General features: G+C 76.0%; 49 protein-coding genes (2 of these 49 running past the window's edge). 13 read left to right on the top strand and 36 right to left on the bottom strand.

Annotated elements, in window-relative coordinates:
- A protein-coding gene (locus BM048_RS02055; protein ID WP_090030207.1) for an Lhr family ATP-dependent helicase crosses the window boundary here: on the top strand, positions 1–1,175 show its 3' portion. It extends 3,880 nt beyond the left edge of the window; only the last 1,175 of its 5,055 coding nucleotides appear in the window; its start codon lies beyond the left edge, outside the window; its stop codon occupies positions 1,173–1,175.
- 123 nt (positions 1,176–1,298) lie between these two features.
- Positions 1,299–2,222, top strand: coding sequence for a DNA-formamidopyrimidine glycosylase family protein (locus BM048_RS02050; RefSeq protein WP_090030517.1), 924 nt, complete (start codon positions 1,299–1,301; stop codon positions 2,220–2,222).
- Between the two features lie 122 nt (positions 2,223–2,344).
- Here the strand turns inward: BM048_RS02050 and BM048_RS02045 are convergent, their stop codons facing one another.
- The 8 genes from BM048_RS02045 to BM048_RS02005 all read right to left on the bottom strand — a co-directional run bounded on the left by BM048_RS02045 (position 2,345) and on the right by BM048_RS02005 (position 12,215).
- Entirely contained in the window at positions 2,345–2,686 is a 342-nt protein-coding gene (locus BM048_RS02045) for a helix-turn-helix domain-containing protein (RefSeq protein ID WP_090030205.1), read from the bottom strand.
- A 383-nt stretch (positions 2,687–3,069) separates the two neighbouring features.
- Positions 3,070–3,561, bottom strand: a complete 492-nt coding sequence (locus BM048_RS02040) for a CinA family protein (protein WP_090030515.1) — start codon at positions 3,559–3,561, stop codon at positions 3,070–3,072.
- A gap of 92 nt (positions 3,562–3,653) precedes the next feature.
- Positions 3,654–4,268 carry a CDP-diacylglycerol--glycerol-3-phosphate 3-phosphatidyltransferase gene (gene pgsA, locus BM048_RS02035; protein ID WP_373308391.1) on the bottom strand — a complete coding sequence of 205 codons (615 nt, stop codon included), beginning with the start codon at positions 4,266–4,268 and terminating at the stop codon, positions 3,654–3,656.
- A gap of 20 nt (positions 4,269–4,288) precedes the next feature.
- On the bottom strand, positions 4,289–7,213 hold the full coding sequence (locus BM048_RS02030; protein ID WP_239078642.1) for a DNA translocase FtsK: 2,925 nt from the start codon (positions 7,211–7,213) through the stop codon (positions 4,289–4,291).
- Positions 7,214–7,318: 105 nt separating this feature from the next.
- Positions 7,319–9,004 (bottom strand): ribonuclease J, encoded by a 1,686-nt coding sequence (locus BM048_RS02025; protein WP_090030203.1) that lies wholly within the window; start codon positions 9,002–9,004, stop codon positions 7,319–7,321.
- Positions 9,005–9,116: 112 nt separating this feature from the next.
- Positions 9,117–10,043 (bottom strand): 4-hydroxy-tetrahydrodipicolinate synthase, encoded by a 927-nt coding sequence (dapA, locus tag BM048_RS02020; protein WP_090030509.1) that lies wholly within the window; start codon positions 10,041–10,043, stop codon positions 9,117–9,119.
- Positions 10,044–10,126: 83 nt separating this feature from the next.
- Positions 10,127–11,389: a dihydrofolate reductase gene (locus BM048_RS19015; RefSeq protein ID WP_308439473.1), complete on the bottom strand. Its 1,263-nt coding sequence runs from the start codon at positions 11,387–11,389 to the stop codon at positions 10,127–10,129.
- Between the two features lie 19 nt (positions 11,390–11,408).
- A complete protein-coding gene (locus tag BM048_RS02005) occupies positions 11,409–12,215 on the bottom strand; it encodes a thymidylate synthase (protein WP_090030201.1) in 807 nt (268 codons plus the stop codon).
- 83 nt (positions 12,216–12,298) lie between these two features.
- On the opposite strand from BM048_RS02005, the gene BM048_RS02000 reads away from it, so the two are divergent.
- Together BM048_RS02000 and BM048_RS01995 are read left to right on the top strand one after the other, a co-directional pair.
- Positions 12,299–13,780, top strand: a complete 1,482-nt coding sequence (locus BM048_RS02000) for an NAD-dependent succinate-semialdehyde dehydrogenase (protein ID WP_090030199.1) — start codon at positions 12,299–12,301, stop codon at positions 13,778–13,780.
- Entirely contained in the window at positions 13,777–14,361 is a 585-nt protein-coding gene (locus BM048_RS01995) for a GNAT family N-acetyltransferase (RefSeq protein WP_239078643.1), read from the top strand. Before BM048_RS02000 ends, BM048_RS01995 begins: the two co-directional genes overlap by 4 nt.
- A 108-nt stretch (positions 14,362–14,469) precedes the next feature.
- Here BM048_RS01995 and BM048_RS01990 read toward each other — a convergent pair whose 3' ends face one another.
- The 8 genes from BM048_RS01990 to rpsO form a co-directional block, all read right to left on the bottom strand.
- Positions 14,470–14,724 carry an acyl carrier protein gene (locus tag BM048_RS01990; protein WP_090030196.1) on the bottom strand — a complete coding sequence of 85 codons (255 nt, stop codon included), beginning with the start codon at positions 14,722–14,724 and terminating at the stop codon, positions 14,470–14,472.
- 93 nt (positions 14,725–14,817) lie between these two features.
- On the bottom strand, positions 14,818–15,072 hold the full coding sequence (locus tag BM048_RS01985; protein WP_139224268.1) for a hypothetical protein: 255 nt from the start codon (positions 15,070–15,072) through the stop codon (positions 14,818–14,820).
- A 110-nt stretch (positions 15,073–15,182) separates the two neighbouring features.
- Complete coding sequence (locus BM048_RS01980) at positions 15,183–16,940, bottom strand: apiosidase-like domain-containing protein (protein WP_175499174.1); 1,758 nt, start codon at positions 16,938–16,940, stop codon at positions 15,183–15,185.
- Between the two features lie 298 nt (positions 16,941–17,238).
- Entirely contained in the window at positions 17,239–17,724 is a 486-nt protein-coding gene (locus BM048_RS01975) for a tetratricopeptide repeat protein (RefSeq protein WP_090030192.1), read from the bottom strand.
- Positions 17,721–18,575: a 4-hydroxy-tetrahydrodipicolinate reductase gene (gene dapB / locus BM048_RS01970; protein ID WP_090030190.1), complete on the bottom strand. Its 855-nt coding sequence runs from the start codon at positions 18,573–18,575 to the stop codon at positions 17,721–17,723. Before dapB ends, BM048_RS01975 begins: the two co-directional genes overlap by 4 nt.
- Positions 18,576–18,592: 17 nt before the next feature.
- The gene (locus BM048_RS01965) at positions 18,593–19,936 is read right to left on the bottom strand and encodes a M16 family metallopeptidase (RefSeq protein ID WP_090030187.1); all 1,344 of its coding nucleotides are present in this window, start codon (positions 19,934–19,936) and stop codon (positions 18,593–18,595) included.
- A gap of 2 nt (positions 19,937–19,938) precedes the next feature.
- Positions 19,939–22,167 (bottom strand): polyribonucleotide nucleotidyltransferase, encoded by a 2,229-nt coding sequence (locus BM048_RS01960; RefSeq protein ID WP_090030185.1) that lies wholly within the window; start codon positions 22,165–22,167, stop codon positions 19,939–19,941.
- A 286-nt stretch (positions 22,168–22,453) separates the two neighbouring features.
- Entirely contained in the window at positions 22,454–22,723 is a 270-nt protein-coding gene (gene rpsO / locus BM048_RS01955; RefSeq protein WP_090030183.1) for a 30S ribosomal protein S15, read from the bottom strand.
- Between the two features lie 162 nt (positions 22,724–22,885).
- Between rpsO and BM048_RS01950 the strand changes: the two genes are divergently transcribed.
- Positions 22,886–24,286: a cystathionine beta-synthase gene (locus BM048_RS01950; RefSeq protein ID WP_090030181.1), complete on the top strand. Its 1,401-nt coding sequence runs from the start codon at positions 22,886–22,888 to the stop codon at positions 24,284–24,286.
- Positions 24,287–24,494: 208 nt separating this feature from the next.
- Positions 24,495–25,733 (top strand): cystathionine gamma-synthase, encoded by a 1,239-nt coding sequence (locus BM048_RS01945; protein WP_090030503.1) that lies wholly within the window; start codon positions 24,495–24,497, stop codon positions 25,731–25,733.
- Here the strand turns inward: BM048_RS01945 and BM048_RS01940 are convergent.
- The 7 genes from BM048_RS01940 to BM048_RS01910 form a co-directional block, all read right to left on the bottom strand.
- The gene (locus BM048_RS01940) at positions 25,730–26,755 is read right to left on the bottom strand and encodes a bifunctional riboflavin kinase/FAD synthetase (protein WP_090030180.1); all 1,026 of its coding nucleotides are present in this window, start codon (positions 26,753–26,755) and stop codon (positions 25,730–25,732) included. The two genes, BM048_RS01945 and BM048_RS01940, sit on opposite strands and share 4 nt — an antisense overlap.
- A gap of 96 nt (positions 26,756–26,851) precedes the next feature.
- Positions 26,852–27,802: a tRNA pseudouridine(55) synthase TruB gene (gene truB, locus BM048_RS01935; RefSeq protein WP_373308388.1), complete on the bottom strand. Its 951-nt coding sequence runs from the start codon at positions 27,800–27,802 to the stop codon at positions 26,852–26,854.
- A gap of 23 nt (positions 27,803–27,825) precedes the next feature.
- Positions 27,826–28,317: a 30S ribosome-binding factor RbfA gene (rbfA, locus tag BM048_RS01930; RefSeq protein ID WP_090030178.1), complete on the bottom strand. Its 492-nt coding sequence runs from the start codon at positions 28,315–28,317 to the stop codon at positions 27,826–27,828.
- Positions 28,318–28,464: 147 nt separating this feature from the next.
- Complete coding sequence (gene infB / locus BM048_RS01925; protein ID WP_090030176.1) at positions 28,465–31,428, bottom strand: translation initiation factor IF-2; 2,964 nt, start codon at positions 31,426–31,428, stop codon at positions 28,465–28,467.
- Positions 31,429–31,509: 81 nt separating this feature from the next.
- Positions 31,510–31,842, bottom strand: coding sequence for a YlxR family protein (locus BM048_RS01920; protein WP_342351378.1), 333 nt, complete (start codon positions 31,840–31,842; stop codon positions 31,510–31,512).
- 155 nt (positions 31,843–31,997) lie between these two features.
- A complete protein-coding gene (nusA, locus tag BM048_RS01915; protein ID WP_090030173.1) occupies positions 31,998–33,113 on the bottom strand; it encodes a transcription termination factor NusA in 1,116 nt (371 codons plus the stop codon).
- Position 33,114: 1 nt separating this feature from the next.
- Positions 33,115–33,789, bottom strand: coding sequence for a ribosome maturation factor RimP (locus BM048_RS01910; RefSeq protein ID WP_090030172.1), 675 nt, complete (start codon positions 33,787–33,789; stop codon positions 33,115–33,117).
- Positions 33,790–34,057: 268 nt separating this feature from the next.
- Between BM048_RS01910 and BM048_RS01905 the strand changes: the two genes are divergently transcribed.
- Complete coding sequence (locus BM048_RS01905) at positions 34,058–35,143, top strand: DUF4439 domain-containing protein (protein WP_139224267.1); 1,086 nt, start codon at positions 34,058–34,060, stop codon at positions 35,141–35,143.
- A gap of 58 nt (positions 35,144–35,201) precedes the next feature.
- Here BM048_RS01905 and BM048_RS01900 read toward each other — a convergent pair whose 3' ends face one another.
- The gene (locus BM048_RS01900; protein WP_090030168.1) at positions 35,202–36,995 is read right to left on the bottom strand and encodes a proline--tRNA ligase; all 1,794 of its coding nucleotides are present in this window, start codon (positions 36,993–36,995) and stop codon (positions 35,202–35,204) included.
- A gap of 83 nt (positions 36,996–37,078) precedes the next feature.
- On the opposite strand from BM048_RS01900, the gene BM048_RS01895 reads away from it, so the two are divergent.
- Positions 37,079–37,969 carry a DNA-formamidopyrimidine glycosylase family protein gene (locus BM048_RS01895; protein WP_090030166.1) on the top strand — a complete coding sequence of 297 codons (891 nt, stop codon included), beginning with the start codon at positions 37,079–37,081 and terminating at the stop codon, positions 37,967–37,969.
- Between the two features lie 58 nt (positions 37,970–38,027).
- On the opposite strand, the gene BM048_RS01890 is transcribed toward BM048_RS01895, so the two are convergent.
- From BM048_RS01890 to BM048_RS01880, 3 genes are all read right to left on the bottom strand, one after another.
- Positions 38,028–38,912 (bottom strand): GNAT family N-acetyltransferase, encoded by an 885-nt coding sequence (locus tag BM048_RS01890; RefSeq protein WP_090030164.1) that lies wholly within the window; start codon positions 38,910–38,912, stop codon positions 38,028–38,030.
- Between the two features lie 62 nt (positions 38,913–38,974).
- Positions 38,975–40,135 (bottom strand): flavodoxin-dependent (E)-4-hydroxy-3-methylbut-2-enyl-diphosphate synthase, encoded by a 1,161-nt coding sequence (gene ispG / locus BM048_RS01885; protein ID WP_090030162.1) that lies wholly within the window; start codon positions 40,133–40,135, stop codon positions 38,975–38,977.
- Between the two features lie 143 nt (positions 40,136–40,278).
- Positions 40,279–41,577, bottom strand: a complete 1,299-nt coding sequence (locus BM048_RS01880; protein WP_090030160.1) for a M50 family metallopeptidase — start codon at positions 41,575–41,577, stop codon at positions 40,279–40,281.
- 180 nt (positions 41,578–41,757) lie between these two features.
- On the opposite strand from BM048_RS01880, the gene gabT reads away from it, so the two are divergent.
- Positions 41,758–43,218 (top strand): 4-aminobutyrate--2-oxoglutarate transaminase, encoded by a 1,461-nt coding sequence (gene gabT, locus BM048_RS01875; protein ID WP_090030158.1) that lies wholly within the window; start codon positions 41,758–41,760, stop codon positions 43,216–43,218.
- Positions 43,215–44,588 (top strand): transaminase, encoded by a 1,374-nt coding sequence (locus BM048_RS01870; protein WP_090030156.1) that lies wholly within the window; start codon positions 43,215–43,217, stop codon positions 44,586–44,588. The genes gabT and BM048_RS01870 overlap by 4 nt, the downstream gene beginning before the upstream one ends.
- 40 nt (positions 44,589–44,628) lie before the next feature.
- On the opposite strand, the gene BM048_RS01865 is transcribed toward BM048_RS01870, so the two are convergent.
- The 6 genes from BM048_RS01865 to BM048_RS01840 all read right to left on the bottom strand — a co-directional run bounded on the left by BM048_RS01865 (position 44,629) and on the right by BM048_RS01840 (position 51,796).
- Positions 44,629–45,954, bottom strand: coding sequence for a saccharopine dehydrogenase family protein (locus BM048_RS01865; protein WP_090030497.1), 1,326 nt, complete (start codon positions 45,952–45,954; stop codon positions 44,629–44,631).
- Positions 45,955–46,017: 63 nt separating this feature from the next.
- The gene (locus tag BM048_RS01860; RefSeq protein WP_090030495.1) at positions 46,018–46,809 is read right to left on the bottom strand and encodes an ABC transporter permease; all 792 of its coding nucleotides are present in this window, start codon (positions 46,807–46,809) and stop codon (positions 46,018–46,020) included.
- Positions 46,810–46,883: 74 nt separating this feature from the next.
- Complete coding sequence (locus BM048_RS01855) at positions 46,884–47,801, bottom strand: ABC transporter permease (protein WP_090030153.1); 918 nt, start codon at positions 47,799–47,801, stop codon at positions 46,884–46,886.
- Positions 47,798–48,940 carry an ABC transporter ATP-binding protein gene (locus BM048_RS01850; RefSeq protein WP_090030151.1) on the bottom strand — a complete coding sequence of 381 codons (1,143 nt, stop codon included), beginning with the start codon at positions 48,938–48,940 and terminating at the stop codon, positions 47,798–47,800. Before BM048_RS01850 ends, BM048_RS01855 begins: the two co-directional genes overlap by 4 nt.
- On the bottom strand, positions 48,937–50,187 hold the full coding sequence (locus BM048_RS01845; protein ID WP_090030149.1) for a polyamine ABC transporter substrate-binding protein: 1,251 nt from the start codon (positions 50,185–50,187) through the stop codon (positions 48,937–48,939). The genes BM048_RS01850 and BM048_RS01845 overlap by 4 nt, the downstream gene beginning before the upstream one ends.
- A 166-nt stretch (positions 50,188–50,353) precedes the next feature.
- Complete coding sequence (locus BM048_RS01840) at positions 50,354–51,796, bottom strand: aminobutyraldehyde dehydrogenase (RefSeq protein WP_090030492.1); 1,443 nt, start codon at positions 51,794–51,796, stop codon at positions 50,354–50,356.
- Between the two features lie 242 nt (positions 51,797–52,038).
- On the opposite strand from BM048_RS01840, the gene BM048_RS01835 reads away from it, so the two are divergent.
- Genes BM048_RS01835 through BM048_RS01825 form a run of 3 tightly spaced genes read left to right on the top strand, consistent with a single transcriptional unit; the run spans position 52,039 to position 55,417 of the window.
- Positions 52,039–52,527 carry an Lrp/AsnC family transcriptional regulator gene (locus BM048_RS01835; RefSeq protein ID WP_203708706.1) on the top strand — a complete coding sequence of 163 codons (489 nt, stop codon included), beginning with the start codon at positions 52,039–52,041 and terminating at the stop codon, positions 52,525–52,527.
- Entirely contained in the window at positions 52,524–53,957 is a 1,434-nt protein-coding gene (locus BM048_RS01830; protein WP_090030146.1) for an aspartate aminotransferase family protein, read from the top strand. The genes BM048_RS01835 and BM048_RS01830 overlap by 4 nt, the downstream gene beginning before the upstream one ends.
- Positions 53,954–55,417 carry an NAD(P)/FAD-dependent oxidoreductase gene (locus BM048_RS01825; RefSeq protein ID WP_239078644.1) on the top strand — a complete coding sequence of 488 codons (1,464 nt, stop codon included), beginning with the start codon at positions 53,954–53,956 and terminating at the stop codon, positions 55,415–55,417. The genes BM048_RS01830 and BM048_RS01825 overlap by 4 nt, the downstream gene beginning before the upstream one ends.
- Before the next feature lie 67 nt (positions 55,418–55,484).
- Here the strand turns inward: BM048_RS01825 and BM048_RS01820 are convergent, their stop codons facing one another.
- The 3 genes in view from BM048_RS01820 to BM048_RS01810 are tightly spaced (at most 50 nt apart) and all read right to left on the bottom strand, a layout consistent with a single transcriptional unit that may run on beyond the window.
- On the bottom strand, positions 55,485–55,961 hold the full coding sequence (locus BM048_RS01820) for an SRPBCC family protein (RefSeq protein WP_090030144.1): 477 nt from the start codon (positions 55,959–55,961) through the stop codon (positions 55,485–55,487).
- A complete protein-coding gene (gene dxr / locus BM048_RS01815; protein WP_090030485.1) occupies positions 55,958–57,166 on the bottom strand; it encodes a 1-deoxy-D-xylulose-5-phosphate reductoisomerase in 1,209 nt (402 codons plus the stop codon). Before dxr ends, BM048_RS01820 begins: the two co-directional genes overlap by 4 nt.
- A 50-nt stretch (positions 57,167–57,216) precedes the next feature.
- Positions 57,217–57,671, bottom strand: partial view of a DivIVA domain-containing protein gene (locus BM048_RS01810; RefSeq protein ID WP_090030142.1) — the 3' portion only. 100 nt of this gene lie beyond the right edge of the window; 455 of the gene's 555 nt are visible here — the last part of the coding sequence; its start codon lies beyond the right edge, outside the window — the gene reads right to left on this strand; it ends in the stop codon at positions 57,217–57,219.

The raw sequence follows: 57,671 nt of genomic DNA, 5'->3' as shown, positions 1-57,671 counted from the left end.
AGGGCGGGGGCGCCTTCTTCCTCACGGCGCTGGCAGGACGGGTGGGTGCGGCCCTGCCCGGGCCGGTGCCGTCGGCGTCGGTCGCCGCCGCCCTGTGGGACCTCGTGTGGGCCGGTCACGTCACCAACGACTCCCTGGCGCCGCTGCGGGCCTGGTTGGGCACCGGCTCCACCGCCCACCGCACCCGCAGCGCCGCGCCGCGCAGCCGTCCGCTGCGGCCGCGGCTCGGCCTGCGGACCGCGGGCCGCCTCGGCGGCCTGCCCCTGCCGGGGGGCGGTGCCGGCACCGCCCACGACGGGGGCGTCGCCGTCGGTCCGGACACGCAGGGAACGGCGGCCGTACGGGGCGACGCCGTGACGGCCGCCGCGCTCCACGCGGGGGCTGCGGGTGGCCGCTGGTCGCTCCTGCCGGTGCGGGAGGAGGACCCGACCGTGCGCGCGCACGCACTGGCCGCCCAGCTCCTCGACCGGCACGGCGTGCTCACGCGCGCCGTGGCACCCGCGGAGGGCATCGGCTCCCGGTTCGCGCAGGTGTACCGCGTGCTGGTCGCGCTCGAGGCGGCGGGCCAGGTCCGGCGCGGCTACTTCGTCGAGCGCCTGGGCGGGTCGCAGTTCGCCCTGCCCGGCGCGGTCGACCGGCTCCGCACGGACGCGGAGGTCGTCACCCGGGCGCGCGAGCACGCCCGGGAGGAGTCCGAGCGGTCGACGGAGGGCCCCGACCTGCCGTGGACCACCCCGGTGAGCGCCGAGCGCCGCGAGGACGTGCCGTGGTCGGTCGTGCTCGCCGCCACCGACCCCGCCAACCCCTACGGTGCCGCCCTGGCGTGGCCGGACCCGCCCGCGGAGACCGAGGGGTCCGGCACCACCGGCCGGCACCGACCGGGGCGCAAGGCGGGCGCGCTCGTCGTCCTGGTCGACGGGGACCTCGTGCTGTACCTCGAGCGCGGCGGGCGCACGGTGCTGTCGTTCGACCGGTCACCGGCCGTGCTGCACGCCGCCGCGCAGGCCCTGGTCGCCACGGTGCGCAGCCGCGGCATCGGCCGGATCACGATCGCCCGCGCCGACGGCGTCGACGTGCTCGGCGGGGGCACGCTCCGCACACCGCTCGGCGAGGCGCTCCTCGCCGCCGGCTTCCTCGCCACCCCGCGCGGGCTCAGCATCCGGGGGCAGGCGTGAGGACGGCGACGGGCGCACGGGTGGGCGCAGGTGTGGGCGCAGGTGTGGGCGCAGGCGTGGGCGCAGGCGTGGCCGCAGGTACGGGCGATCGGACGCAAGCGGGCCGACGCCGGGAGGGTGACCGTGCCCGAGGGTGACACGCTGCGCCGGACGGCGGCGCGGCTCGACCTCGCGCTGCGGGACGGGGTGCTGGACCGCAGCGACCTGCGGTGGCCGTCCGCGGCGACGGTCGACCTCACCGGCAGCACCGTGCTAGAGACCCGGCCCTACGGCAAGCACCTGCTCACGCGGGTGTCGGACGGACGCACGCTGCACACGCACCTGCGGATGGACGGCTACTGGCGCGTCGTCCGGACGGGCTCGTCGGAGGCGGCCGCGCGCTCGCCCAAGGTGCGCGCCGTGCTCGCGGCGGGGCCGTGGACGGCCGTCGGCCACCTGCTCGGGATGCTCGACGTCGTCCGGAGCACGGACGAGGTGACCCTCGTGGGTCACCTCGGACCGGACGTCCTCGACGACGACTTCCTTCCCGACCCCGAGGAGCCGACACCCACGCTGCCCCCGCTCGCCCCCACGCCCGTCGGGATCGACGACCCGGGGCGACGACGCTGGGAGGGTCCGGGGCTCGAGGAGGCGCTGCGCCGGTGGGACCGCCAGGGCGGCCGCCCGGTCGCGGAGGTCCTCCTCGACCAGACGGTCGTCGCGGGCCTCGGGACGATCTGGACGGCCGAGTCGCTGTTCGCGCGGCGGGTGTGGCCCTGGACGCCGGCCGTGGAGGTGGACCGGCCGGACCTCGTGCTGCGAGCCGCGCGGGCGCAGATGCGGCGCTCGGTGGCGGCCGGGGAGGAGCTGGCCCGGGTGCACCAGCGCGCCGGCCGGCCGTGCCCGCGCTGCCGCACCCCCCTCGTGGAGGGCTCCGTGGGGGTGCTCCCGACGGCACGGCCGACGACCTGGTGCCCGGTGTGCCAGGCGGACCCGCACCACCGGCCCGCACCGCCGGTCGTGCACCGCTGGACGGGCGTCGCCGCCGCCGAACGCCGCCGGCACTGAGCCGTCGCGCCGCCGAGGCGCACGACGCCCGGTGGCTCGGGCACGGACGCCAGGAGCGCCGCACCCCTGCGGGTGCGGCGCCCCTGATCGTGCTCTGCCGCCGACGCCGGCGGACGTGGCCGTCAGCCGACGGGCGCGAGCTCCGCCCGCGGCCGGTCCCAGTCGCCGTCCCCGGCGCGCCGGACGCGCACCTCGAGATCGGCGGGCACCGTGTCCGGGATGTGCAGGCCCTCGGCGACGGCGATCCGGTCGCTCACCTCACGCAGGACCGACGACATCGGCACCGACAGCGCCGAGCAGATGCTGTGGAGCAGCTCCGACGACGCCTCCTTCTGACCACGCTCGACCTCGCTCAGGTACCCGAGGGACACCCGAGCAGCCGACGACACCTCGCGCAGGGTCCGACCCTGCCGCTGCCGCGCGTCCCGCAGCACGTCACCGATCTCACGACGCAGTACGACCATCTGGGTCCCTCCTCCCGCGCCACGTCCTGCTCCCTGGACCTCGGCACGGAGGACACGACCGGAGTCCCGGCCGACCGACCCGTCCCGCACCACCTGCCCGCCGGCACCCGACGGGCCGACGTCCTTAACGTACCGTGGCGCACCGACACGCGCCCTCGGCCGCACCATCGACCGCTCCGCTGACATCACGAGTGGTCCAACGCCCGGACCCGCACGCGTGTTCCCCCCGCCGTTCTCTCCCCAGCCGAGGCCGGTACCTCGTCGGGACGATCCCGGACAGAACGGGGCAGAGGGGCGTGGTCGGTGGAGCTCACGACCGTCGCACGTCGGGCCGCCTCGTGTGCCGGGTGCTCCGACGACGTCCGCGGACCCACAGCCCCGCCTCAGCGGCGTGGCGCTCCCCCATGTCCGTCCTCGCCCACGACCTCGAGGGCGAGCCCCAGCACGGCGGCGACGGCGGCGGCCCGGACCGCCGCCCGGGCACCAGGCAGGGACAGCGAGCGGACCTCGTCGCCCCGCGGCGTGCTGACCGCGACGTGCACCTCGCCCGGGGCGTGCCCGTCCTGGCCGCCCGGCCCGGCCACCCCCGTCGTCGCCAGTCCCACGTCCGTCCCGAGCACCCGGCGTACCCCCGCGGCCATGGCGTGGGCCACGTCCGGGTCGACGGCACCTCGAGCGGCCAGCAGCGGCCCGGGGACGCCGAGCACCGACCCCTTGAGGTCGGTGGCGTACGCCACGACCCCGCCGCGCAGGACGGCCGACGCGCCCGGCACGGACACCAGCGCCGCGGAGACCAGCCCGCCCGTGAGCGACTCCGCCGTCCCGACGGTCCACCGCCGCCCGAGGAGCGCCGCGAGCAGGCGCTCGGCGAGCACCGGCCCCTCGCCGGTGGTGGCGTCGCCCGGTGCTGCGCCCGGCGCCACGCCGGCTCCCGCGTCGCCGGCGCCGTCGTCACCGCGCTGCCGGGTCACGGGCGGCCGGTGACAGCAGGTGGCACCGCGCGCTGCTCCGCCCGCACGCGCAGCCCGGTCCGGACGTAGTCGACCCCTGTCAGCACGGTGACGAGCACCGCCACCGCCATGACGACCGCGGCCAGCACGTCCACGACGAGCGGCAGGCGGTCCAGCGGCAGCAGGTACAGGCCGATGGCCACCGTCTGGAGCACCGTCTTGAGCTTGCCGCCGCGGGACGCGGGCAGCACGACGTACCGCAGGAGCACCATGCGCAGCACGGTGATCCCCAGCTCCCGGACGAGGACGACGACGGTCACCCACCACGCGAGCGCGCCCTGCCACGACAGCAGGACCAGCGCCGCACCGACCAGCAGCTTGTCCGCCACGGGGTCGAGCATCTTGCCGAGGTCGGTCACGGAGTCCGAGCGCCGGGCCAGCCACCCGTCGACCCGGTCGGTCGCGGCGGCCAGGACGAAGATCCCCAGCGCCGCCAGCCGCCACCGCAGGTCCTGCCCGCCGTCGACCGCCAGGGCCGCGGCGAACGCCGGGGCCAGCAGGATGCGCAGCATGGTCACGACGTTCGCGGCGGTCCACGGGGACGAGGCCGTCGCGGGGGGCACGTCCACCACCCTAGGCGAGGACCCGCTGGTCACGCCTCGTCGTCGTACCAGTCACGCGCCACGGGCGGGTCGCCCGGGAAGCCCTCGTCGGTGGCACCCGGCGAGCCCTGCCCGGCCGGTGCCGGACGCGAGGGCGCCGACGGCTCGTCGTCCTCGAACGGCTCGCCGCGCAGCATGGCCAGCGCCGTCGGCAGCTCCTCCGGCTGCACCAGCACCTCGCGCGCCTTCGACCCCTCCGACGGCCCGACGACCTCGCGGGACTCCAGGAGGTCCATGAGCCGCCCCGCCTTCGCGAAGCCGACGCGGAGCTTGCGCTGGAGCATCGACGTGGAGCCGAACTGGCTCGTCACGACGAGCTCCGCGGCCTGCAGCAGCAGCTCCAGGTCGTCGCCGATGTCGTCGTCCACCTGCTTCTTCGGCGCGGCGACGGCGACGTCCTCGCGGTAGACCGGCTTGAGCTGTGCCTTGACGTGCTCGACGACCGCGTGGATCTCCGACTCCGACACCCAGGCGCCCTGGGTGCGCATGGGCTTCGCGGCGCCCATCGGGAGGAAGAGGGCGTCGCCCTGGCCGATGAGCTTCTCCGCGCCGGGCTGGTCGAGGACGACGCGGGAGTCCGTGAGCGACGACGTGGCGAAGGCCAGGCGCGAGGGCACGTTGGCCTTGATGAGCCCGGTCACGACGTCCACCGACGGGCGCTGCGTGGCCAGCACGAGATGGATGCCCGCCGCGCGCGCGAGCTGCGTGATGCGCTGGATGGAGGCCTCGACGTCGCGGGGCGCCACCATCATGAGGTCGGCCAGCTCGTCGACGATCACGAGCAGGTAGGGGTACGGCGCGATCTTCCGCTCGGAGCCGGGCAGCGGCTGCACCTTGCCCGCGCGCACGGCGACGTTGAAGTCGTCGATGTGCTTGAAGCCGAACATCGCCAGGTCGTCGTAGCGCGCCTCCATCTCCCGCACCACCCACTCGAGGGCCTCGGCGGCCTTCTTGGGGTTGGTGATGATCGGGGTGATGAGGTGCGGGATGCCCTCGTACAGCGTGAGCTCGACGCGCTTGGGGTCGACGAGGATCATCCGCACCTGCTCCGGCGTGGAGCGCATGAGGATCGAGACGATCATCGAGTTGACGAAGCTCGACTTGCCCGCGCCGGTGGCGCCGGCCACCAGCAGGTGCGGCATCTTCGCGAGGTTGGCCACGACGTAGCCGCCCTCCACGTCCTTGCCGACGCCGATGACCATGGGGTGCTCGACCCGGCGGGCCGCGCCGGAGCGCAGGACGTCACCGAGCGAGACCGTCTCCCGGTCCGTGTTCGGGATCTCGATGCCGATCGCCGACTTGCCGGGGATCGGCGAGAGGATGCGCACGTCGGCGGACGCGACCGCGTAGGCGATGTTGCGCGAGAGCGCCGTCACCCGCTCGACCTTCACGCCGTGCCCGAGCTCGACCTCGTACCGCGTCACCGTCGGGCCGCGGGTGAAGCCCGTGACCTGCGCGTCGATCTCGAACTGCTCCAGCACGGAGGTCAGGGAGTCGACGACGCGGTCGTTGGCGGCCGAGCGCACCTTGTGGGGCGCACCCTTGGCCAGCGCGTCCTCGGGCGGCAGCGTGTAGAGCACGTCGCCCTCGAGCATGGGCTGGACGCCGCTGGGCACCCCCGTGGTGGGCGGGGCGACGAGCGCCGCCGCCGTGGCCTCGCCGCCGCCGCGGTCCTCGTCGGGATCGCCGTCCGAGCCCGCTGACGGGCGAGACGACGCGCCCGGCGACGAGTCCCGCGCCCCGAGGACGGAGGTCGGCACGGTGTCGGGGTGGCGGTCGGCGCCGGCGTCCCGCCGCGCGGCGAGCGCCGCCGCCGCGACCGCGACACCCGCGTCGTCGACCCCGGCCACCGCGACGGCCTGCTCGTACGCCTCGTCGCCGGCGTAGTGGTCCAGCAGGGCGTCCGTGTCGCCCTGCACCTCCTCGGCCCGCGGGGTCGCGCGGCGGCGCAGGCGCTCGCGCAGGCCCGGGCGGCCTGCGGTCGCGCCGTCCGTGCCCGTGCCCGTGCCCTGCATCGCCGTCGACCCGGCCCCCACCGCCGGCAGGTCGCCGCTGTCGTCGGCAGGTGCGGAGGCACCCCCGCGACCGGCGGCAGCGCCGCGCCGCGACGGTCGTGCGCCCGGCTCGAGCACGGCGGTCGGGGTGTCGCCGCCCTCGTCCTCGTCCTCGGCGTCCGCCGCGTACCGGTGGGCGCCCGTGGCCCAGGCGTAGGCGTGCCGCAGCCGCGGCACGACCATGTGCACCGGCGTCGCGGTGACGACCAGGACCCCGAAGAACGCGAGGAGCAGCAGCAGGAGCACGGTCACGACCGCGGAGACGAGGTGCTCCAGCGGCGTCGCGACGAGGTAGCCCACGACGCCGCCCGCCGCCCGCACCGGCGCGAAGCCGGCCGAGGGCGCCGGCAGCCCGGCCTCGAGGTGCACCAGACCGCAGACCGCGACGACCAGCGCGCCGACGCCCACCGACCGCCGCGAGGTCGTCTCCGCCTGGTCCGGGTGCCGCATGAGCCGGACCGCCAGGGCCAGCAGCCCCACGGGCACCGCCACGCCGACCACGCCGAAGGTGCCGGCGACGACGGCGTGCACGACGTCCCCCGCCGTGCCCGACAGCCCCCACCACTCGCGCGCGGCGACCACGACGGCCAGCCCCAGCAGCGCGAAGGCCACGCCGTCGCGCCGGTGGGCCGGGTCGAGGTCGCGGGCGCCCCGCCCGACGCGGCGGGCGGTCCCGCCGACGACGTGCGCGACGCCCATCCAGGCGCCGCGCAGCACGCGGACGGGCAGCGCGCTGCGGCCCGGGCCGGCGGTGCCGGGCCGCGAGGAGGACCCCGGGCGGGACGAGGACGGGGCCCGGCCCGCGGCCGTCGCCCCGCGCGAGGGTCGCACGGCGGTGCCGGAGGACGGACGGGAGGCCATGGTGCTCACCGTAGCCAGCGACGCGCCCGGCGGGGCGCAGCCGGGCGGCGCGTGTCCGGGCGGCGTACGGACGTCCCGCCCACCACGAGTACCCGGCGTCGCGGCTCAGGCCTCCACGACCACCGGGATGATCATGGGCCGGCGGCGCAGGCGCCCCGAGACCCAGCGCCCGACGACCCGCCGCATGACCTGCTGCAGCCCGTAGGTGTCGACGGTGCCCTGCCGGGAGGCCTCCTCGAGGGCCGCGGTGAGCTCGGGCAGGATCGCGTCGAAGACGGTGTCCTGCTCCGCGAAGCCCCGGGCGGTGATCTGCGGCCCGCCGATGACCTTGCCGTCGGTCGAGCTGACCACCGCGAAGATGGAGATGAAGCCCTCGACGCCGAGGATCCGCCGGTCCTTCAGCTCCGCCTCGGTGATCGTCCCGACGGACGAGCCGTCCACGTACACGTACCCGCACGGCACCGCGCCGACGACCTTCGCCACGCCGTCGACGAGGTCGATGACCACGCCGTCCTCGGCGAGCACGACGCGGTCGGCCGGCACGCCGGTCCGGACGGCGATCGCGCCGTTGGCGACGAGGTGGCGGACCTCGCCGTGCACGGGCATGACGTTGCGCGGGCGGAGGATGTTGTAGCAGTACTCCAGCTCGCCGGCCGACGCGTGGCCGGACACGTGCACCTTGGCGTTCCCGGAGTGCACGACGCGCGCCCCGAGCCGGGTCAGCCCGTTGATGACCCGGAACACCGCGTTCTCGTTCCCGGGGATGAGCGACGAGGCGAGGATGACGGTGTCGCCGCGGCCCACCGTCACCCGGTGGTCCCCGTTGGCCATCCGCGACAGCGCCGCCATGGGCTCGCCCTGGGAGCCGGTGCACATGAGGACGACCTCGTCGTCGCGCAGGGAGTCCACGCGCTTGAGGTCGACGAGCACCCCGTCCGGGACCTGCAGGTAGCCCAGGTCGGCGGCGATCTGCATGTTGCGGACCATGGACCGCCCCACCAGGGCCACCCGGCGCCCGTGCGCGGCCGCGGCGTCGAGCACCTGCTGCACGCGGTGCACGTGGGAGGCGAACGAGGCGACGATGATCCGGCGCGGCGACTCGGCGAAGACCTGGTCGAGCACCGGCCCGATGCCCCGCTCCTGCGCGACGAAGCCCGGCACCTCGGCGTTCGTCGAGTCGACGAGGAACAGGTCCACGCCCTCCTCGCCGAGGCGCGCGAACGCCCGCAGGTCGGTGATGCGCCCGTCGAGGGGCAGCTGGTCCATCTTGAAGTCGCCGGTGTGCAGCAGCAGGCCGGCCCGGGTGCGCACGGCGACGGCCAGGGCGTCCGGGATGGAGTGGTTGACCGCCACGAACTCGCAGCCGAACGGGCCGAGCTGCTCGACCTGCCCCTCCTTGACCGCGAGGGTCAGCGGCGTGATGCCGTGCTCCTTGAGCTTGGCCTCGATGAACGCCAGCGTGAGCTGGGAGCCGACGACGGGGATGTCCCGGCGCAGCCGCAGGAGGTAGGGGACGGCACCGATGTGGTCCTCGTGCCCGTGGGTGAGCACGACCGCGACGATGTCCTGCACGCGGTCCCGGATGTGCTCGAAGTCCGGGAGGATGAGGTCGACGCCCGGCTGGTGGTCCTCGGGGAAGAGGACGCCGCAGTCGATGACCAGCAGCTTGCCGTCGTGCTCCAGGACGGTCATGTTGCGGCCGACCTCGCCGAGGCCGCCCAGCGCGACGACCCGCAGGCCCCCGGGGGCCAGGGCGGGCGGCAGGGACAGCTCGGGGTGGGGATGGCTCACGGGCGCTCCTCGTGCGGGGTGTGGTGGAGGGTGGGCGCGGGCCCGGTCGGGTCCGCGGCGCCGGCCCGGGGCGCGCCCGTCGGGGGCTGCGCACGGTCCGACGGCTTCACGGTCAGGGGGCGTGCGCGCCCTCGGGGACGAGCAGGCCGGCGGCGCGGAGGCCGGCACGGATCGCGTCGACCTCCTCCTCCGACGCCGGGACGAGCGGCAGGCGCAGGGCGCGGTTGCCCAGGAGGCCCAGGACCTCGAGCGCGGCCTTGGCCGCGACGGCCTGGAACCCGGCGCCGTTGAGCGCCACCACGGCCGGGACGACCCGGCGGAAGGCCTCGAGCGCACGCGCGTGGTCCCCGGCGTCCCAGGCCCGCGCGATCTCGGCCAGCCCGGCCGAGGCCACGTGGCCGACGACGCTGACGATGCCCACGCCGCCGTGCGCGAGCACGGTCAGGTACGCCCCGTCGTCGCCGGCGTACCAGGCCAGGCCCGTGGTGGCGACGAGCTGCGCCGCGGTGAAGGCGTCGCCCGCCGCGTCCTTCATCGCCACGACGCGGTCGTGCGCGGCGAGCCGCTCGACGGTCGCGGGGGCCAGGCGCACGCCCGTGCGCCCCGGCACGTCGTAGAGCATGACGGGCAGGTCGGTGGCGTCCGCCACGGCGGTGACGTGCGCGACCACGCCGTCCTGCGAGGGCCGCGAGTAGTAGGGCGCGACGACGAGGAGCCCGTGCGCGCCCGCGGCGGCGGCCTGCTCGGCCATGCGCACCGCGTGCAGCGTGTCGTTGCTGCCCGCGCCCGCGACGACCCAGGCCCGGTCCCCGACGGCCTCGACGACCGCGGCGACGAGCTCCGCCTTCTCGGGGGCGTGCGTCGTGGGCGCCTCGCCCGTCGTGCCGTTGAGGACGAGCCCGTCGTTGCCCTGCTCGACGAGGTGCCGGGCCAGCGCGACCGCCGCGTCGAGGTCGAGGGTGCCGTCGGTCCTCATCGGCGTGACCATGGCGGTGAGCACCGAGCCGAAGGGGCGTCCGGGCCGGGCGACGGGTGGCATGGGCTCACGGTACCGCCCGGCCACCTCGGGACTGCTCCTCGACCGCCGCACCGCGGCACCCCGGACGGGTGCGGCGGACGCGCCTAGCAGGCGACGAACCACCCGTCGACGAGCACCGGCGCACACCCGTCGGCGTCGAGCTCGGCGGCCGCCGTCACGTCGTCGGCCCACCCCCGCTCGATGAGCTCCCGCCCGCTGGCCGACTCGCGCAGCGTGCCGACGGGGTCGTCGGCCACGGCCAGCCACGCCTGCCGCGCGACCTCGGCCTCGACGGAGATGTCCGTCGCGCCGTGCCGCCGCAGCGCCTCGACGACCGCACCCGCCCCCCACAGGTCCTCGGCGCAGGGCCGGAACGCGCCGTCGGGCCACCCCTCCCCCGCCGGCACGACGCCGACGACGAGCCGCGGGTCCTCCGCGAGGCGGCGCGCGCAGTACGCCGCCACCGCGTCGGCGGTCCGGATGCTGCCCGCCACCACGGTCGCGCCCGTCGCCGCGAGGGTGAGCGCGGTCGTCGCCCCGTTGGGCGAGGGCAGCACGAGCCGGTGCAGCCCCGAGGCGCGCACGGAGCCCGGCGACAGGCTGGGCCCGCCCGTCGCGCGCGAGACGGCCAGCGTCGCCCCGGTCTCCTCCGCGAAGCGCGGCGCCCGGGGGTCGTGCCAGCGGAACGGTGCCACCTCGATGCCGGCCGCGCAGGCGGCGGCGACGGTCGTCGTGAAGGTCAGGACGTCGACGACGACCGCGATGCGGTCGCTGCCGGCCGCGACCGCACGCGCACCGGCCCGGCCCCAGTCGCAGCGCACGCGGTGCGGCGCCTGCAGCCGGGGGTCCACGGCGGGCTGGCTGTCGGGGCGGTGCCCGTAGGTGATGTACCGGTACCGCGTGCCCTCGGCGGCCGAGGTGTACCAGCCCTCCGCCGGCTCGTGGGCGGTCTGCACCCAGCGGCGCTCGTCGAGCACGGGGGCCACGGTGTCCCCGGCGGTGGCGAGGTCGACGAGGGTGACCTCGACGCGGTCGGCATGGGGCAGCGCGGCGGCGTAGAGCGAGCCGCCGCCGATGACCCAGGCGTCCCGGTCCCCCACGACCGCGAGCGCATCGTCGAGGCTCGTCGCCACGACCGCGCCCTCGGGCGCGAAGCCCGGGTCCCGCGACAGCACGACGTTGTCCCGACCGGGAAGCGGACGGAACCGCGGCGGCAGGGACTCCCACGTGCGGCGGCCCATGACGACGGGGTGCCCGTCGGTGAGCCGCCGGAACCGCGCGAGGTCCTCCGGCACGTGCCACGGCAGGGCGCCGTCGACGCCGATGACGGCGTCGGGCGTCTGGGCCCAGATGAGGGAGAGCGTCATGTCCTGGTCCTGCCGGCGCCTAGACGGCGACCGGCGCCTTGATCGCGGGGTGGTGCCGGTAGTCGAGCACCTCGACGTCCTCGTACGCGTAGTCGAGGATCGACGGCGCCGGCCGCAGCCGCAGCGTCGGGGACGGGTAGGGCGTGCGGGACAGCTGCTCGCGCACCTGCTCCACGTGGTTGTCGTAGACGTGGCAGTCCCCGCCGGTCCAGACGAAGTCGCCGACCGCGAGCCCCGCCTGCTGCGCCACCATGTGCGTGAGCAGCGCGTACGAGGCGATGTTGAACGGCACGCCGAGGAACATGTCCGCGGAGCGCTGGTACAGCTGGCACGAGAGCCGGCCGTCGGCCACGTAGAACTGGAACAGCGCGTGGCAGGGGGCCAGCGCCATGCGCGGCACGTCCGCGACGTTCCACGCCGACACCACGAGCCGGCGCGAGTCCGGGTCCCGGCGCAGCGTCTCGACGACCTGCGAGATCTGGTCGACCGTCCCGCCGTCGGGCGTCGGCCAGGAGCGCCACTGCACGCCGTAGACCGGGCCCAGCTCGCCGTCGGCGTCCGCCCACTCGTCCCAGATGCGCACGCCGCGCTCCTGCAGCCAGCGGACGTTGGACTCCCCGCGCAGGAACCACAGGAGCTCGTGGACGACCGAGCGCAGGTGCACCCGCTTCGTCGTCACCAGGGGGAACCCGGCCGCGAGGTCGAAGCGCATCTGGTGCCCGAAGAGGCTGCGCGTCCCCGTGCCCGTGCGGTCGGCCTTCGGCGTCCCGGTCTCGAGCACGAGCCGCAGCAGGTCCTCGTACGGCGTCGGCACCGGGTCCGTCATGGGCCCGAGTCTAGGGGTGGGTCGTGGGGTGGCCGGTGGTCCGACCGTGGCGCGCGCCCGCGCCGCGGGGCGAGGATGGCGCCATGAGCGCGACGACGACCTCGACCCTGCCGCCGACGGTGGCGGCCCACCTGCCCACCGGCGTCCTCGTCGCCGGGCGGTGGCGCCCCGCGCACGGCGGCGGCACCTTCGCGGTGGCCGACCCCGGGACCGAGGAGGTCCTCGCCGACGTCGCGGACGGCACCGAGGAGGACGCGCTCGAGGCCCTGGGCGCCGCCGACGCGGCCGCCGACGCCTGGCGCCGCACGGCTCCCCGGGTGCGCTCGGACCTCCTGCGCGCGGTGTTCGACGAGATGGTCGCCCACGCCGACGACCTCGCGGCGATCGTCACGGCCGAGGGCGGCAAGCCGCTCGCGGAGTCGCGCGCCGAGGTGCTCTACGCCGCGGAGTACGTGCGGTGGTACTCCGAGGAGGCGGTGCGGGCCGAGGGGCTGGCCCGGCGCGCGCCGGCCGGCACGCACCACCAGCTCGTGCTGCGCCGGCCGGTGGGGCCCGCGCTGCTCGTCACGCCGTGGAACTTCCCCATCGCGATGATCGCCCGCAAGCTCGCGCCGGCGCTGGCCGCCGGGTGCCCGGTCGTCGTCAAGCCCGCGCAGCTCACGCCGCTGACCACCGCGTACGTCGCCGACATCGTGCGGGCCGAGCTCGAGGCGCGGGACCTGCCCGCGGGCGTCGTCAACGTGGTGCCCACCTCGTCGGCGCGCCGCGTGTCCGGTCCGCTGCTGGCCGACCCGCGGCTGCGCAAGCTGTCGTTCACCGGTTCCACGGAGGTCGGGCGGACCCTGCTGAAGGCCTCCGCCGACGGGGTCCTGCGCACGTCGATGGAGCTGGGCGGCAACGCCCCGTTCCTCGTCTTCGACGACGCCGACCTCGACGCGGCCGTGCAGGGCGCCGTGGCCGCGAAGATGCGCAACGCGGGCCAGACGTGCGTCGCCGCCAACCGCTTCCTCGTGCAGGCGGGCGTGGCCGAGGAGTTCACCGCCCGGCTCACGGAGGCGTTCGGCCGCCTCGTCGTGGGGCACGGCGCCGACGACGGCGTCACCGTGGGCCCCCTCATCGAGGCGGCGGCCGTCGACCACGTCGACGAGCTGGTCACCCGGGCCGCCGACGGCGGGGCGGTGATCCGCACGGGCGGCGAGCGCGTCGGGCGCCGGGGGTACTTCTACGCCCCGACCGTCCTGGCCGACGTCGCGCCGGACCAGCGGGTGGTGACGGAGGAGATCTTCGGCCCGGTCGCGCCGGTCGTGACCTTCGGCTCGGAGGCCGAGGGTGTCGCGCTGGCCAACGGGACGGAGTACGGCCTCGTCGCCTACGCCTACACCGGCGACATGGGCCGTGCCATGCGCTTGGCCGAGGACCTGGAGACGGGCATGCTGGGGCTCAACCGCGGGATGGTCTCGGACGCGAGCGCACCCTTCGGCGGGGTGAAGTCCTCCGGCCTCGGGCGCGAGGGCGGCGAGGCGGGCATCGAGGAGTACCTCGAGACCGTGTACGTGGCGCTGTGAGCGGGCTGCTGGGCGGCCCCACCGCCGACGTCTCGGTCCGCCCGGCGGTACCCGGCGACGAGGTGGCGCTCGTCCGGGTCCAGGTCGCGGCCTGGCGGACGACGCACGACGAGGTGCTGGGTCCCGACGTCCTCGACCGGCTGGACGAGGACCTCATGCGCGAGCAGTGGGCGGCCGCCGTCGCGGCGCCCCCGGCCGGCGGGTTCCGGGTGCTCGTCGCGTGCGACGGGCCGCGGGTCGTCGGGCTCGTCTCCCTGGGCCTCGTGCCCGACGAGCCCGGTCCCGCCGCGCCCCCCGGGCGCGGCGCGCCGGGCGGCGTGGTCCTCGCCCTCGAGGTGGAGCCCGGCCACCGGAGGGCCGGGCACGGCTCACGCCTGCTGGCCGCGGCCGTCGACACCCTGCGGGCCGACGGCGCCGACCAGGTGCACACGTGGGTCCTCGACGGCGACGAGGGCCGCCGGTCGTTCCTGCACGGCGCCGGTCTCGGTCCCGAGGGCGTCCACCGCACGCTCGCCTCGGGCACCGCGCCGGACGGCACCGAGCGGACCGTCCGCGAGGAGCGCTGGGCAGCCACGATCTGACGACGACCCGACGACGACCACCCGACGGTGGCGGCTGCAGGAGCACGCCACGCCGTGGCCCCGGGCTGCGCCCCCGGCCGGGGCGGGAGCGCGACCCGGGCGGGCCCGTCAGCCCGCGGAACCGTGGGGCGACGTCGCGTCGACGCCGTCCTTCGTCAGCTGCGCGAGCAGCTCGTGGCAGCGGTGGGCGCGTGCCGCGTCCTGCGCCATGACCCCCTCGAAGAACGAGGCGATCTCCTCCTGGCCGGCGTTGCGGGCGTCGCGGACGTACTGCCCGTAGTCGTGCCCCGCCTTGAGGGAGTGGTACTGCAGGGAGATGAGGTCGAAGGTGACGTCGTCGAAGCCGGTCTCGCCGGTGGCCATGGGGACCTCCTGGGTCCGCCCGGACTCGGGCCGGGCGCTGTGTGCCGCCCGTCGCTGGAGCCGCCGGCGCCGACGGGCACGCCGGCCGCGGCGTCAGCCCCGCTGGAGCACGTCCGGGTCGGGTGTGGGGAAGGACGTGCCCCGGTGCTGGCGCGCCGCCTGCGCGAGCCCGGCACCGCCGCGCTCCGGCTCCTCCTCGTGCTCGGAGGAGGGACGCCCCTCGGGGGTGTCGGGGTCCTCGCCCCCGATGCCCGTGCCCGGGGCGGTGCGCGGGGCGCCCACCCCCGGGTCGGCGGCGGCGACGGACTCGTCGCCCGGGTCGGAGGACGGGAGCAGGGGATCGACCATCGACATGGCTCCTGCCTACCGCACCCCGACGGACCCCGCGCGCCGGACCCCGCGCACCGGACCCCGTGCGCCGGGCCGACGCGCGGTGGCACGGGGTGCGCAGCTGCACGTCAGGCCGTGACGGGCTCCGCCACCAGCAGCGCGTCGTCCCAGCCCCGCGGCACGGCCAGGTCCCGGGTGCCGGTCGCGGCGTGCCGGCCCTCGTCGCGCACGTCGCCGCTGGCGGGGTCCACCCACGACAGGCGGACGTCACCACCGGAGCCGCCCGACGCCGCCGCGGCCAGGTCCACCGTCACCGTGCGCGCGGTGGGCAGGTAGGTCAGCAGGGCGCCGCTCGACGACCGCCCCGACAGCGCCCGCGAGCCGGGCGACGACGCGCCCTCACCGGAGGTCAGCGGGACCGGCGCGGGCCGGAGCCGCGGGTGCGCGTCCAGGATCGTCGCCACCCGTCCGACGTCCGCGGCCGAGGACGCCCGCAGGGCACGCCCCCACGCCGCGTCGAGGTCCCACACGTCCTCGTGCCCGTAGGCGAATCCGGCCCCGGACAGCACGGCCCACCACGCCTGCGCCCGCAGCTGCGTGCGGTCGAGGAAGGGCGCCCGGTCGCGGCCGTCGTAGTACGCCTCGGTCACCACCGAGGGGATGCCCGTGCCGAAGGCCGCCGGGGCGTGCTCGTGGACGTGCTGGTCCGCGTACGGGTTGTTGAGCGTGTGCCACTCGCGGTCGCCGACGTAGGCCGACGAGGTCACCCCGCGCCGCCCGTGGTACGTCATGAGGTGCCGCACGGGCTCGTGCGCCCGGATGGCCGCAGCCATGGCGTCGGTCGCCGCGAGCTTGTCCGAGCGGTCGGCACCCGGCGCCACCTTCGCCACGTCGCCCGTCGGGGCGTTGTCACCGCCCAGCAGCCACACCAGGTGCGGCATCGCGCCCAGCCGACGACCGAGGAACGCCCCGTAGTCCGTCGCGTTGCCGGTCGTCTCCCGGGCCCGCCAGTCCTCGCCGCCGTACCCGTACCAGGAGGGGACGACGGCGACGGCCAGCCCGCGCGCGGCGGCCTCGTCGAGCACGTACGCCACGTGGTCCCAGTAGTCGTAGTCGGGCGAGCGCGCGTCGCGCGTCCGCTCCCCCACCTCGAGCGGGCGGGACAGGTCGTACCCGCCGACGAAGGGCAGGTCGCCGTAGACGTTCGCCGGCCCCTCGTCCTGCTGGCCGACGAAGTGCAGGAGGGAGACCTGCACGGCCGTGAAGCCCTGCGCGACGCGCGCGTCGAGCCAGCGACGCACGCCGGCCTGGTCCAGGCGCGTCGGCGCCATCCAGGCCGTGTCCGCCAGGTAGAGGAACGGCTCGCCGTCGGCGGTGACGAGGTGGTCGCCGTCCGCCGACGCGCGCAGCGGGAAGGCCGGGGACGTGGGGGCCGTGGGGGCGGCGGCGGTCACCGGGACGGCGGCGACCGCCGACAGCGTCGCCAGGTCCACGTGCGCCTCGAAGCCGAGGTCCAGCGCGCCGTCGCGCACCTCGACGTCGAACGCCACGGTGTGCGCGGTGCCGTGCCCGGTCCTCTCGTGCAGGTCCAGGGCGTGCACGACCCTCTCCCCCTCCGCGTCGACGGAGAAGACGCGACGGCCGTCACCCTCGTGGTAGTTCTCCAGCAGGTGCAGCGTGACCCGCCACGTGCCGCCCGACGGCAGGGCCAGGCGGTACCCGTCCATGCCGACGCGCAGGTCCCGGTAGAGCCGGTGGTCCTTCGTGCCCCGCACGTGGCCCTCGGCGGCGACGTTCGTCGGGCGGCCGCCCACGTACCCGGTGTCCGCCGCCCACGTGCGCCCGCGGCTGTCGCGGTACGCGTCGCCGCCGACGTTCACGCGCACCGCTTCCCCCGCGTCGCCCGCGGCCGGCTGGGTACCGTGCCCGACCGCGGACGCCGGCGGGGCTCCGGCGGCCGACACCCCGACGAGGGAACCGACCACCACGGCGCCGGCGGCGAGCCGCGCGACCCGCCACCTCGACGCCCGTCGCGCGGGACGGCCGGTCGCGGGCGGGGACGTGCACGGGTCGAGCACAGGACCTCCTGGTGGTCGCCGTCGGGAGGACCGGCCGCACCGGCCCTGGGCACACGGAGAGGCGAGGGTAACCCGAGCGGGTGACGGGGAGGAGATGCCCGTGCGGCTAGCGGGAGCCGGCGGCCGTGCGCCAGAGACGGCGAGCCGTCCGGAGGGCCTCGCGCGCCCGACGGCGGTCGCCCGCGGCGTCGTAGGCGAAGGCGAGGTGGTACCAGGCGGCCCAGCTCTCCGGGTCGGCCTCCACGGCGTCGCGGGCGGGGTCGAAGGCCGCGCGCGCGGCCTCGCGGTCGATGCGGCCCCCGGGCGAGCGCGGCAGCCTGTCGACGGGCAGATCCCCGGCGGCGGCGAGGGTGTCGGCCATCCGCTGCACGTGCAGCGCGAGCAGCCACTCCCGCGCGATGAGCACCAGGGCGACGAGGGGCAGGAGCGCGAACGCCAGCCCCAGCGCCACCCCGACCGGCTCCCCCGTCCGCACGAGCGCCACCGAGCGCCCCAGCACGAGCACGAAGTACAGGGCCAGCAGGCCGCTGAGCGCGACCGCGGCGACGAGGCCGCCGGTCGGACGGCGGCGCCGCGGGACGGCGGCGTTCACGGCACGAGGCCGAGGAGGTGCTCCAGGCCGACCGTGAGCCCCGGGCGCGACCCGACCTGCCGGACCGCCAGCAGCACGCCCGGCATGAAGGAGCTGCGGTCGAAGGTGTCGGTCCGGATGGTGAGCTGCTCCCCGGGGTTGCCGAGGAGCACCTCCTCGTGGGCGACGAGGCCCCGCAGGCGGACGGCGTGCACGCGCACCCCGTCGACGTCGGCACCGCGGGCGCCGTCGGTCGCGTGCACGGTCGCGTCCGGGGACGGGCCGACGCCCGCCGCCGCCCGGGCCGCCGCGATCGCCGCGGCGGTGTGGCGCGCGGTGCCCGACGGCGCGTCGAGCTTGTCGGGGTGGTGCAGCTCGACGACCTCGACGGACTCGAACCAGGGGGCGGCGAGCGCCGCGACGTGCATGGTCAGCACCGCGGAGAGCGCGAAGTTGGGGGCCACGACGACGCCGGTGCCCGGCGCGTCGGCCAGGGCGGCGCGCACCCGGTCCAGCGCCGCGTCGTCCCAGCCCGTCGTGCCGACGACGACGTGGACGCGGGCGGCGACGCAGGTCAGCACGTGGGCCAGCGTCACGTCCGGCACGGTGAAGTCCACGACGACGTCGGGACGGTCCACCGCGGCGAGCAGTGCCGCCAGGTCGTCGCCGCGCCCGAGCCGCGCGACGACCCGCAGGTCGTCGGCGGCGTCGAGGGCGGCGACGGTCTGGCGGCCCATCCGTCCGCCGGCGCCGAGCACCGCGACGCGCAGCGGTGCCGGCGGTGCCGCTGCGGACGTCTCGTCGGACGTCGTGTCGGACGTCGTGTCGGACGTCGCCCCGGACGTCACGGGGGACGCAGACGTGTCGGTCATCGCCGGCGCCGTCCCGCTCAGTCCCCGAGCGGGCCGACGCGCACGACGGTCCGCGGACGGCCGAGCAGCTCGCCCGCCAGGGCCTGCACCTGCGCCGCCGTCACGTCCCGGACGCGCGCCAGGGACTCGTCGACGGACACGAGCTCGCCGTGCACCAGCTCCGCCTTGCCGAGCCGGCCCATGCGCGAGCCGGTGTCCTCCATGCCCAGGACGAGCCCGCCGGAGAGCTGGCCGATGCCCCGCTGCAGCTCGGCGTCGTCGAGCCCGCCGTCGGCCAGGCGCTCCCACTCGGCGACGAGCAGCGCCGTCACCTCGTCCACGCGCCCCGGCGTGCAGCCGGCGTACAGGCCGAAGACGCCCGTGTCCGCGTGCCCGGAGGCGAAGGAGTACGTGGAGTAGGCCAGGCCGCGCTTCTCGCGGATCTCCTGGAAGAGCCGGGAGGACATGCCCCCGCCGAGCACGGCGTTGAGCACGGACAGCGTGAACCGCCGCTCGTCGGTGGCCGTGAGGCCGGCGCAGCCGACCACGACGTTCGCCTGCTCGCTGGGGCGGCGCACGGTGCGCTCGCGCGCGTCGGCGGGCAGCCCGCCCGTCCCCGGCGGCAGGTCGCGGCCGGCGACCCGGCGCGCGGCGGGCACGGCAGCGGCGTCCAGCGTCCAGCCGCCGTCCCGCACCGCCTTCTCGACCTGCGCGCACAGCGCGTCGTGGTCGACGTTGCCCGCCGCGCTCACGACGAGGGTGTCGGGGCGGTAGTGCCAGCGGTAGTGCTCCCACACCGCGTCGCGGGGCACGTCGCGGATGCTCTCCGGCGTGCCGCCGATGGGCCGGGCCAGCGGGTGCTCGCCCAGCGCGACGAGGGTGAACTGCTCGTGGGCGACGTCGCTGGGGTCGTCGTCGTTCATCGCGAGCTCTTCGAGGATGACGCCGCGCTCGGTCTCGAGCTCGTCGGCGTCCAGGCGCGCGGAGGTGACCATGTCGGCGATGACGTCGACGGCCATCGGCAGGTCCTCGTCGAGCACCTTGGCGTAGTAGCAGGTGTGCTCCTTGCCGGTGGCGGCGTTGGCCTCGCCGCCGACCGCGTCGAACGCCTCGGCGATGTCCATCGCCGTGCGCCGCGCCGTCCCCTTGAAGAGCAGGTGCTCGAGGAAGTGCGTCGAGCCGTGGTGCCCGGACTCCTCGTCACGGGACCCGACGCCGATCCACGCCCCGACGGACGCGGACCGCAGGCCCGGCATGTGCTCCGTGAGCACCCGGACCCCGCCGGGCAGGACGGACCGACGGACGAGTCCGTCGCCGTCCTGCCCGGCGCGCAGCTCGGCCCCGGCGGTGCCGGGGGCGACGAGCGGGAGGTCGAGGGGCACCGTCAGGCGTCGACCGTCTGCGCCGGGGCCTCGGCGTCGCCGCCCGCACCCTCCTCGACGACCGCGTGCAGCGAGAGCTTGCCGCGCGGGTCGATCTCGCCGATCTCGACCTGGACCTTCTGGCCGACCGCGAGGACGTCCTCGACGTTCTCCACGCGACGGCCGCCCACGAGCTTGCGGATCTGCGAGATGTGCAGCAGCCCGTCCTTGCCCGGGGACAGGGAGACGAACGCGCCGAACGTCGTGGTCTTGACGACCGTGCCGACGAAGCGCTCGCCCACCTCGGGCATGTGCGGGTTGGCGATCGCGTTGATCGCCGCCCGCGCGGCCTCGGCGGACGGGCCGTCCACCGCGCCGATGTAGACCGTGCCGTCGTCCTCGATGGAGATGTCGGCGCCGGTCTCCTCCTGGATCTGGTTGATCATCTTGCCCTTCGGGCCGATGACCTCGCCGATCTTGTCGACGGGGACCTTCACCGTGATGACGCGCGGCGCGTACGGGCTCATCTCGTCCGGCACGTCGATCGCCTCGGCGATGACGTCGAGGATCGCCAGGCGCGCCTCCTTGGCCTGCGTCAGCGCGCCGGCCAGGACGGAGGCGGGGATGCCGTCGAGCTTCGTGTCGAGCTGGATGGCCGTGACGAACTCACGCGTGCCGGCGACCTTGAAGTCCATGTCGCCGAAGGCGTCCTCCGCGCCGAGGATGTCGGTCAGCGCGGCGTAGCGCGTCTGGCCCTCGACCGTGTCGGACACGAGGCCCATCGCGATGCCCGCGACGGGAGCCTTGAGCGGCACACCGGCGTTGAGCAGCGACAGCGTCGCGGCGCAGACCGAGCCCATGGACGTCGAGCCGTTGGAGCCCAGCGCCTCGGAGACCTGGCGGATCGCGTAGGGGAACTCCTCGCGGGTCGGCAGGACGGGCACGATCGCCCGCTCGGCCAGCGCGCCGTGGCCGATCTCGCGGCGCTTCGGCGAGCCGACGCGGCCCGTCTCGCCCGTGGAGAACGGCGGGAAGTTGTAGTGGTGCATGTAGCGCTTCTTCGTCACCGGCGACAGCGAGTCGATCTGCTGCTCCATCCGCAGCATGTTGAGCGTCGTGACACCCATGATCTGCGTCTCGCCGCGCTCGAAGATCGCGGAGCCGTGCACGCGGGGCAGGACCTCGACCTCGGCCGAGAGCGTGCGGATGTCGCGCAGGCCGCGGCCGTCGATGCGGAAGCCGTCCGTGAGGATGCGCTGCCGGATGAGCGCCTTCTGCACGGAGCGGTAGGCGGCCGACACCTCCTTCTCGCGGCCCGCGAACGCCTCGGCGAGCTCGGCCTGGACCTCGCCCTTGATCTCGTCGAGCCGGCCCTCGCGGGTCTGCTTGTCGGCGATGGACAGCGCCTCGCCCAGGCGGCCGGAGACCGCGGACTCCACGGCGGCGTAGACGTCGCCCTGGTAGTCGGGGAACGTCGGGAACTCCTGCGTCTCCTTGGCGGAGGACGCGGCGAGCTGCTGCTGCGCCTCGACGAGGGCGCGGATGAACGGCTTGGCCGCCTCCAGGCCCGCGGCGACGACGTCCTCGGTCGGCGCGGTGCCGCCGCCGCCGTGGATGAGGTCCCACGAGCTGTCGGGCGCCTCGGCCTCGATCATCGCGATGGCGACGTCGTCGCCCACGACGCGGCCGGCGACGACCATGTCGAACGTGGCGCGCTCGCGCTCGGAGTAGCGCGGGAACGCGACCCACTGGCCGTCGACGAGCGCGATGCGCGTGGCGCCGACCGGGCCGGAGAACGGCAGGCCGGACAGCTGCGTCGAGATGGACGCGGCGTTGATCGCGAGGACGTCGTAGGCGTCGTCGGGGTGGATCGCCAGGACCGTCACGACGACCTGGACCTCGTTGCGCAGGCCCTTGACGAACAGGGGGCGCAGCGGGCGGTCGATGAGGCGGCACGCGAGGATCGCGTCCGTCGAGGGGCGGCCCTCGCGGCGGAAGAACGCGCCGGGGATCTTGCCGGCGGCGTAGGAGCGCTCCTCGACGTCGACGGTGAGCGGGAAGAAGTCGAACTGCTCCTTGGGGTGCTTGCCGGCCGTCGTGGCCGACAGGAGCATCGTGTCGCCGTCGAGGTAGGCGACGGCGGAGCCGGCGGCCTGCTTGGCGAGGCGGCCGGTCTCGAACCGGACGGTGCGGGTGCCGAAGCGACCGTTGTCGATCACGGCCTCGGCGAACTGGATCTCGGGACCCTCCACGGGTGCCCTCCTTCGGGACGGGCGCCGGCCCGGGCCCCGCGGCGGTCTTCGACCGTGGCCGTCGGACGCCCCGTCACGCGCGTGCGGCGCGGGGTTCCGGCGGGCCACTACCGAGGACCGGACGAGCGGGCCGGCGCGGACTGCGTGGTGCCTTCGGTGATGCCTTCGGTGGTGCTGGTCGTGCGGGTGGTGCTGGGGCCTGCGACCCGGGCCGGCGCCGTCGCGGCGCGCGGCCCTCACGCGGGACCAGCCCGGACCCGGGCGGGTCCGGGCTGGTCCCGGTCGTTCAGCGGCGCAGGCCGAGCCGCTCGATGATCGAGCGGTAGCGGTTGATGTCGATCTTCTGCAGGTAGCCGAGCAGACGACGACGGCGTCCGACCAGCAGCAGCAGCCCGCGGCGGCTGTGGTGGTCGTGCTTGTGCGCCTTGAGGTGCTCGGTCAGGTCCTTGATGCGCTGCGTGAGCACCGCGATCTGGACCTCGGGGGAACCGGTGTCGCCCTCGTGCGTGGCGTACTCGGTCATGATGGACTGCTTGATGGCACTGTCGAGCGGCACGTCTCTCCCTGGGTTCTCGTTGCGCGGTGCCTCGGGGCACGTCCACCCGGGCTCTCTCGTTCCGCGGCCGATCACACGGCAGCGTCCAGGGTAGCAGGAGCACGGCCCGGACCCGGCGTGGCACAGTGGCGGGACCCAGCACCCGGACGGAGACCCTCACCCGTGCAGTACGTCGACCACGTCGCCGACCTCGTCGGCGGCACCCCGCTCGTCCGCCTCCACGCCGTCACGGCCGGCCTGTCCGCGACCGTCCTGGCCAAGGTGGAGTACCTCAACCCGGGCGGGTCGATCAAGGACCGCATCGCCGCGCGCATCGTCGCGGAGGCCGAGCGCCGCGGCGACCTGCGGCCCGGCGGCACCATCGTCGAGCCCACGTCGGGCAACACCGGCGTCGGCCTCGCGCTCGTCGCGCAGCGGCGCGGGTACCGGTGCGTCTTCGTCTGCCCGGACAAGGTGAGCCCGGAGAAGCAGGACGTGCTGCGCGCCTACGGCGCCGAGGTCGTGGTGACGCCGACCGCGGTGGCGCCGGACTCCCCCGACTCCTACTACTCGGTCGCCGCCCGCCTCGTGCGCGAGACCCCCGGCGCGTACCAGCCGAACCAGTACGCGAACCCCGACGGCCCCGCGAGCCACTACGCCTCCACGGGCCCCGAGATCTGGCGGGCGACCGAGGGGCGGGTGACCCACCTGGTCACCGGCGTGGGCACGGGCGGCACGATCACGGGCACGGGCCGCTACCTGCACGACGTCAGCCGCGACCGGCCCGGGGGACCCGTCGTCGTCGTGGGCGCCGACCCCGAGGGCTCGGTGTACTCCGGCGGCACGGGGCGGCCCTACCTCGTCGAGGGCGTGGGCGAGGACTTCTGGCCGAGCGCGTACGACCCGACGGTGCCCGACGAGGTGCTCGCCGTCGACGACGCCGAGGCCTTCGCCATGACGCGGCGGCTCGCGCGCGAAGAGGCCCTCCTCGTCGGGGGCAGCTCGGGCATGGCGGTCGTCGCGGCGCTGCGCGTCGCCGAGCGGCTCGAGCGCGAGGACCCGGCGGCCGCGGCCCGCGCGGTCGTCGTCGTGCTGCTGCCGGACAGCGGCCGCGGGTACCTGTCGAAGATCTTCTCCGACCCGTGGATGCGCTCCTACGGCTTCCTGCGCGACGAGGGCGCGACGACGACCGTCGGCGACGTGCTCCGCGGCAAGAGCGGGGACCTCCCCGCGCTCGTGCACACCCACCCGAACGAGACGGTGCGCGACGCCATCGGCATCCTGCGCGAGTACGGCGTCTCGCAGCTGCCGGTCGTCACGCAGGAGCCGCCGGTCACGCTCGGCGAGGTCCTCGGCGCCGTGACCGAGCGGGTGCTGCTCGACGCGTTGTGGACCGGCGCCGCGCGCCTGTCCGACCCCGTGCGCAAGCACCTGGCCGACCCGCTCCCCCAGGTCGGGGCGGGTGAGCCCGTGGCCGCCGCCACCGCCGCGCTGCAGGACGGCGACGCGCTGCTCGTCGTCGACGAGGGCCGGCCGACCGGCGTGCTCACGCGCGCCGACCTGCTGGAGCACGCCGCCCGCTGACCCCGCTCCGGCCGGCTCGCTCGTGCACCCGCCCCAGCGCAGGACTGACCGCAGGACCCACCCCAGGACCCACCGCAGGACCCAGTGCAGGACCCACCCGCCCAGGAGGACCCCCGTGACCACCGAGCCCACCGCCGACCGCGAGCCGCAGGAGGGGCGGGGCACGGACGCCGGCACCAGCACCGGCGGCACCCCCGACGCCAGCACCGTGTCGCCCGGCGGGGGCCCGAGCGGCTTCGCCACCCGCGCCGTGCACGCGGGCCTCGAGCCCGACCCGACGACGGGTGCGGTCGTCCCGCCCATCTACCAGGTCTCGACCTACGCCCAGGACGGCGTCGGCGGCCTGCGCAACGGCTACGAGTACTCCCGCTCGGGCAACCCCACCCGCGACGCGCTCCAGACCGCGCTGGCGGCGGTCGAGGGCGGCGAGCGCGCCTTCGCGTTCTCCTCCGGCCTCGCGGCCGAGGACGTGCTGCTGCGGGCCACGCTGACGCCCGGCCGGCACCTCGTCATCCCCGACGACGCCTACGGCGGCACCTACCGGCTCGTGGCACGGGTGCTGCAGCCCTGGGGGATCGAGCACACGCCGGCGCGCCTCGGGGAGCCCGACGCGGTGGCCGCGGCGGTGCGGCCCGGGCAGACCGGCGTCGTGTGGGTGGAGACGCCGACGAACCCGCTGCTGGGCGTCGCGGACATCGCGCGGCTGGCGGAGATCGCGCACGCCGCCGGAGCCCTGCTGGTCGTCGACAACACCTTCGCCTCCCCCGCGCTGCAGCGGCCGCTGGAGCTCGGGGCCGACGTGGTCGTGCACTCGACGACGAAGTACATCGGCGGGCACTCGGACGTCGTGGGCGGCGCGGTCGTCGTGGGCGCCGGCGCGCGGCTGCCGCTGGGGCTCGTCGGGCCGACGGGCACGGACCTCGTCGCGGACGCGGTCGGGTTCCTGCAGAACGCGGCGGGCGCGGTCGCCGGCCCCTTCGACGCCTGGCTCACGATGCGGGGGCTGCGGACCCTCGACGTGCGCATGGCCCGGCACAGCGCGAACGCCGCCGTCGTCGCCGAGCACCTGCGCGCGCACCCGGCCGTGACCGCGGTGCACTACCCCGGGCTGCCCGACGACCCGGGCCACGCCGTCGCGGCCCGGCAGATGACGGCCTTCGGCGGGATGGTGGCGTTCCGGCTGGGCAGCGCCGACCGGGCCCGGGCCTTCTGCGCCGCGACCCGGCTGTTCACGCTGGCCGAGTCCCTCGGCGGCGTCGAGTCCCTCGTCGAGCTGCCCGCAGCCATGACGCACGCGTCCGTCGCCGGGTCCGCGCTGGAGGTGCCCGACGACCTCGTGCGGCTGTCCGTCGGCATCGAGGACGTCGGCGACCTCGTCGCCGACCTCGACGCGGCGCTGGCCGCCGTCGGCGGGGACGCGGTCCGGGAGGGCGTCCGGGAGGGCTAGGCGTACGGCCCGGGGCGCGCCGCCGACGGCGGGACGTCGAGCAGCGCCCGCGCCTGCTCGACGTCCCGGACCATCTGCGCCAGGAGCGGCTCCACGCCGTCGAAGCGCAGCGTGGGCCGCAGCCGCTCCACGAGCTCGACGACGACCTCCTCGTCGTAGAGGTCGAGGTCCGTGCGGTCCAGGACGTACGCCTCCACGCGGCGCTGCACGCCGTCGAAGGTGGGGTTCGTGCCGATCGAGACGGCGGCCGGCAGGAGCACGTCGGGCGCCGCCGGGTCGTACGCGGTCCCGTCGGCACGGCGCACGCGGCGCAGCCGCCCGGCGTAGACCCCGTCGGCGGGCACCATGCCCGACGCGTCCTGCGCCAGGTTGGCCGTGGGGTAGCCGAGCTCGCGGCCCCGCGCGTCGCCGTGCACGACGAGGCCGCGCAGCCGGTGCGGCCGGCCGAGGAGCGCGGCCGCGGCGGCCACGTCGCCGGCTGCCAGCAGCTCGCGGACCCAGGTCGAGGAGAGGCGCCGCCGGCCGTCCGCCGGGTCGGCCGGCGCCTCGTCGACGAGGTCGTCGACCACGTCGACCACGAAGCCCAGCCCCTCGCCCAGGGCCCGCATCGTGGCCAGGTCGCCGCTGTTCTGCCAGCCGAAGCGCACGTCACGGCCCACGACGACGACCCGGGCGCCCAGGGCCTCGACGAGGTAGCGCCGGACGAACTCCTCGGGCGACTGCCGCGCGAAGGCCAGCGTGTAGTGCTCGAGCAGCACCGCGTCGAGGCCGCACGCGGCGAGCAGCTCGAGCCGGTCGGCGTCCCCGGTCAGGAGCGGCGGCGCGGTCTGCGGGCGGTGCACCTGCGCCGGGTGCGGCGTGAACGTGACGGCGACGGACCGCAGGTCGGCGGCACGGGCGTCCGTGGCCATCTCCGCCAGCACGCCGGCGTGCCCCCGGTGGACGCCGTCGAAGTTGCCCAGCGTCACCACCGACGGGCCCCAGCCCGTCGGCACCTCGTCCAGACCTCGCCAGACCTGCACGCCCGCCCGCCCTCCCCGTCCGCACGCCGCGTCGTGCGGCCCAGCGGTCAAGGGTGCCACCTCGTGGCCCCACCACCGGACGCGACGGGCTCCCGGTCAGCCGCCGGCGGGCGCCAGGACGAGCAGCGGCCGGTCGCGCCCGTCCCGGGGCTCGACGACGGCGACGAGGACGCCGTCCGGGCCCACGGCCGCCGCGGGCCCGTCGCGACCGGGCACGAGCGCGACCGCCTGCCCGTAGGACAGGGCGCGCGCCTCGGCCTCGTCGAGCGGGCGCACCGGCAGCGTCGCGGCGGCCGCGGCCGCGGGGTCCACGACGTCCAGCGGCACGTCGTCCGGCACCGCGGCGAGGTCCTCGAGCGTGCGCGCGGCGGACAGGTCGAACCCGCCCAGGCGGGTGCGGCGCAGGGCGGTCAGGTGACCGCCGGTGCCGAGCGCGGCGCCGAGGTCGCGGGCCAGCGCCCGCACGTAGGTGCCCGAGGAGCAGACCACCCGCACGTCCACGTCGAGCACGGGCGTGCCCGCGGCGTCGCCCGGGCGGGCCTCGCCGACGTCGAAGGCGCTGACCGTCACGGGCCGGGCCGCGAGCTCGACCGCCTCACCGGCACGGACGCGGGCGTAGGCCCGCTGCCCGTCGACCTTGATCGCGGAGACGGCGCTGGGCACCTGCAGGACGGCGCCGGTGAGGGGCAGCACGGCCGACTCCACGTCCGCGCGGACGACGCCGCCGGCCCCGGGTGCCGTGACGACCTCGCCCTCGGCGTCGTCCGTCGTCGTCGCCACGCCCAGCCGGACCGTGGCCGTGTACTCCTTGTCGGCGCCGGACACCCAGGTCAGCAGGCGTGTGGCACGACCGACCCCGACGACGAGCACGCCCGTCGCCATGGGGTCCAGCGTGCCCCCGTGGCCCACCTTGCGGGTCCCGGCCAGCCGCCGCATGCGCGCGACGACGTCGTGGCTGGTCCAGCCGGCGGGTTTGTCGACGACGACGATGCCGTCGGGCGCGGTGGGGCGCCGCGGACGGGGCGGGGAGGTGCTCACGGGCGCCACTGTCCCACGCGGGTGGGCCGGGCTCAGCGGGGGTCCGTCGCGTCCTCGTCGTCGGCCGCGTCGTCGGCCGCGTCGTCGGCTGCGTCGTCGTCCTCGTCGGCCGGCCGGCGGTAGGGGTCGGCCTCGCCCGCGTACGCCGCGCGGGCGGCGAGGGCAGCGACCTCGGCGTCCCGGCGCTGCGCCTCGGCGAGGGCGGACTCGAGGTGTGCGGCCGTCTCGGGCACGGCGTCCAGGTGGAAGTCGATGGTGGGCGTGAGCCGGATGCCCACGGCCTTGCCGACCTCGGACCGGATGAGACCCCGGGCGCTCGCGAGCGCGGCGGCCGAGCCCGTGCGCGCCTCGTCGTCGCCGAGGACCGTGTAGAAGACGTCGGCGTGCTGCAGGTCGCCCGTCACGCGCACGTCGGTGATGGTGACGAACCCCAGGCGCGGGTCCTTGATCCGGGTGTCGAGCAGCTGGGCCACGACCTGCTGGATGCGGTCGGCGATCTTGCGTGCCCGCGGCGTGTCGGCCATGGGTCCTCCTCTGCGTGGCGCGGCCCGTCCCGGGCGCGCGCGGTGGGACGCGCCGGGCGGCGGCACCCGCAGGTCTGCAGGTGCCGCCGCCCGTCGTGCTGGTGGTGCTGGTGGTGCCGGTGGTGCCGGTGGTCGGTGCCGCCGGCGTCAGGAGCGCGGCTTCTCGCGCATCTCCCACGTCTCGATGACGTCGCCGATCTCGAGGTCGTTGAACGACCCCAGGCCGATGCCGCACTCGAAGCCCTCGCGGACCTCGGTCGCGTCGTCCTTGAACCGCTTGAGCGACTCGATCGACAGGTTGTCCCCGACGACCTTGCCGTTGCGGGTGACGCGCGCCTTGGAGTTGCGCACGATCGTGCCCGAGCGGACCAGCGAGCCGGCGATGTTGCCGAACCGCGAGGAGCGGAACACCTCGCGCACCTCGGCGGTGCCGAGCTGGGCCTCCTCGTACTCCGGCTTGAGCATGCCCTTGAGGGCCGCCTCGACGTCGTCGATGGCCTGGTAGATGACCGAGTAGAAGCGCACGTCGACGCCCTCGCGGTCCGCCAGGTCCTCCACGCGCTCCGCGAACTTCACGTTGAAGCCGATGATGATCGCGTTGTCGACCGTGGCGAGGTTGACGTCGTTCTGCGTGATGGCACCCACCCCGCGGTGGATGACGCGCAGGTCGACCTCGTCGCCCACGTCGATCTTGAGCAGCGCGTCCTCGAGCGCCTCGACGGCACCGGACACGTCGCCCTTGAGGACCAGGTTGAGCGTCTCCACCTTGCCCTGCTGGAGGGCCTGCGTGAAGTCCTCGAGGCTGATGCGCTTGCGGCGCTTGGCCAGGAGGGCGGCACGCTCGGCGGCCTCGCGCTTCTCCGCGATCTGACGGGCCGTGCGGTCGTCGCGGGCGACGATGAACGTGTCACCGGCGCTGGGCACCGACGTGAGGCCGAGGACCTGGACCGGACGGGCCGGGCCCGCCTCGGTCACGGTCTCGCCGTGCTCGTCGAACATGGCGCGCACGCGGCCGTGGGCCGTGCCCGCGACCACCGCGTCACCGACGCGCAGCGTGCCGGACTGGACCAGCACGGTCGCGACCGCACCGCGGCCCTTGTCGAGGTTCGCCTCGATGGCCACGCCGCGCGCGTCCTTGTCGGGGTTCGCCCGCAGGTCGAGCGCCGCGTCCGCCGTGAGGAGGACGGCCTCGAGGAGGCTGTCGATGCCCTGGCCCTGCTTGGCCGAGACGTCGACGAACATCGTGTCGCCGCCGTACTCCTCCGCCACGAGGTTGTACTCCGTCAGCTGCTGGCGGATCTTGGCGGGGTTCGACCCCTCCTTGTCCACCTTGTTGACGGCCACGACGATCGGCACGTTGGCGGCCTGCGCGTGGTTGAGCGCCTCGATGGTCTGGGGCATCACGCCGTCGTCGGCCGCGACCACGAGGATCGCGATGTCCGTGACCTGCGCACCACGGGCACGCATGGCGGTGAACGCCTCGTGGCCCGGGGTGTCGATGAACGTGATGGGACGCTCGACACCCTCGTGCTCGGCCCGCACCTGGTAGGCACCGATGTGCTGGGTGATGCCGCCGGCCTCGCCCGCGACGACGTCCGTGGAGCGGATGGCGTCGAGGAGCTTGGTCTTGCCGTGGTCGACGTGACCCATGACGGTGACGACCGGCGGCCGCGCCTGCAGCTCGTCGTCGCCCTCCGCCTCGAGCTCGGCGTCCAGGTCCATGTCGAAGGACCCGAGCAGCTCGCGGTCCTCCTCCTCGGCCGAGACCATCTCGATGCGGTAGCCCAGCTCCTGGGCGAGCGTGCCGAACGTGTCCTCGTCGAGGGACTGCGTGGCCGTGGCCATCTCCCCGAGGTGGAACAGGACGGTGACGAGCGAGGCCGGGTTGGCGTCGATCTTGTCGGCGAAGTCGTTGAGGGACGAGCCGTGGCGCAGGCGGACGACCGTCTGCCCGTTGCCGCGGGGGACGCTGACGCCGCCGAGCGACGGCGCCTGCATCTGCTCGAACTCCTGGCGCTTCGCGCGCTTGGACTTGCGCCCGCGGACGGGACGCCCGCCGGCGCGCCCGAAGGCGCCCTGCGTCGAGCCGCGACCGGCACCGCCGGGACGGCCGCCACCACCGGGACGTGCGGGGCCGTAGCCGCCACCGCCGCCAGGACCACCGGTGCCGCCACCCGGGCGGTTGGGGCCGAAGCCGCCGCGACCGCCGCCGGCACCGCCGGGACGGCCCGCACCCGCGGGGCGCTCACCGGGACGGCCGACGCCCGAGGACGTGCGGCCGGGCATCATGCCGGGGTTGGGGCGGGGGCCGCCGGGACGGGGCCCACCGGGACGGGGCCCACCGGGACGGGGCCCACCGGGACGGTCGCCCGCGGACGCCTCGGCCGCACCGGCGCCGGCCGGCGCGCGGCGCTCGCCCGGACGGGGCATGCCCTGCGACGGCGCGAACGGGTTGTTGCCCGGACGCGGACCGCCGGGACGGGGTCCACCGGCACGGTCGCCGCGGTCGCCCGCGGGGGCCGGGCGGTCGCCGCCGCGGTCCGGCCGCTCGCCGCCGCGGCCCATCCCCTGGGAGGGCGCGAACGGGTTGTTGCCGGGACGCGGGGCGCCCGGGCGCGGGGCGCCGGGCCGCTGCGGGGCGTTCTCCGTGGCGCCCGGGCCCGTCGGGTTGGCGGGTGACGGGCGGCCGGGGACGGCCGGGCGCGGGGCGCCCGGACGGGCCGCCGCGGGCGCACCCGGGGTGGCCGAGGCGGCCGCCGGACGTGCGGGCACGTCCGGACGGGCGGCGGGCGCGGGCGCCGGGGCGGCGGGCGCGGGGGCCGGTGCCGCCGCAGCAGGAGCCGGGGCGGAGGGCGCCGCGGCGGCGGGGGCCGCCGGGGCCGGGGCGGCGGGGGCCGCGGGGCGCGCCGCCGGGGCGGGCGCAGGACGCGCGGCGGCAGCGGGGGCGCCGCCACCGGCCGGGTAGGTGTCCCGCAGCTTGCGGACCACCGGGGGCTCGATCGTCGAGGACGCCGAGCGGACGAACTCACCGAGCTCGGTGAGCTTCGTCATGAGGGTCTTGCTGTCGACTCCGAGCTCCTTGGCGAGCTCGTAGACGCGGACCTTGGGCACATCTCTCCTGTCTCGGCCCGCCCGGGACAGGGTGGACCGTCGTTAGTGCTGGGTGCTCATCGCGCACTCATCGGTGCGTGCTCATCGGGCAGCCATCGGCTTCTCGACCCGCTTCCCATCCGACGTCCGCCCCGGGCCGTTCCCGGGGTCGGTGTGATCCGGCCGTCCTGCCTCCTCCAGCAGCGCGCGCAGCGCGGAGGCGTCCACCGGGCCCACTGTCCGCAGGGCCCGCCCGAACGCCTGCCGCCGTTCGGCGAGCCCGAGGCAGTGCAGGTCGGGGTGCAGCCAGGCACCCCTGCCCGGCAGCCGCCGCCGCTCGTCGGGCACCAGCAGCACGGGTGCATCCGTGGTGCCGGCCCTCGGGGCGACGACCCGCAGCAGGGCCGACCTCGGGCCGGTCGTCCGGCACCCCACGCAGGTCCGCTGCGGGCCCGGAACGGGCAGCGCGACGTGCGCTGCAGGTTCGGGGGTCCGCGGTGCGGGCGCGGGGAACCGGGCATCCGGCCCAGCCGTGGGCAGTCTACCCCGTCCGGCGTCCGCGCCGCTGCGGGACGCGTCACCCCGGCGGGTCACCGCGCGGTGCCGGCCGCTCCGCCGGCCCCCGACGCACTGCCCGACCCGCCGCTCGACCCGCCGCCGGGCCTGTCGCCCGGCCCCTCGTCGGGCTCGTCACCCGGCCCGCCGTCGGGCTCCGCGTCGGATCGGATGTCGATCCGCCAGCCCGTCAGCTTGGCCGCGAGCCGGGCGTTCTGCCCCTCCTTGCCGATGGCGAGCGAGAGCTGGAAGTCCGGGACGACGACCCGCGCCGCGCGCGTCGCCTCGTCGACGACCGTCACCGACAGGACCCGGGCCGGCGACAGCGCGTGCGCCACCATCTCCGCCGGGTCGTCGGAGTGGTCGACGATGTCGATCTTCTCGCCCTGCAGCTCCGCCATGACGGCACGGACGCGGCCGCCCATCGGGCCGATGCACGCGCCCTTGGCGTTGACGCCCGGCACCGTGGCCTTCACCGCGATCTTCGTGCGGTGGCCCGCCTCGCGCGCCAGGGCCGTGATCTCGACGGTGCCGTCGGCGACCTCCGGCACCTCGAGGGCGAACAGCTGCCGCACGAGCGCGGGGTGCGTCCGCGACAGCGTCACCTGGGCACCGCGCGGCCCGCGCGCCACCTGCACGACCAGCGCGCGCAGCCGCTCGCCGTGCACGTAGCGCTCGGTGGGCACCTGCTCGTGCTGCGGGAGGACCGCCTCCGTGCCGCCGACGTCGACGAGCACCGTCCGCGGGTCGCGGCCCTGCTGGACCACGCCGCCGAGCACCTGGCCCTCGGTGCCGCGGAACTGGCCCAGCACCTGGTCGTCCTCCGCGTCGCGCAGCCGCTGCACGATGACCTGACGGGCCGTGGCGGTGGCGATGCGGCCGAAGCCGTCGGGGGTGTCGTCGTACTCGGGCCCGAAGGACGCGGGCCCGGTCGGCTCGCCGTCCTCGCCCACCGGCGCCGGGACGCGCTCGCGGGCCCAGACCGTCACGTGCCCGGTGGACCGGTCGACCTGCACCCGTGCCGACGGCTGCGCGTCCGGCGTGCGCTGGTAGGCCGACAGCAGGGCCTCCTCGATCGCCGCGACGAGGACGTCGAGCCGGATCTCGCGCTCGCGCTCCAGGAGCCGCAGCGCCGCCATGTCGATGTCCACGTCAGTCCCTCCCCCGGGCGGCCCCGCCGCCCTCGTCCTGCTGCTCGTCCTGCTGCTCGTCGACCTGCTCGTCGACCTGCTCGTCGACGATGTCGTCGTCCTCGTCGTCGTCGGGCACCTCCTCGTCGGGCGCCACGGGGCCCAGGCCCCGCAGGTCGACCTCGACCCGGCCCCGACGCACGTCGCCCAGCGGCACGGCGACCGGCGGGCCGACGCGGGGCGGGCGGCCCTTGCCGCGGTCCTCCTCGGGGACGACGACGAGGGTGCCCGGCTCTTCGACCGCCCCCGGGTCCCCGACCGCCAGGTCCACGGCCCGCAGCACCCCGACGAGCACGGTGCCGTCCGTGCGCTCGAGGCGGACGGTGCGGCCGACCGCGCGCACCCAGTGCCGGCGCTCGGTCAGCGGGCGCGAGGCGCCGGGGCTCGAGACCTCGAGGTCGTACCGGTCGGGCAGGGCGTCGGCGTGCGCGTCGAGCCGTTCGGACAGGAGCCGCGTCGCCTCCGCCACACGGTCGAGGTCCAGGTCGCCGGGCGTCGCCTCGTCGAGGTCGACGACGACCTCCAGGACGTGGCGGGCACCGCTGCGCGTGAGCCGGACGTCCTCCAGCACGTAGCCGGCGGCGCGGAGGACGGCGTCGAGGTCCTCGCGGACGGCGGGGGGCGCTGGCGCGACCATCGATCGCCTCCTTGGCGTGTGCCGGGGGGCGAGCACCTGCCGGCTCCGACCCTGTGACGTTGTGGCACCAGCCTAACGAGTCCGCGCCGACCGGCCGACCGGGCCGACCGGGCCGACCGGGCCGACCGGGACCCGCCCCGCGGCCGGGCCGCCCGTCGGCCGTGGCAGGATCGCGACGGTGCGACCCGACCAGCCCTCCCGTGCGGCCGACGAGCGCGGTCGGCGCCCTCGTGCAGCTCGGCGCGACGGCCGGCACGGCCCCGTCCGGGTGGTCGTGCTGACCCTGCTCGCCGGTCTCCTGACAGGCCTGCTCGGGGGGTGCGACCTGCGGCTGGAGACGCCGCCTCCCCCGGCGCGCACCCCGACCGCCGACGAGACGGTCCGCGCCCGCACGCTCGCGGACGCGCGCGCGCTCGCCGGGACCGCCACGGCCGCGGCCGCCGCGCCCGCCGTCGCCGCCCTCGCCGCGGAGGAACCGCTGCGCGCGGCGCTCGCGCAGGTGGTGGGGGCCGCGGCCGCGCACGTGTCGGCGCTCGGGGGGGACGCATCGCCGGCGACGGGCGCCACGGGGGGCCCGTCGCCCGCACCGACCGGCACGACGGACGGCGGGACGGCTGGCACGACGAGCACCGCCGCGCCCACCCCGTCACCGGCCGACGTCGTCTCCCTGCTGGCGACCGCGGCGGGGACCGCGGGCGCCGACGCGCTCGACGTGCCCGACGGCGGTCTGGCCGGCCTCGTCGCGTCCGTCGCGGTGTCGCGGTGGTCGAGCGCCCGCGCGCTGGCCGCCGCGGCGGGCGCACCCGAGCCGTCCTGGGTGCTGCCCGTCCGCGGCGCCACGCCCTCGCCGACCCCCACCCCCGACACCGCGCCGACGCCCGCCTCGACGGTCGGGCCCGACCCGGCGACCACGCCGGGCCCCGCGGCCGCCGCCGGCGTGCGGGACGCCGACGCCGTCGCCCTCGCGCGCGCCGAGGACGCCGCGGGGTACGCGCTGGAGGTCGTGGCCGCCGTCCTCGGCGGCGACGAGCGGGCCCGCGCGCTCGCCGACGCCCGGGTGCACCGGGACCGCGCGGAGGCGTGGGCCCGCGCGGCCGAGGTCGCGGGGACCGCGCAGGACCCCCGGCGGGTCGCCTACGCCCTGCCGGCCGACGTGGAGGACGCCGCGGTCGCCCAGGCCGTCGCCCGGGACGCGGAGGGCGGCGTGGCGGCCGCGTACGCCGCCGCGCTCGCGCGGGCCGACCGACCAGCCGCCCGGCCCGAGCCTCTCGAGCGCCTCCGCGCCGCGACCGACGCCGCGGCCGCCTGGGGGGCGCCGCCGACGTCGTTCCCGGGCCGGCCCGACCTGGGCTGATCCCGGCCTCCCCGAGCCGGCCGGGGTCGAGCGCCGGCCACGGCCCGCCCGCGTCGCCTCAGCCGGCCAGCAGCCTCGCGACGCGCGCCGCCACGCGGTCCGCCGCCTCCGCCACCGGCACCTGCTCCGCGTCGCCGCCCGTGCGGGGCCGCACCTCGACGAGCCCGTCGGCCAGCCCGCGGCCGACGACGACGACCAGCGGGATGCCGAACAGCTCGGCGTCGGCGAACTTCACGCCGGGCGACACCTTCGGCCGGTCGTCGAGCAGCACCTCGACGCCGCGCCCGGACAGCTCGAGCGCGAGCGCCTCGGCGGCCTCGAGCACGGACGCGTCCTTGCCCGTGGCGACGACGTGCACGTGCGCCGGCGCGACGTGGGCGGGCCAGGCCAGCCCCTTCTCGTCGTGGTTGCCCTCCGCCAGGGCGGCCACGGCGCGCGTCACACCGATGCCGTAGGAGCCCATCGTGACCGTCACGGCCTTGCCGTTCTGGTCCAGCACGGTCAGCCCCAGCGCCTGCGCGTACTTACGGCCGAGCTGGAAGATGTGACCGATCTCGATGCCGCGGGCCAGCTCGAGCGGGCCGGAGCCGTCCGGCGCCTCGTCGCCCGCCCGCACCTCCGCGGCCTCGACCGTGCCGTCCGCGGTGAAGTCCCGCCCCGCCACGAGGTCGAAGACGTGCCGGCCGGGGGCGTCGGCGCCCGTGATCCACCGCGTCCCGGGCACCACGCGCGGGTCCAGGAGGTACCGGACGGCGGTGCGCTCCGCCCCCTCGGCGACGGGGGCGTTGGGACCGAGCGCCCCGGGCCCGATGTAGCCCTTGACGAGCTCGGGGTGCGCCGCGAAGTCGGCGTCGCCGGCCGTCTCCACCTCGGCCGGCGCGACCCCGGCCTCGAGCCGCTTGAGGTCCACCTCCCGGTCGCCCGGCAGGCCCACGACGAGCACCTCCCGCTCCCCCGTCGGCGCGACGACCGCGACGACGACGTTCTTCAGCGTGTCCGCCGCGGTCCAGGCCCGGTCCGGGCGCGGGAACCGCTCGTTGGCCAGCGCGACGAGCGACTCGATGGTCGGCGTCCCCGGCGTGTCCTCGACGTGCGCGGCGGGGGCGTCCGACCAGTCGAGGGCGGGCGGCACGACCGTGGTGACGGCCTCGACGTTCGCGGCGTAGCCGCCGGGCGAGCGCACGAAGGTGTCCTCGCCGATCGACGTCGGGTAGAGGAACTCCTCCGACCGCGACCCGCCCATGGCGCCCGAGGTGGCCGCGACGACGACGTGCTCGAGGCCCAGGCGCGTGAAGACGCGCTGGTAGGCGGCCCGCTGGGCCGCGTAGCTGGCCTCGAGCCCGGCCTCGTCGACGTCGAAGGAGTACGCGTCCTTCATGACGAACTCGCGGCCGCGGATGAGCCCGGCGCGCGGCCGCGCCTCGTCGCGGTACTTCGTCTGGATCTGGAAGAGCGTCAGCGGCAGGTCCTTGTACGAGGAGTACAGGTCCTTGACCAGGAGCGTGAACATCTCCTCGTGCGTGGGCGCGAGCAGGTAGTCCCCCCCGCGGCGGTCCCGCAGCCGGAAGAGGTTCGGCCCGTACTCCGTCCAGCGGCCCGTCGCCTCGTAGGGCTCGCGCGGCAGCAGCGCCGGGAAGTGCACCTCCTGCGCGCCGGCCGCGGCCATCTCCTCGCGGACGACGGCCTCGACCTTCGCCAGCACCCGCAGGCCCAGCGGCAGCCACGTGTAGATGCCGGGCGCGGCGCGGCGGATGTACCCGGCGCGGACCAGCAGGCGGTGGCTGGCCACCTCGGCGTCGGCGGGGTCCTCGCGCAGGGTGCGGACGAACAGCGTGGACAGGCGCAGGAGCATGGGCGCGAGCCTAGTGGGCGGCGCGCGCGTCGCCGCGGGCGCCCCCGGGGTGCCGGGAGCTGCCGGGGTGCCACGATGGCCCCATGCCGGAGCTGCCCGAGGTCGAGGCGCTGGCGCAGTTCCTGCGGGGGCGCGCCGGCGGCCGGAGCGTCACCGCCGTCGCCGTGGGCGCCATCAGCGCGCTGAAGACCTTCGCGCCCCCGCCCGACGCGCTCGTCGGCCGGACGGTCACGGACGTGCGGCGGCACGGCAAGTGGCTCGACCTCGTCGCCTCGGCGCCGCAGGAGGACGACCTGCACCTCGTGTGGCACCTGTCCCGCGGCGGCTGGGTGCGCTGGTCGGAGCGCCTGCCGGCGACGCCGGTCCGGCCGGGCCGCTCCCCGATCGCGCTGCGCGTGGGGTTCGACGACGGGTCCGGCTTCGACCTCACCGAGGCGGGCACGAAGAAGCGCCTCGCGGTGCACGTCGTCGCCGACCCGACGTCGATCGGCCCGATCGCCACGCTGGGCGTCGAGCCGCTGTCGCCGGAGTTCACGGCCGAGCGGCTGTCCGCGCTCCTGGCGGTGCGCAACCAGCAGGTGAAAGGGCTGCTGCGCGACCAGGGCACCATCGCCGGCATCGGCAACGCCTACTCCGACGAGATCCTGCACGCCGCCCGGACCAGCCCCTTCGCGCCCACCAAGGGCTTCGACGCCGCGCGCACGGCCCGGCTGCACGCGGCCACCGTCGGCGTGCTCACCGAGGCGGTCGCCGCCGCGGCCGGCCGCCCGGCGGCCGAGCTCAAGGACGCCAAGCGCCGGGGCATGCGGGTGCACGGCCGCACGGGCGAGCCGTGCCCGGGCTGGGACGGCGTGCCGTGCGGCGACACCGTGCACGAGGTGTCCTTCGCCGACCGCAGCCTCCAGTACTGCCCGACGTGCCAGACCGGTGGTCAGCCCCTCGCCGACCGACGGCTGTCCCGGCTGCTGCGCTGAGGGCCACCCCGCCCCCGGCGGCCGGCAGGACGGGCCGGCGGTCCGAACGGGCCCGCCGTCAGAACAGGACGGTCGCGTACGTGCCGACCTGCCGGAACCCGACGCGCTCGTAGGCCGCGACCGCCCGGTGGTTGTAGGCGTTGACGTAGAGGGACACCGTGGGTGCCCACCGCTCGCGGGCCAGCCGCACGACGGCCGCCATGCCGGGCTCCGACAGGTGCCGGCCCCGGTCCTGCGGGTCGACCCACACGCCCTGCACCTGTGCGACGCCGCCGCCCACCGCGCCGATCTCCGCCTTGAACACCACCCGCGGCTCCGCGGCGGCGTCGTGCGTGATCCGCACGTACGACCGGCCCCGCTCGACGAGGGTCCGCACGCGCTGCTCGTACGGTCCGGCCGGCCCGCTGACGGGCGAGTAGCCGACCTCCTCCGTGAACATGCGCACGCACGCCGGCAGGACCACCCCGTACTCCGCGGGCCGGGACGGCCGCACCTGCGTGTCGGGAGCGACGAGGGGCTCGCCGGCGATCGCCATCGAGGGCTGGTCGGGGCGCACCTCCCGCGCCCGCCACTCCTCCTCGAGCCGCGCCCACAGCGGCAAGACGACCTCGGCCGGGCCGACGACCGAGGAGTACCAACGGCCGTGCGCCCGGGCGAGCCGGGCCACGGCCTCGACCGCCTCCTCGTCGCCGGCGGGCAGCACGGGCACGAGGTTCGCACCCACCCAGCAGATCCCGACGAGCGCGTCGTCGCGGATGAAGCCCCACAGCCGTCCGCCCGCGGCGCGCAGCCCGCGCTGCGCGGCGTCCTCGAGCCGGGTCGTGGCGAGCACGGAGGCCACCGGGTCGCGCCGGCAGACGGCCAGGGCTGCGGCCACGTCCTCGTCGCCCAGCTCGCGCGCACCCGAGCGCTTCGACAGCAGCGACCCGCGTGTGGGCGTCATGACGGCATCATGCCCGACGGCACGAGGGACGGCCCGACGGGGCACGCAGGACCCCCGACCCGTCAGCCGACGGTGACGACGGGCCGGCCGGACCCCTCGTCGGCGGGCTCCATGTCCTCCGCGAGGCGCATGGCCTCCTCGACGAGGGTCTCGACGATCTTCGACTCCGGGACCGTCTTGACGACCTCGCCCTTGACGAAGATCTGCCCCTTGCCGTTGCCCGACGCGACGCCGAGGTCGGCCTCGCGGGCCTCCCCCGGGCCGTTGACGACGCAGCCCATGACGGCCACGCGCAGCGGCACCTCCATGCCCTCCAGCCCGGCGGTCACCTTCTCCGCCAGGGAGTACACGTCGACCTGCGCGCGTCCGCACGAGGGACAGGAGACGATCTCCAGCTTCCGCGGCCGCAGGTTGAGCGACTGCAGGATCTGGATGCCCACCTTGACCTCCTCCACCGGCGGCGCCGACAGGGAGACGCGGATGGTGTCGCCGATGCCCTTGCTCAGCAGGGCGCCGAAGGCCGTCGCGGACTTGATGGTCCCCTGGAAGGCCGGCCCGGCCTCGGTCACGCCGAGGTGCAGGGGCCAGTCGCCCCGCTCCGACAGCAGCTCGTAGGCGCGCACCATGACGACGGGGTCGTTGTGCTTGACCGAGATCTTGAAGTCGTGGAAGCCGTGCTCCTCGAAGAGCGAGGCCTCCCACACCGCCGACTCGACGAGCGCCTCCGGCGTGGCCTTCCCGTACTTGGCCAGCAGCCGCGGGTCGAGGGAGCCGGCGTTGACGCCGATGCGGATGGAGCAGCCCGCGTCGGTCGCGGCGCGCGCGATCTCCTTGACCTGGTCGTCGAACTTGCGGATGTTGCCGGGGTTCACCCGCACCGCCGCGCAGCCGGCGTCGATGGCTGCGAACACGTACTTCGGCTGGAAGTGGATGTCCGCGATGACGGGGATCTGGCTCTTGCGCGCGATGGCCGGCAGCGCGTCGGCGTCGTCCTGGCTCGGCACCGCGACGCGGACGATGTCGCAGCCGGCGGCCGTCAGCTCGGCGATCTGCTGGAGGGTCGCGTTCACGTCCGTCGTGGGCGTGGTGCACATCGACTGGACGCTGATGGGGGCGCCACCGCCCACCTCGACCTTGCCCACCCGGATCCTGCGGGTCGGGCGGCGGGGGGCCAGGACGGGCGCGGGTGCCTCCGGCATGCCGAGGCTGATCGGAGTGCTCACGCGGCCATCATCCCACCGCCCCGCGGCGGCACCCGCCGCGGGGCGCCCGCCCGGCGCGTGCGGGTGACGGTCGTCTCAGCGCCGGCACAGTGCCGGCACAGTGCCGGGCGTCGGCGGCCGTCGTCCGACGTCGCCGGCCGTCGTCACCCGAGGCGCACGGGGTTGACCAGGTCCGCCCAGGCCAGGAGCAGGCCGACGCCGCCGAGCACCACGAAGACGGAGTAGGCCAGCGGGACGAGCCGCGCGGTGTCGAAGGGCCGCGGCCGCGGCAGGCCCCGCACGCGCGCGACCTGCCGGCGTGCGCCCTCCCACAGGGCCGCCGCCACGTGACCGCCGTCGAGCGGCGGCAGCGGGACGAGGTTGAAGACGAACAGGGCGATGTTGAGGCTGGCCATGAGGTCGAGCAGGGAGGCCACCTTGAGGCCGTCGTCGACGCCCGCCCCGTCGGCGGAGGCGATCTCGCCGGCGAAGCGGCCGATGCCGACGGGCCCGACGACGCTCGTCGCGTCACGCTCCTCGCCGGTGACGGTCACGCGGACGAGGTCGACGACGCTGGCCGGGAGCGTCGCGACGACGCTGACCGTCCCCCACGTGCGCTCCCCCACCAGCCCGGGGACCGCCCCCACGCCCACGCGCTCGGTGACCTGGGTCGGCCCGACGCCGAGGTAGCCCACCTGCGCCGTCCGCGTCGAGCCGTCGTCGGCGACGAGCGTACGCTCGGCGACGACCGGCGTGACGGCGAGCGTCACGCGCCGCCCGTCCCGCTCGACGACGAGGGGCACGTCCGCCTCACCGCCGCTGGCCTGGATGAGCCCGGACAGCTGGTCCCAGGACGTGACGTCCTGCCCGTCGTAGGCGACGACCGTGTCGCCCGGCCGCACGCCCGCCGCGGCCGCGGGGGCGACGGGGTCGTCGTCGGTGCACGCGGCGTCTGCCGCCGCGTCGGCGGGCAGGACACAGGAGGACACCGTGGCGACGGTGGTCGAGGCCGCCGGCACGCCGATGCCGACGTACACGACGGCCAGGAGGACGGCCGCGATGAGCAGGTTCATCACCGGTCCGCCGAGCATGACGACGAGCTTCTTCGGCGTCGACAGCCGGTAGAAGGCGCGGTGGTCCTCGCCGGGCCGGATCTCGTCGGCCGAGGCCTCCCGCGCCTCGGCGGCGAGCCGTCCCCAGGCGGAGCGCGTCGGCGGGTCGCCCACGGCCGCGGCGGTGGGGTACATGCCGACCAGCCGGACGTAGCCGCCGAGCGGGACCGCCTTGAGCCCGTACTCGGTCTCGCCGCGCGTCCGCGACCACAGCGTCGGCCCGAACCCGACCATGTACTGGCTGACGCGCACGCCGAACCGCTTGGCCGGCACCAGGTGCCCGACCTCGTGCAGCGCGATCGAGGCGAGCAGCACCACGACCACGACGAGCACCCCGACCACGTACGCCATGCGACCCCTCGTCCCCGACCCCGGCGACCCGCGGCCGGGGTCGACGCGGGACATCATCGCGCCGGTGGCTGGGTCCCCGCTGGGCACTGCGGCCGGGTGACGGGGGTGCTGCGCGTCCCGACGACGACATCCGTCGGTGCAGACCTTCCGGGCAGCACGTCCGCGCACTACCGTGCTGCCGTGACCGCGATTTCCGCACCACCAGCCGTCCCCGACGTCGACGGCGACGCGCCGCTCGAGCAGTCCCGCCTCCTCCGCACGGCCGTCCCGGGCCCGCGCTCGCTGGCCCTGACCGCCCGGCGTGCGCAGGTGGTCCCGCCCGCGGTCGGCTCGGCGGTCCCCGTGTGGGCCGCCCGCGCCGGCGGCGGTGTCGTCGAGGACGTGGACGGCAACCGGCTCGTGGACCTGGGCGCGGGGATCGCCGTGACCTCGGTCGGCGTCAGCCACCCGGACGTGGTCGCCGCCGTCGCCGCCCAGGCGGCGGCCTTCACCCACACCTGCTTCATGGTGACGCCCTACGAGCCGTACGTCGCCGTCGCCGAGGCGCTGGCCCGACTGACCCCCGGGGACCACGCCAAGCGCAGCGTGCTCGTCACCTCGGGCGCCGAGGCGGTCGAGAACGCGGTCAAGGTCGCCCGACGCGCCACGGGTCGGGACGCCGTGCTCGTCCTGGACCACGCCTACCACGGGCGCACGAACCTCACGATGGCGATGACGGCGCGGGCGATGCCCTACAAGGCCGGGTTCGGGCCCTTCGCCGGCGAGGTGTACCGCGTCCCGGCCTCCTACCCGCTGCGGGACCCCGTCGGCATGACGGGCGAGGAGGCCGCGGCGCGCCTCGTCGACGTCGCCACGCGGCAGGTGGGCGCGGACCGGGTGGCGGCGCTCGTCGCCGAGCCCGTGCTCGGCGAGGGGGGCTTCGTCGTGCCGGCGCCCGGCTTCTGGCCGGCGCTCGCGCGCTGGTGCGCCGAGCACGGCGTCGTCCTGGTCGCCGACGAGGTGCAGACGGGCTTCGCGCGGACCGGGGCGATGTTCGCCCTGGAGCACGAGGGCGTGGTGCCGGACCTCGTCACCACGGCCAAGGGGATCGCCGGGGGTCTGCCGCTGGCGGCCGCGACGGGCCGGGCCGAGCTCATGGACGCCGTGCACCCCGGCGGCCTCGGCGGGACGTACGGCGGCAACCCCGTCGCGTGCGCCGCCGCTCTCGCCGCGATCGAGGTGTACGAGCGCGACGACCTGGCCGCCGCCGCGCGCCGGATCGAGGCGCAGGTGCGCGGCCGGCTCGAGCCGCTCGTCGGCACGGTGCCGGGGGTGGCGGAGGTGCGCGGGCGCGGGGCGATGCTCGCCGTCGAGCTCGTCGAGCCCGGGGACGGCCTCGTGCCGGACCGTGCGGCGGCGGCGCGGGTCGCGGCGGCGTGCGCCGCCGCGGGCGTCATCGTCCTCACCTGCGGGACGTGGGGCAACGTGGTCCGGCTGCTCCCGCCGCTCGTGATCGACCCCGCCCTGCTCGACGACGCGCTGGACGTGCTCGTCGCCGCGCTGCGGGGGCAGGAGCCGCCCCCTGCGCCGGGCGAGGCGAGCGCGACGACCCTCGCCGGGTCCCGTCCGGGTCCGGCGGTCGGCGGGGGGCGGGACGCGTGAGCGCCACGGTCGACCCGGCCCGGGTCGCGGCGCTCACGGCGGCCGAGACGGCGGCCTTCGTCGCCGCGCACCCGGCGTGCGCGGCGGAGGCGACGACCGCCCGCGAGCACCTCACCTACGGGGTGCCCATGTCGTGGATGGCGAAGTGGCCGGGGCCCTTCCCGCCGGTCGTCCGGGAGGCCGCGGGCGCGCACTTCACCTGCCTCGACGGGGTCGAGCACGTCGACCTCTGCCTGGGCGACACGGGCGCGATGTGCGGGCACGCACCCGCCGCCACGGTCGCCGCCGTCGCGCGCCAGGCGGCGCGGGGGCTCACCGCGATGCTGCCGACGCCCGACGCCGCGGCCGTCGGCGCGGAGCTCACCGCGCGCTTCGGCGCCGGGCCGTCGCGGGTGTCCCGCTGGCAGCTGACGCTCACGGCCACGGACGCCAACCGGCACGTCCTGCGCTACGCCCGGCACCTCACGGGCCGGACGAAGGTCGTCGTCATGGACTTCTGCTACCACGGCACCGTCGACGAGGCGTTCGCCACCCTGGACCCCGCGGGGCGCGTCGTGGAGCGCCGCGGCAGCATCGGCGCCCCCGTGCCACCGTCGCTGACGACGCTCGTCGTGCCGTTCAACGACGTCGACGCCCTGCGGGCGGCGCTCGACGGCGGTGACGTCGCCGCGGTCCTCATGGAGCCGGCGTTGACGAACATCGGGATCGTCCTGCCCGAACCCGGGTACCTCGACGCGGTCCGGGCGCTCACCCGCGCCGCCGGCGCGTGGTGGGTCGTCGACGAGACGCACACGCTGTGCGCGGGCCCGGGCGGATGCACCGCGGCGTGGGCGCTCGAGCCCGACGTCGTCGTGGTCGGCAAGACCATCGGCGGCGGCGTGCCCGTGGCGGCCTTCGGGCTGGTGCCCGAGCTGGCGTCCGCGATCGAGCACCGCGTCGAGCTGGAGGACATCGACGTGGGCGGGGTGGGCGGCACGCTCGCCGGCAACGCGCTGTCGACGGCGGCCGCGCGGGCCACGCTCACGGAGGTGCTCACGCCGGCGGCCTTCGCGGGGATGACCGCGCGCGCGGACCGCTGGGCGGACGGGGTGCAGGCGGTGCTCGACGACGCGGGCCTGCCGTGGCACGTGACCCGGCTCGGCGCCCGGGCCGAGTACGCGTTCGCCCCGGTGCCGCCGCGGCACGGCGCCGAGGCGGCCGCTGAGGACGACTTCCCGCTCCAGCAGCTCCTGCACCTGCACGCGCTCAACCGCGGCCTGCTGCTCACGCCGTTCCACAACATGGCGCTCATGTGCCCGGCGACGACGGACGCGGACGTCGACCGGCACACGGAGGCCTTCGCCGCGGCCGCGGGGGCGCTCACCGCCTGACGGGCGCCGGACCGGCCGGCGCCCGTCGGGTGGACGTGCGTCAGGTGGACGCCTGTCGAGCCGGTGCCCCGGAGGCCTGTGCGCCCGCCGGCGTCCGCTCCTGCATCCCCCACGGCGAGCCGTACCCCTGGGGCGCCGGCGCGGCCAGCAGGTCGAGGAAGGGCACGGCGTCGAAGGCCTCGGGACCCAGGACCCCGGAGCCGGACCACGTGCCGGCGGCCAGGAGCTCGAGCGCGACCACGGGGTTGACCGCGGTCTGCCACACGACGCACTGCGCCCCGTACTCGGCCATCGACCACGCGTTGTCCACGACGTGGTGGAGGTACACCTCCCGCGGGCGGCCGTCGGTGTTCGTGCCCGTGACGAGGAGACCCGCGCAGGTGGCGCCCTCCATCCGTGGGCCGATCGTGGCGGGGTCGGGCAGCACGGCCGCGACGACGTCGCGCGGGCTCACCTCCACGCCGCGCACCCGCACGGGCGCCGTGCGGTCCAGGCCGAGCGTGTGCAGCGTGCGCAGGACGCCGATGAACTCCTCGCCCAGCCCGTACTTGAAGGTGACCCGCCGCGCGTCGAGCCACCGCGGCATGAGGAGCACCTCCTCGTGCTCGACGTGCACGCACTCCACCGGCCCGATGGGCGCCGGGAAGTCGAAGACCTCCGGCTCGTGGAACGGCGGCACCGTGTACCAGCCGGCCTCCCTGCTGCCGGCCGCCTCGGCCCGGTCCGCGGAGAAGATGACCGGCGGGTTGAGGCACTCCTCGATCGTCGTCCAGATGGAGAAGGACGGGGCGAACACGGGCTCGCCGTCCTCGCCGCGCACGACGAGGTTCGCCCCGTCGCGCACCCCGAGCTCGTCGATGGCGGAGAACAGGTGGTCCGCGGCGTACCGGGCGAAGACGTCCGAGAGGCCCGGCTCGACCCCGATGCCGAGCAGCGCCAGGCGGCCGGCGTCCCGCCACCGTCCGTCCTGCGCGAGCTGCTCGTCGCCCAGCTTCGTCCCGGGCAGCTCGTACGGTCGCTCGGGGTGCGGCGTCGACAGGGACATCGCCATGTCGAGGTAGTCCGCACCGGCGGCCAGGGCTCCCTCGAAGATCGGCAGGACGAACCGCGGGTCCACGGCGTTGAGCACGTGCGTGGCGCGGTGCTCGCGCACCGCCGCGGCGACCGCCCCGGCCGAGGACGCGTCGACGGCCGCGGCGTCGAACCGGTCGGCGCCCACGTCGTGCTCCCGCGCCGCGGCCACCGTCTTCTCCGCGCGGGCGACGTCGACGTCCGCGACGACCATCGCCTCGAAGAAGTCCCGCCGCGCCGCGATGCGCGCCACCGCGTCCCCGACGCCCCCGCTGCCGACCACGAGCACCCGCACGACGACCCCTCCCACCACCACGGTGCGCGACCGTCGCGCACCGTCCTGCACCGCTCGCGCCGGTCAGGCGGCGCGTCGCCGCCGGGCGCGGGCCGCACCGACGACCTGCACGGCGAGGACGAGCACCAGGGCGAGCACGAACATGAAGGACCCGATGACGTTCGCCTGCGGCGGTATCCCCCGGGTCGCCGAGACGTAGACGAACTTCGGGAAGGTGTCGAACGAGCCCGACGTGAAGTTCGTGACGATGAAGTCGTCGAAGCTGAGGCTGAACGCGAGCAGCGCCGCGGCCGCGATGCCCGGCAGCAGCAGCGGGAACGTCACGCGCCAGAACACCTGCCAGGGGCTGCCGTACAGGTCCGCGCCCGCCTCCTCCAGCGCCGGGTCGAGGCCCGCCACCCGTGCCTTGACGGTCACCACCACGAAGCTCACGCAGAACATGACGTGGGCCGCCACCACGGTCCAGAAGCCCAGCGGCACGCGGACCGTGAGGAACTGCGCCAGCAGGGCCGCCCCGAGGACGACCTCGGGGGTGGACATCGGCAGGAAGATGAGGAGGTTGGCCAGGGTCCGCCCCCGGAAGGTGAACCGGACCAGCGCGATCGCCAGCAGCGTGCCCAGCGCGGTGGCGAGGAGCGTCGACACGACCCCGACCTGCAGGGAGTTGACGAACGCCTGGCACACCTGGGGCGCGCCGCACGGGTTCCGCCAGGCGTCGAGGGTGAACCCCCGCCACACGAGGTTCGTCTTGCCGCCGTCGTTGAAGGAGAACGCGACGGTGTAGGCGATCGGCACCAGCAGGTAGAGGAACGCCAGCGCGGCGAACACCGGGACGAGCGCGTCGCCGAGCCGCAGCCGCGGACGCCGTCGTGCTGCCGGCCGCTCCGGTGGGTGCGGGGCCGCCGTCGCGACGGGGCGGGTCAACGTGGTCACAGCAGCTCCTCCGTCCCGGCCCGGCGGACGTAGGCGGCCACCAGCAGGAGGATCGCCAGCATGAGGACCACCGACAGCGAGGCCGCGGTCGGGTAGTCGAGGAGGCGGAAGAACCGTGCGTCGACGACCTGCCCGATCATCGCGGTGTTCGTGTTGTTGCCCAGCAGGCTCGAGTTGACGTAGTCGCCCGAGGCCGGGATGAAGACGAGCAGGGTGCCGCCCACGACCCCGGGCAGCGACAGCGGGAACGTCACCGTGCGGAACGTCGTCATCGGGGACGCGTACAGGTCCGCCCCGGCCTCGACGAGCCGCGGGTCGAGACGCTCGAGGCTCGCGTAGATCGGCAGGATCATGAACGGCAGGAAGTTGTAGGCCAGGCCGCACACGACGGCGAACGGCGTGGCGGTGAGGCGGGCGCCCTCCGGCAGCAGGTGCAGCCACTGCAGCGACGCCACGACGAAGCCGTCGTCGGCGAGGATCTGCCGCCACGCGATGGTGCGCAGGATGAACGAGGTGAAGAACGGCGCCACGACCAGCACGAGCAGCAGGCCCTGCAGGACCGGGCGCCCCCGCGCCCGCACCGCGATCGCGTACGCGACGGGGTACCCGACGACGAGCGTCACGACCGTGGCGAGGAACGCGAACACGAACGACCGCACGAGCTGCGGCCAGAACTGCGCGAGGGCGTCCGCGTAGTTGCCCACCGCGAACGCCGGCTGGTACTGCCCGACGTCCCCGCCCGGGACCGGCACGTACAGCGACGTGCCCAGCAGCGCCCCGACCGGGACCACGAAGAACAGCGCGAGGTAGACCAGCCCCGGCAGCAGCAGCCACCAGTACGCGCGCGACGGCGGCCGCCGCGTCGGCGCGGCGGTCACCGCCCCGCCCGCCCCCAGGCCGGTCAGCAGGCTCACGGCTCGCCGTCCAGGTCGGCGGCGCCGGCCGCCACGTCCTCGTCGCCCGACAGGCCGAACGTGTGCTGCGCGGACCAGGCCAGCCGCACGACCGCGCCGTGCGCGACCGTCGCCCCGCCCAGCAGGTTCTGCGCGAAGACGCCGAAGGTGCCCACCCCGGTCAGCTCGACCCGGTACTGCGTGCTGACGCCCGCGAACGAGACGTCCGTGACGACCCCGGGGCCCAGCACGTTCTCCCCCGGCCCGGGCTCCTGGCCCGGCACGAGGATGCGCACCTTCTCCGGGCGCACGCCCACGAGCACGCGTCCGGCGGCGGCGACGGCCCGCGCCGCCGGCAGCCGCACCCGCGAACCGCCGACGTCGACGCCGAGCAGACCGTGCCCGTCCGGCCCCTCGACGACCGTGCCAGGTGCGAGGTTGGACTGCCCGAGGAAGTTGGCGACGAACGCGGTGCGCGGCAGCTCGTACAGGTCCGCGGGGGCGCCGAGCTGCTCGATCCGGCCGTGGTTCATCACCGCGACGGTGTCGGCCATGGTCATGGCCTCCTCCTGGTCGTGCGTGACGTGCACGAACGTGAGGCCGACCTCGTCCTGGATGCGCTTGAGCTCGAGCTGCATCTGCCGGCGCAGCTTGAGGTCGAGAGCGCCGAGCGGCTCGTCGAGCAGCAGCAGGGCCGGTCGGTTGACGACCGCCCGGGCCAGCGCGACGCGCTGCTGCTGGCCACCGGACAGCTGCGCCGGCCGGCGGTCGGCCACGTGCCCCAGCTCGACGAGCTCGAGCGCCTCCGCGACGCGCCGGTCGACGTCCCGCTCCCGCCGGCGCCGCAGCCCGAACGCGACGTTCTCGCCCACCGTCAGGTGCGGGAAGAGCGCGTAGCTCTGGAAGACCGTGTTGACGGGCCGCTGGTGCGCGCGCGTCCCGGTCACGTCCCGGCCGCCGATCGTGATGCTCCCCGCGGTCGGCTGCTCGAGGCCGGCGACCATGCGCAGCGTCGTCGTCTTGCCGCACCCGGACGGGCCGAGCAGTGCGAAGAAGGACCCCGACGGCACCTCCAGGTCGAGGTCGTCGACGGCCGTGAAGCCACCGAACGCCTTGGTCACGCGCTCGACCTGCAGCGCCGCACCCTGCGCCACGCTCACGCGCCGATCACGTCGAGGAAGTCGCGGTTGTACCTCTCCTCCTCCTCGGGCGTGAGGGTCCGGAAGACCTTCACCTGCGACAGCGTCGCCTCGTCCGGGAAGATGAGCTGCTCCTCCACGAGCGAGGGGTCGACGTCCGCCATCGCCTCCTGGGCCCCCTGGACCGGAGTGATGTAGTTGACGTACGCCGCCACCTGGGCCGCGACCACCGGGTCGTAGTAGTGGTCGATGAGCGTCTGCGCGTCCTCGACCCGGGACGACGGCGTCGGCACCAGGAGGTTGTCGCTCCACAGCGTGCCGCCGGACTCGGGGATCGCGAACCCGAAGCGCCCGTCGTTCTCGAAGTTCAGCGCGGTCACGTCCCCGGACCAGCCGATGACCGCGACCGCGTCGCCCGAGACGAGGTCCTGGGCGTAGGAGTTGCCGCGCACCTGCCGGATCTGCCCGTTGGCGATCTGCTCGCGCAGCACCTCCAGGGCCGCGCCGAACTCCGCGTCGCCCCAGTCGGGCCCGGCGATGTCGACGCCCTGCTCGGCCATGATGAGCCCGATCGTGTCGCGCATCTCGGAGAGGACCTCGATGCGCCCGCGGTACTCCGGGTTCCACAGGTCCGACACCGTGGCCATGCCGCCGGGGACCTTCTCCGTGTCCCAGGCGAGGCCCCCGAAGCCGGACTGCCACGTGAGCGAGTGGGTGCGGCCCGGGTCGAAGTCCACGTCGGCGAGCCCGGGCAGGATGTTCGCGGTGTTCGGCATCGCCTCCCGGTCCAGGGTCTGCGCGTACCCCATCCGGATCCACCGCGCGGCCATCCAGTCGGTCAGCGTGACGAGGTCGTAGCCGATGTCCTGGCCGTTCGCGAGCTGCCCCTGCACCTTCCCGTAGAAGGTGTCGTTGTCGTCGACGTCCTCGCTGTACTCCACCTCGATGCCCGACTGCTCGGTGAAGGCCTGCAGCGTCGGGTAGCCGCCCGCGTCGTCCTGGTCGAGGTAGAGGGTCCAGTTGGCCCAGCGCAGGGCGTCGCCCGCGCCGCCCCCGCCGCCCGACGTCCCACCGGCGCCCGGCGTGCCGCCACCCGTGCCGCACGCGGCCAGCAGGGCCGCGGTGCCGGCGGTGCCCGCCGCACCGAGGAGGAACTGCCGGCGGGACAGACCCGCGGACGCGGCCCGGCGGGCGCGTGCCGCCCGACGGCCGTGCGCGACGAGGGCGGCGACCACCGGGTCGGTCCCGGGCGGCAGGGGGCGGGGCATGGGCGCTCCTCTCGGTCGCCCCGGCACGGGGCGCGTGGTCTGGCGGTCCTGCGTGGTCAGTATGGTGCGGTTCGGGCGGATTCCGTGCCCATCACCCGTCCGGGCGACGAAAAACCTGCGTCAACGGTGCGTGTCGCCCACGTTTCCTGCCGCGCCTCCTGCCCTGCTACCCCTCGAAGGCCGACATCACGTGCTTGACGCGCGTGTAGTCCTCGAACCCGTACATGGACAGGTCCTTGCCGTAGCCGGACTGCTTGAAGCCGCCGTGCGGCATCTCCGCGACGAACGGGATGTGCGTGTTGATCCACACGACGCCGAAGTCGAGCGCACGGGACACGCGCAGCGCCCGGGAGTGGTCCCGGGTCCACACCGAGCTGGACAGGCCGTAGCGCACGCCGTTGGCCAGGCGCAGGGCCTCGTCCTCGTCGGTGAAGCCCTGGACGGTGAGGACCGGGCCGAAGATCTCCTCCTGGACGGCCTCGTCGTCCTGGCGCAGCCCGCCGACGACCGTCGGCTGGACGAAGTACCCGACGTCCCCCTGCCGGTGCCCGCCCGTCAGCACCTCGGCGTGGTCGGGCAGCCGGTCGAGGAACCCCGTGACGCGGCCCAGCTGCGTCTCGTTGTTCACCGGGCCGAACGCCACCCCCTCGTCGTCGGGCGCGCCGGTGCGCTGCGCCCGGGCCGCCTCCGCGAGCGCCGCCGTGAAGTCCGCGCGCACGCGCTCGTGCACGAGCACGCGCGTCGCGGCGGTGCAGTCCTGGCCCGCGTTGTAGAGCCCCGCCCCCGCGATGCCCTCCGCCGCTGCGGCGACGTCGCAGTCGTCGAACACGACCACCGGGGCCTTGCCGCCCAGCTCGAGGTGCACCCGCTTCACCTGCGCCGACGCGGCCTCCGCCACCTGCGCGCCGGCGCGCACCGACCCCGTGATGGCGACCATGTCGGGCCGCGGGTGCGCCACCAGCGCACGGCCCGTGTCCCGGTCGCCGCACACGACGTTCAGCACCCCCGCCGGCAGCACCTCGGCGGCCACCCGGGCCAGCAGGACCGTGGAGGCGGGCGTGGTGTCGGACGGCTTGAGCACCACCGTGTTGCCGGCCGCGAGCGCGGGGGCGATCTTCCAGATCGCCATCATGAGCGGGTAGTTCCACGGCGTGACCTGCCCGACGACGCCGACGGGCTCCCGCCGCACCCAGGAGGTGTGCCCGGCCAGGTACTCCCCCGCCGAGCGCCCCTCCAGGACGCGGGCCGCGCCGGCGAAGAACCGCAGCTGGTCGACGCACGGGGGCACCTCGTCCGTGCGCGTGAGGTGCAGCGGCTTGCCCGTGTCCCGCGACTCGGTGGCGACGAACTCCTCCGCCCGCTCCTCGAGCGCGTCGGCGAGCCGCAGGAGCGCGAGCTGACGCTCCGCCGGCGTGGTCCGCCCCCAGGTCGCGAAGGCCTCGGACGCGGCCGCGTACGCGCGGTCGACGTCCTGCCCGTCGGACAGCGGCGCGTGCGCGTAGACGCGCCCCGTCGACGGGTCGACGACCGGTGTCGTCCGGCCCGACACGGACGGCACCTCCTGCCCGCCGACCACGTTCGTGAACGTGACGTCGGGCGTGGCGGGCACGGCCGGCGAGGGGTCGCCGGTCGCGGGGGTGGTGGCGGTGGTCGTCTGGCTCACGCGTGCCTCCGGCGTCGACGGGGTGGACGACCGGCAGGCTAGCCGCCGGGACGGCCGGAGCGGGAGACTCCGGGGGACACCTGTTTCCTCCACGACCTGGGACCGGGGCCGGCGGAATACGCGGTGGAGGGGGGCCACGACGACGGAATCGCTTGCCAGCGGCGCGCCCCTGGGGGAGCATCGTCGCCGTGAGCCACCGCCCCGGCCCCGCCGCCCGGCCCGCCGCCCGCCCGGTGCTGGACGACGTCTCCAAGGCGATCATCGAGCAGCTGCAGGAGGACGGCCGCCGGGCCTACGCCACCATCGGGAAGGCCGTCGGCCTGTCGGAGGCGGCGGTCCGGCAGCGCGTGCAGCGGCTCGTCGAGTCCGGCGTCATGCAGATCGTCGCGGTGACCGACCCGCTCGGCGTCGGGTTCGCCCGGCAGGCGATGATCGGGGTGCGCGCGGACGGCGACACGGAGGCGCTCGCGGCGGCACTGGCCGAGATGCCGGAGGTGGACTACGTCGTGGTCACCGCCGGCGGCTTCGACGTCCTCGCCGAGGTCGTGTGCGAGGACGACGACCACCTGCTCGAGGTGCTCAACCGCAAGATCCGCCCGCTGCCCGGCGTGCGGTCCACCGAGACCTTCGTCTACCTCAAGCTGCACAAGCAGCTCTACAACTGGGGGACCCGATGACCAGCACGCTGCCCGCCGTCCCGGCCGTGGAGCACCGGGACGAGCACCCGGCCGAGCACCGCACGCCCGCGGGCACGCCCCGCGACGAGGCCGCCCGCCGGCACCTGTGGGGGCACTTCACCACCGCCAGCCAGTGGGACCACGACGTCCCGACGATCGTGCGCGGCAAGGGCCACCACATCTGGGACGACGAGGGCCGCCGGTACATCGACGGTCTGGCCGGGCTGTTCGTCGTGCAGGTGGGGCACGGCCGGGAGGAGCTCGCCGAGGCCGCCCGCAAGCAGGCGGAGCAGCTCGCGTTCTTCCCGCTGTGGTCCTACGCCCACCCCGGCGCGATCGACCTGGCCGAGCGCGTCGCGTCCTACGCGCCGGGCGACCTGGACCACGTCTTCTTCACCACCGGCGGCGGCGAGGCCGTCGAGTCCGCCTGGAAGCTGGCCAAGCAGTACTGGAAGCTCGTCGGGAAGCCCGGCAAGCACAAGGTGATCTCCCGCGCGCTGGCCTACCACGGCACCCCGCAGGGGGCGCTGTCCATCACGGGCCTGCCCGGCATGAAGGCGCCGTTCGAGCCCCTCGTCCCCGGCGCGCACAAGGTGCCGAACACCAACATCTACCGGGCGGAGGACGGCCTGCGCGAGGACCCGAAGGCGTTCGGGCGGTGGGCGGCGGAGCGCGTGCGCGAGGCCATCGAGTTCGAGGGGCCCGAGACCGTCGCGGCCGTGTTCCTCGAGCCCGTGCAGAACGCCGGCGGCTGCTTCCCGCCGCCCCCGGGGTACTTCGAGCGGGTCCGGGAGATCTGCGACGAGCTCGACGTGCTGCTCGTGTCCGACGAGGTCATCTGCGCGTTCGGCCGGATCGGGTCCATGTTCGCGTGCGACGACTTCGGGTACGTGCCCGACATCATCACGTGCGCCAAGGGGCTGACCTCGGGGTACTCCCCGCTGGGCGCGATGATCGTGTCCGACCGGGTGCACGAGCCGTTCCGCAGCGGCGCCGCGACGTTCCTCCACGGCTACACGTTCGGCGGGCACCCCGTCTCGACCGCCGTGGCGATGGCCAACCTCGACATCTTCGAGCGCGAGGGCCTCAACGCGCACGTGCAGGAGAACGCCCCGGCGTTCCGCCGCACGCTGGAGAAGCTCCTCGACCTGCCCATCGTCGGCGACGTGCGCGGGGCCGGGTACTTCTACGGGATCGAGCTCGTCAAGGACAAGGCGACGCGGGAGACGTTCGACGAGGCCGAGTCGGACCACCTGCTGCGCGGGTTCCTGTCCGAGGCGCTGTTCGAGGCCGGGCTGTACTGCCGCGCCGACGACCGCGGTGACCCCGTCGTGCAGCTCGCCCCGCCGCTGACCATCGGCCAGCCCGAGTTCGACGAGATGGAGCAGATCCTGCGCGGCGTGCTCAGCGAGGCCTGGACCCGCCTGTGACGCCGCCGGCGGGGAGCGGCGCGCCGGGACGGCCCGGGGGACGTGCCGGCGGTGGCCGGTCCACCGCCGGCCCCGCCGCCCGCGAGGACCTGCGCGGCCTGTCGCTGTGGTGGGACCAGGTCGCCGACGAGGACCCCGGCGCCCTCGTGCCCCGGCCGCCCCTCGACGGCGACACCACCGCGGACGTCGCCGTCGTCGGTGCCGGGCTGACCGGTCTGTGGACGGCGTACTACCTGCTCGAGGCCGACTCGTCGCTGGAGGTCGTGCTCGTCGAGCGGGAGGTCGCGGGCTACGGGGCCAGCGGCCGCAACGGCGGCTGGTGCTCGGCCCTGTTCCCCACGTCCGCGGCGGCGCTCGCCCGTCGCCACGGGCGCGAGGGTGCACTCGCGCTGCGGGCCGCGATGCGCGACACCGTCGTCGAGGTCGGCGGCGTCGCGGCCGCGGAGGAGATCGACTGCGGCTTCGCGTACGGCGGGACGGTCACCCTCGCCCGGTCGGCGGCCCAGCTCGCGCGCGTGCGGGCGTCCGTCGCCGAGGACGCGGCCTGGGGCGACGAGTCCGAGCTCCTCGACGCGCCGGGCTTCGCCGCGCACGTGCGCGCCGCGGGCGTCGTCGGCGGGGCCTTCACGCCGGACTGCGCCCGCCTGCAGCCGGCCCGCCTGGTCCGCGGCCTGGTCCGCGTCCTCGAGGAGCGCGGCGTGCGGCTCGTCGAGGGCACCCGGGCCCTGCGCCTGTCCCCCGGCGCCGTCGTCACCGACCACGGCACCGTGCGGGCGCGCCACGTGCTGCGCGCGACCGAGGCGTGGACGCCGGACCTGCCCGGCAGCCGTCGGGCCGTCGCCCCCGTCTACTCGCTCATGGTCGCGACCGCCCCGCTGCCGGCCGCCGCGTGGGAGGAGATCGGGCTCGAGCGGGGCCAGACCTTCACCGACGGCCGCAACCTCATCGTCTACGGGCAGCGCACCACCGACGACCGCATCGCCTTCGGCGGCCGCGGAGCCCCCTACCACCTCGGCTCGCGCGTGCGTCCGTCGTTCGACCGCGACGAGGCGGTGTTCGCCCACCTCCGCGCCGAGCTCGTCGCGCTGCTGCCGGTGCTGCGCGGGGTGGACATGACGCACGCCTGGGGCGGGCCGCTGGCCGTCCCGCGGGACTGGCACGCCTCGGTCGGCCTCGACCGCGCCACGGGCCTCGGGTGGGCCGGCGGCTACGTCGGCGACGGCGTCGCGACGACGAACCTCGCCGGCCGCACGCTGGCCGACCTCGTCACGGGGGCCGACTCGGAGCTCGTCCGTCTGCCGTGGGTCGACCACCGCTCCCCGGACTGGGAGCGCGAGCCGCTGCGCTGGGCCGGCATCACCGCGGGGCTGCGCGGGGCGGCCCTCGCGGACCGGGTCGAGGACCGCACCGGGCGCCCGAGCCGGGTCGCCGCGCTGCTGGGACGCCTCACCGGGCACTGAGCCGGGCACTGAGCCGGGCACCGAGCCGGCGCCCACCGGGCCGCGGCCGGGCCGCGGCGACCGGGTGCTACCGGCGGACGCGGCGGGCGGCCTCGCGGCCCAGGCCGCCGGGCAGCCGGCGCACCACGAGGTGCACCACCGGCGCGAGGAGCGCCGAGGTCAGGCCGACCGGCAGCGGGCCGGCCAGGTGCACCTCCTCGGACCACGTCACCGTGCTCGCGCCCGCCCCCGCCGGTGCGACCTCCACGGTGGTCGCGCCGCGCAGCACCGGCCCGGTCCGCACGAGGACGGCCCGTCCGGGCCGGCCGTCCTGTGGCGGCTCGAACGTCTCCACCGTCTGCCGGTCGGGCAGGCCCGGCACGCCGCGCGCGGTGAACGGCCCGAGGAGCGCCGTGACGCGGGTGCCGACGCCCAGCGGCAGGCCGTCGACGGCGGTGCGCACGAGCGGGACCCATCGCGGCCGGTTGCGCGGGTCCACGGCCGTGGCCCACGCCTCCCCGAGCGGGAGCGCCACCGTGCGGGCGACGACGACGGGCCGGCTCACCGGCGCGCCAGGAGCTCGCGCGCCCGCACCCGGGCTGCGTCCTCCGCGTCGAGCACCGCCTCCAGCGTGAGCGCGGACGCGGGCGTGCCGGGGTGCTCGTCGAGCACACGCTCCACCGTGGCGACGACGTCGCCGAAACCGATGCGGCCGGCGAGGAACGCCTCGACGCACTCCTCGTTGGCAGCGTTGAGCACGGCCGGGTGCGTGGCCGACGCCCTCACGGCCGCCCGGGCCAGGCGCACCGCGCCGAACACCTCCTCGTCGAGCGGCTCGAACGTCCACGCCACGGGCGCCGTCCAGTCGTTGGCCGGCGCCGCCCCGGGCACGCGGTCGGGCCAGCCGAGGCCGAGCGCGATGGGCAGCCGCATGTCGGGCGGAGAGGCCTGCGCGATCGTCGAGCCGTCGACGAACTCCACCATCGAGTGCACGACGGACTGGGGGTGGACGACCACGGCGATCCGGTCCTCGGGCACGTCGAACAGCAGGTGCGCCTCGACGAGCTCCAGGCCCTTGTTCATGAGGGTCGCCGAGTTCACCGTGACGACCGGCCCCATCGACCAGGTCGGGTGCGCCAGCGCCTGCTGGGGCGTCACCGCCTTCACCGCGTCGGCGTCCCAGCCCCGGAACGGCCCGCCGGACGCCGTCAGGACGAGGCGGCGGACCTCGCCACGAGCCCCCGCGCGCAGGGCCTGCGCGATGGCGGAGTGCTCAGAGTCGACCGGGACGATCTGGTCGGCGCGGCGCCGGGCGGCCTGCACGAGCGGCCCGCCCACGACGAGGGACTCCTTGTTGGCCAGCGCCAGGGTGCTGCCGGCCGTCAGCGCGGCGAGCGTCGGGCGCAGGCCGACCGATCCCGTGATGCCGTTGAGGACGACGTCGGCCGGGCGTCCGGCGAGCTCCGTCGCCGCGTCGGGTCCGGCGAGCACCTCCACCGCGGCTCCGGACCATCCGGGGCGCGCGCCCTCGCCGCCGTCCTGCGCCACCAGTGCCGCACGGAGGGGGGCGGCCGCGGCGGGGTCGGCGACCGCGACCACCTCGACGCCGAGCGTCGCGGCCTGGCGCGCGAGCGCCCCCGGGTCCCGCCCACCGGCCGACAGCCCGGTGACGACGAACCGGTCGGGGTTGTGGAGCACCACGTCCTCGGCCTGCGTGCCGATGGAGCCGGTGCTGCCCAGCACCGTGACGCGCCGGGGGGCGGAGGTCACCCCGCCCGTGCCGGAGCCGAGGCCCTCGGCGGCGCCCGCCGGTCCGCCTGTCACTCGACGCCCAGCAGGACCTCGACCGCACGGGCGAGGAACGCGTCGACGGGCCCCTCGGCGTACGCGGTGCGGCCGCGGCGGGCACGGAAGGTGGCGGTGCGCAGCTCGGCGGCCGTCAGCGGCACGCCCTCGTCGAAGTAGTCCACGAGGCGGTGGCACAGGGCGTCCACGTCCGCGGACTCGTACCCGGCCTGCCGTCCGGGCGGCGGCGCGAACCGCTGTCCGTCCGGTCGCCCCAGCCGCGGGTACAGCGTCCGCGCCTGCTCGCCGAGCCGGTCCATCCACGCCGTCTGCCCGTGCTCGGCGACGAACTCCGCCCGCGCCCGGGCGACGAAGGCCGCCTCGAGGCGGTCGAGCGCGGCGTCGACGGCGGCGGTGGAGTAGCCGCCGCGGACGAGCTCGAAGGCGGCGCCGCGCACGTCCTTGCCCGACAGCGCGCCGGCCGGCCCCG

It is taken from the genome of Cellulomonas marina (assembly GCF_900111925.1).
Classification (GTDB): domain Bacteria; phylum Actinomycetota; class Actinomycetes; order Actinomycetales; family Cellulomonadaceae; genus Cellulomonas; species Cellulomonas marina.
Note: the sequence above shows the minus strand (reverse complement) of the source record. Positions and strands in the feature narration are given on the sequence as shown.

Excerpts from the sequence above, each read along its gene's own strand:
- BM048_RS01880 (WP_090030160.1), bottom strand. The coding sequence starts at position 41,577 with ATGGCGTACGTGGTCGGGGTGCTCGTCGTGGTCGTGGTGCTGCTCGCC.
- BM048_RS19015 (WP_308439473.1), bottom strand. The coding sequence starts at position 11,389 with ATGACGCTCTCCCTCATCTGGGCCCAGACGCCCGACGCCGTCATCGGC.
- BM048_RS02045 (WP_090030205.1), bottom strand. The coding sequence starts at position 2,686 with ATGGTCGTACTGCGTCGTGAGATCGGTGACGTGCTGCGGGACGCGCGG.
- BM048_RS01990 (WP_090030196.1), bottom strand. The coding sequence starts at position 14,724 with ATGGCCACCGGCGAGACCGGCTTCGACGACGTCACCTTCGACCTCATC.
- BM048_RS01895 (WP_090030166.1), top strand. The coding sequence starts at position 37,079 with ATGCCGGAGCTGCCCGAGGTCGAGGCGCTGGCGCAGTTCCTGCGGGGG.
- BM048_RS01910 (WP_090030172.1), bottom strand. The coding sequence starts at position 33,789 with ATGGTCGCGCCAGCGCCCCCCGCCGTCCGCGAGGACCTCGACGCCGTC.
- dapA (WP_090030509.1), bottom strand. The coding sequence starts at position 10,043 with ATGCCACCCGTCGCCCGGCCCGGACGCCCCTTCGGCTCGGTGCTCACC.
- BM048_RS02030 (WP_239078642.1), bottom strand. The coding sequence starts at position 7,213 with ATGGCCTCCCGTCCGTCCTCCGGCACCGCCGTGCGACCCTCGCGCGGG.
- BM048_RS02005 (WP_090030201.1), bottom strand. The coding sequence starts at position 12,215 with ATGACGGACCCGGTGCCGACGCCGTACGAGGACCTGCTGCGGCTCGTG.
- BM048_RS01830 (WP_090030146.1), top strand. The coding sequence starts at position 52,524 with ATGACCAGCACGCTGCCCGCCGTCCCGGCCGTGGAGCACCGGGACGAG.
- BM048_RS01900 (WP_090030168.1), bottom strand. The coding sequence starts at position 36,995 with ATGCTCCTGCGCCTGTCCACGCTGTTCGTCCGCACCCTGCGCGAGGAC.
- rbfA (WP_090030178.1), bottom strand. The coding sequence starts at position 28,317 with ATGGCCGACACGCCGCGGGCACGCAAGATCGCCGACCGCATCCAGCAG.
- BM048_RS01890 (WP_090030164.1), bottom strand. The coding sequence starts at position 38,912 with ATGACGCCCACACGCGGGTCGCTGCTGTCGAAGCGCTCGGGTGCGCGC.
- BM048_RS01985 (WP_139224268.1), bottom strand. The coding sequence starts at position 15,072 with ATGGTCGATCCCCTGCTCCCGTCCTCCGACCCGGGCGACGAGTCCGTC.
- BM048_RS01845 (WP_090030149.1), bottom strand. The coding sequence starts at position 50,187 with ATGCCCCGCCCCCTGCCGCCCGGGACCGACCCGGTGGTCGCCGCCCTC.
- BM048_RS02000 (WP_090030199.1), top strand. The coding sequence starts at position 12,299 with ATGAGCGCGACGACGACCTCGACCCTGCCGCCGACGGTGGCGGCCCAC.
- dapB (WP_090030190.1), bottom strand. The coding sequence starts at position 18,575 with ATGACCGACACGTCTGCGTCCCCCGTGACGTCCGGGGCGACGTCCGAC.